Genomic DNA, 57,671 nt, shown 5'->3' on the forward strand with positions numbered 1-57,671 from the left:
TTCTCCAGCGCTGCTCCAGCAGTTCCGGACCTACTGGAAATTCAACGAAGGAGAGCTTCTACTACTATCATACGAGGGAGGGGGCCATGTGGGAGACCGGGATTGGACCAGAAGGCGGCGACTGGCGTGGGTGAGCCTCGCCGCCCTTCTGACGTTCGCGCTGTTGATCGGGCGCCTCGGGTACATCCAACTCGTGCAATCGCCCTGGCTCACCCAGCGTGCGATGGATTCGTGGCGGCGCGATATTCCGGTTGAGCCGAAAAGGGGAACGGTGTATGATCGAAACGGCCATGTATTGGCTTACAACGTCAGCGCTCCGACGGTGGTGGCGGTGCCGGCCCAGATCCGGGATAAAACGGCGACGGCCGCCCGGCTTGCCCCCGTCTTGAACGTGTCGGAACAGCGGATCCTGAGCCTGATTTCGAAGCGCACTCTGATGGTGTACGTAGCGGGGGGAAGGAAGATCGACGACGCGAAAGCGAAGGCGGTGCGGGATTTGCACCTGCCCGGCGTGTACATTACGGAAGAAGGCCGGCGGTATTATCCCTTTGGGGAGCTGGCCGCCCATGTCCTGGGCTTCGTCGGCATCGATAACCAGGGTTTAGCCGGATTGGAAGCGGAGTATGATGCCCGGTTGCGGGGTTTTCCGGGAGCGATTTCCTTTTTTGCCAATGCTAAAGGGGAAGCTATGCCGGGGACCGAGAGCACCTACATACCGCCCCAGCCCGGCGAAGATGTGTACCTCACCCTGGACGAGCAGATTTCCTCCTTTGTGCGGCGGGAAATCGACCGGGTGGTGGCGGAGTATCATCCGGATAGCGTGACGGCGGTGGTGGCCGACCCGGCTACCGGAGAAATCCTGGCCATGGAAAACGCCCCGACTTTTAATCCCGCCAACTACCCGGATTATCCTCATCAGGTGTATGATCGAAATTTGGCGATCTGGAAAACTTTTGAACCGGGTTCGACCTTTAAGATTGTGACGCTCTCCGCCGCTTTGCAGGAGAACAAGATTCGGCTCGATGAGCGGTTTTTCGACCCGGGGTATTTTGAAGTCGCCGGGCATCGGATCCGGTGCTGGAAAGCCGGGGGGCATGGGTCTGAATCATTCCTGGAAGTGGTGGAGAACTCGTGCAACCCCGGTTTCATGCTGATGGGACAGCGCTTGGGGAAGGATGCCCTCTTCCATTACATCCGGGCGTTCGGTTTTGGGTCGAAAACGGGCATTGACCTCCCGGGGGAGGGTTCCGGGATTCTATTCAAACTGTCCCGGGTGGGGCCTTTGGAGTTGGCCACGACTTCCTTCGGCCAGGGCGTTTCGGTGACGCCCATCCAACAGGTTGTGGCGGTGAGCGCCGTAGCTAACGGCGGGGCTTTGATGAAGCCTTATGTTGCGGCCAAATGGGTGGATCACGAGACGGGGCAGGTGATTAGCGAACGCCAGCCCACTCCGGTCCGCCGGGTGATTTCTCCCCAAACGGCGGAATTGGTTCGAGGGGCTCTGGAAAGCGTGGTCGCCCGGGGAACCGGAAAAAACGCTTATTCGGAAGGGTATCGGGTGGCGGGTAAAACGGGTACCGCCCAGGTTGTGGGGCCGGACGGCCACTACATGCGCAACCATTACATCGTGTCTTTCATCGGCATGGCCCCGGCCGACCATCCGAGATTGGTGGCTTACGTCGCCGTGGATAACCCCAAGGCGCCGGTGATATTCGGCGGGGTGATCGCGGCCCCGGTGGTGGGTCACATCCTGGCGGACAGCCTGCAGTACCTCGGTGTCCCGCCGAGTTCCCAGGGGATTCCGCGGGAATACGGGTACCTGGACACGAAGCCGGTGGAAGTGCCGGACGTTTCCGGCCGGTCCTTGGACGAGGCCCGGCGGACGATGCTGGAGAGCAGCGCCCAGCTCTACGTGGCGACCGCCGGCCAAGGGGATTATGTGATCGCCCAAGCGCCCCAGGCCGGCACGAAGGTGCCCCCGGGTACCATGGTGCGGATTTATTTGGGTCCAAAGCCAGCCGGGGCGCCGTAAAGACATGGGCTGGAGGGCGGCCCCGGGGAAGACCCGAACCCGTCTGCGTTCTTCGGAATCGGTCCATACTGGAATGTGTGAAACGAGGGATAGTCGTGAGATTGCAAGATTTGGTGGGCGCTTTATTGCATGTGCGGGTGGTGGGGGAGATCTCGGCGGTGGAGGTGACCGACGTCACCGCCGATTCCCGCACCGCCGGGCCGGGCAGTCTGTTTATTGCTCTCCGGGGCCACACGGTGGATGGGCATGCTTTCGTAGACGAGGCGCGCCGGTCCGGCGCGGTGGCGGCGGTGGTGGAGGATTGCCTGGACACACCTCTGCCCCAGATCGTGGTGCCGGACACCCGCCGGGCGGCCGCTGTACTGGCGGCGGTATTTTTCCGACACCCCTCCAGGGCCATGCGGGTGATCGGCGTGACCGGGACGAACGGGAAAACCACGGTGACCCATTTGATTGATCATCTCCTTCGGGGCAGCGGAGCCCGGACGGGACTGATCGGCACCATCCAGACCCGGATCGGCGACTGGAGCTCAGAAGCGATCAACACGACCCCGGAAGCGGTGGAGTTGCAACGCCTCTTCGCGCAGATGAGGGACGCGGGGGTGAGCCACGCGGTGATGGAAGTCTCCTCCCACGCCCTGGAGTTGGACCGGGTTGCCGGGACACGTTTTCACACCGCCGTTTTCACCAACCTCACCCAGGACCACCTGGATTTTCATGGATCGATGGAGGCGTACCGGGAGGCGAAGGGGAAACTGTTCGCCCGGTTGGGGAATGAGTATGGCGATACCCGGGCGGATCAAGCCTTTGCCGTGGTGAACCTCGACGACCCGGTGGGAAAATGGATGGCCCGGCAAACCACGGCCCAGACCGTAACCTACGGGGTGGACCGCCCCGCCGATCTGCGCGCCCGGGAGGTGGAGGTCGACACCCGGGGCGTACGGTTTGTGGCGGAGATCGAGGGCCGGCGGACTCGGGTGCAAGTGCCGCTGCCCGGCAGGTTCAGCGTTTACAACATCTTGGCGGCCATGGGGGCGGGTTGGATCCAGGGGTTCGACCTGGACTGGATGGCGGACCAATTGGCCCGGGTCAGCGGAGTTCCAGGGCGGATGGAACGGGTGGATGCCGGGCAGCCCTTCGGGGTGGTGGTGGATTATGCCCATACGCCCGACAGCTTGGACAATGTCCTGCAGGCCCTTCGGGAGGTTACGTCAGGGCGGTTGATCGTCGTGTTCGGCTGCGGCGGTGACCGGGATCGGACCAAGCGACCGCTGATGGGGCGCATCGCCTACACCAGGGCGGATTATGCCATTTTAACGTCCGATAATCCCCGCACCGAGGATCCGGAGCGAATCTTGGATGACATTGAGGCGGGCCTTCGGGAAATCGGCGCGGACACCTCCCGGTATGAACGGATTTCCGATCGGACCGAGGCGATTCGCCGGGCGATCCACTTGGCCGGGGAGAAGGATGTGGTGCTCATCGCAGGCAAGGGGCACGAGACGTACCAAATCATTGGCAGACGCAAGTTTCCCTTTGATGACCGGGTGGAGGCTCGGAAAGCCTTGGATGCTCTTCATACTCCCGGCGGTCGGTAGGAAAGAAGGAGGGCCTTATGATGCAGGCGGTCTGGTTGACAGCGGGAACGGCTTTTGTGGTGGCCGTTCTCCTCGGGCCTCTGTTTATTCCCGTGCTGCGCCGACTCAAGATCGGCCAGAGCATCCGCGAGGAGGGGCCGGTGTCCCACAAGAAAAAATCCGGGACTCCGACCATGGGGGGGACGATTATTCTTTTGGCGACGGCGGTCACGGTATGGCAGTTCGCCGGTCGTTCGCCTGCGGCGTTATTGGCGATTGGGGCCACCCTCGCCTTTGGACTCATCGGTTTTATCGATGACTATATCAAAGTGGTGAAACGGAGGAATCTCGGCCTGACTGCCCGGCAAAAACTGCTCGCCCAAGGGGCGGTGGCGGTGCTCTTTTTTCTAGCCCTGGCGAGGTTCCACGGCTTTTCTTTTGACGTGTATATTCCGCTGGTCGGTGTGACGTGGCATCTCGGGGGACTGTATCTTCCCTTCCTGGCCCTGGTGCTCATCGGGACCTCCAATGCAGTGAATCTAACCGATGGACTGGATGGCTTGGCTGCCGGGACCGCGGCCATCGCCTTGGGAACCTATGTGGTGGTGGCATGGTGGAACAGTCAGTATGACTTGGTGGTGTTCTGCGCGGCGATGATGGGGGCGCTGCTCGGATTTCTCGTTTTCAACGCCCACCCGGCCCGGGTGTTTATGGGGGATACGGGGTCTCTCGCCATCGGAGCGGCTCTGGCGTCAGCGGCGGTCTTGACGAAAACGGAGTTTTGGCTGATCCTGATCGGCGGGGTATTCGTGGCTGAGGCCCTGTCCGTGATGATTCAAGTGTTTGCCTTTCAGACTTTTGGCCGAAGGGTGTTTCGAATGAGCCCGTTGCACCACCATTTTGAGCTCGGCGGCTGGTCCGAGTGGCGGGTGGTGAGCACCTTTTGGGCGGTCGGACTGTGTCTATCGGCCGGGGCGTTGGTTTTGTATGCCAGGGGCTAGGCGGCGGGTGCCGCCTGTGGATCGGAAGAGGTGACAGGATGTGGTAAATGAGTGGGCCGGGGCACAGGTGTTGGTGGTTGGTTTGGCTCGAAGCGGGGCAGCGGTGGCCCGCCTCCTCCTTCGGCATGGCGCACAAGTCACGATTACGGACCGACGGCGGGTGGAGGAGTTGGGGGAAGAGGCCAACGAGCTGGCGCAGATTGGGGCTCGGTTGGTGGTGGGGGGTCATCCGGAGAGCCTCTTTGACCAACCATGGGACGAGGTGGTGAAAAATCCGGGGGTTCCCTACAGTGCCTATCCGGTGACCGAGGCGATCCGCCGGGGCATCCCGGTGGTGACAGAACTGGAAGTGGCCTGGCGCATTCGTCCAGAGAATTGGCTCGCGATTACGGGCACCAACGGCAAAACCACCACCACGTCCTGGGTCGGCCATATGCTGGAGGCGGCCGGGGTGCCCCACCGGGTGGCCGGGAATATCGGTGTGCCGCTGTGCGATGTGGTGGAGGCCATCGATTCGAAAGAATGGCTTGTGGCGGAGTTGTCCAGTTTCCAGCTGCAGGGGACCCTTCGGTTTCGCCCGCACATCGGTGCGATTCTCAACATCTATCCCGCTCACCTGGATTATCATGGAAGTCTCGAAGCCTACGCGGCGGCCAAAAAGAACATGTTTGTCAACCAGGGACCGGAGGATTACGCGGTCCTGAACGGCGGCCGGAAAGACGAGCACCACTTGATGGCGGGCGTTCGGGCACGGCCCGCCCAGTTTGGCGGGCCGCGGCGGCCGGGGGTTCCGGGCATGGCGGTGGAGGGCGACCGCGTCCTCTGGTGGGACGGCTTTCGGACAGAACCGGTCTGCGCCGTGGGCGACGTGGCGCTTCCCGGAGAACACAATTTAGAGAACTTCTTGGCCGCGGGGACCTTGGCCGTGTTGGCCGGGGCATCGTTGTCGGCGGTGGCTGCCTCGGGTCGTACATTTCGCGGCGTCGAACACCGGATGGAGTTCGTGCGCCAATGGCAAGGAGTGACCTTTTACAACGATTCGAAGGCGACGAACCCCGAGGCGGCATTCCGGGCGCTCGGAGCCTTTCCGAAGAATGTGATCTGGATTGCCGGGGGGCTGGATCGTGGAGACGATTATCGCCGACTCTTGCCCCTGCTCCAAGAGGGCAGGGTAAAAACGGTGCTGACGATGGGGCAATCGGGGCCGCGGATCGCCGCCTTGGCGGAAGAGGTGGAGATACCCGTCCGCAAGGTTTCGGATGTCGAAGAAGCGGTGCGGATAGCGGCCTGTTTGGCTCGGGGAGGGGATGTGGTGCTGCTGTCCCCGGCGGCGGCCAGTTGGGATCAGTATCGATCTTTTGAAGAGCGTGGCCGCATGTTCAAAGAGGCGGTGAATAAACTGTAGCAGACTGGACGAGACCGGATACAGGGGGTGGTTCAATGCCCGACCGGGACCGCGCGCCGGATCTGCTGCTGTTGACGGTCACCCTTCTTTTGCTCGGCCTCGGCGTGGTGATGGTGTACAGCGCCAGCGCCGTCTTAGCCGATCAGCGGTACGGCGACCCTTTCTATTATGCGAAGCGCCAATTGATGTGGGCCGCCATCGGGGTCGTGATGATGTTTGTCATGATGCGCCTGGATTATCGGAGGCTAAGGCCTCTGGCCAAACCGGTGCTCTGGCTGTGCCTCCTCATGCTGGTGATCGTTCTCACCCCCATCGGTGCAGTGCGGGGGGGAGCCAGGGCATGGCTCGGGGTGGGTACCCTCGGCATTCAGCCCAGTGAATTTGCGAAACTGGGGTTTATTTTGTTTTTTGCCGATTGGTTGGCAAGGCCCGCGGCGAAGATCGAGTCTTTTTGGAGGGGTTTAGCGCCGGCGCTGGGCCTGGTGGCGGTGGCCGTAGGACTGATCATGTTGGAACCGGACCTCGGCCAGACGGTGGTTCTCGTGGGGACTATGGGGGTGTTGATTTTCGTGGCCGGGGCCCGGGTCCGGCACTTGGTGGCACTCGGGATGTCGGCGGTGCCGGTGTTTGCAGCCCTGGTGGCGGTGGCTCCCTACCGGTTGGGACGGGTGGTGGCCTTCCTCGATCCGTGGAAATATCCTTTGACCGAGGGCTATCATATTATTCAGTCCCTATATGCTTTGGGGCCCGGAGGGTTGTTTGGGCTGGGCCTCGGGAGGAGCCGGCAGAAGTTTCTTTACCTGCCTGAACCGCAGACCGATTTTATTTTTGCCATCCTGGCTGAGGAACTGGGTTTTATTGGGGCGGCCACCGTTCTTCTACTTTTCGCCGCCCTGGTATGGCGGGGGATCTACGTGGCGATGCGGGCCCCGGATGGGTTTGGCAGCCTATTGGCTACCGGGATCGTGGCGATGATCGGGGTTCAGGTGTTGATCAATGTCGGTGTGGTCACGGGCTCCATGCCGGTAACCGGCATCACCTTGCCCCTGATCAGTTATGGGGGGTCCTCTTTGGTGCTCATGTTGACAGGAATCGGGATTCTGTTAAATATCTCAAGGCATGCGGTGAGAAGCTGAGCTGTTCCAAGCCCGGGGCCAGAGCGGGAGGGGGCTTCCGGGCGGCGGGTCAAAAGAGAGGGATGGGGCTTATGCGGGTGCTTTTAACCGGGGGCGGCACCGGGGGACACATTTATCCGGCCCTGGCCCTGGCGAGGGATTTGAGGCGGAGGGTGGAGGACCTGGAATTGCTGTACGTCGGCACGCCCGGGGGCATGGAGAAGGAGTTGGTGCCTCGGGAAGGAATTCCGTTTACCGCCATTGACGTCCGGGGATTACCCAGGCGGCCGGGCCTGGAACAGGTGAGGGCCCTGTGGCAGGCTTGGCGCAGTCTGGGCCAAGCCAAGGGCGTGTTGCGAAGGTTTCGTCCGAATGTGGTGGTGGGCACCGGGGGGTACGTGAGCGGCCCGGTGGTCTTCATGGCCCACCGCATGGGCATTCCCACGCTGATTCACGAGCAGAATGTGGTACCGGGTTTAACCAACCGCCTTTTGTCCCGGGTGGTGGATGCCGTGGCCGTGTCTTTTCCTGATACCTCCGCGTTTCCAAAAGCCAAGCGGGTAGTGATCACCGGCAACCCCCGGGCGAGCGAATTGGTGGAGGTGCAAGAGGACCGGGTGGAAGCGATTCGTCGGGAGTACGGTTTGAAGACCGATCGCCCCGCGGTGGTGATCGTCTCTGGGAGCCGGGGGGCAGCGCCCATTAACCGGGCGGCCCAGGGGCTGTTGCCGAAGCTTAAAGGGGCCCCGTTTCAATTGGTATGGGTCACGGGGCGCGCCCATTTTGAGGATATCGAAAGAGACGTGGAACGCCAGTTCGGGAAGGAGAAGGTCGAGGGTGTTACAATCGTGCCTTTTTGCCACGACATGCCGGCCTTGCTGCACGCGGTGGACTGCGTCGTGTGCCGGGCCGGGGCGTCGACGGTGGCGGAGTTGACGGCGGCGGGCACACCGGCTATTCTCATTCCATCCCCTTATGTCGCCGGTCGCCATCAGGAGCGAAATGCCCGGTGGCTGGCCGAGAGGGAAGCGGCGGTGGTTCTTCCGGAAGACCAGTTGACGCCCGATGAACTCTTTCGACGAATCATACATATTCTTGGGCGCGATGAGGCGAAGGAGATGAGCCGCCGATCCCGGGAATTGGGACTGGTGGATGCGGCTCGAACCCTTTCACTGTTAGTGGTGTCATTGGCGTCTGCCAAGGGGCGGCAGTGACGGCCGGAGAGGCCCCGGGGAACGGTCCCGGGGGTTTTTCGTGTCCAGATGCCGCCAGGCCTTCCACGGTGGGCGTTTGTCACACCGGGGGGCACCGATCCATAGTATAGGGATGCGATGGTTGGCAAAGGTCCCGCCTTGGCCAGCCGGCGAGGAGGTTCACCGGTGAAAGAAGAAATTTGGTCGATTCTAAGCCGTGTCGATGTCGGTCGGGTACTTCGAGATGAACCGATGGCTCGCCATACCACCTGGCGCATTGGAGGGCCCGCCGACGTCTTGGTATTGCCGGAGGAGCAGGATCAGATCCGCCGCCTGATGGCGCTGGTCGGCGAGCGGGGTTGGCCGTGGCTGGTGATCGGGAAAGGTTCCAACCTCCTGGTCCGGGACGGCGGAATCCGGGGCGTGGTCGTGAAATTGGCCGATAACTGGTCGCAGATGGAGCGGGAAGGAACGACCCTGGTGGCTCAATCCGGGCGGTTGATCGTCTCCGCTGCCAACCACGCCATCCACTGGGGTCTCGCCGGGTTGGAGTTCGCCACGGGTATTCCCGGCAGTGTGGGCGGTGCCGTTCGCATGAATGCCGGCGCTCACGGTGGTGAGATCAAGGACGTCCTGACGTGGGCCGACCTCGTGTTTCCAGATGGCTCCCTCATCCGAAAATCCAATGATGAGTTGGGGTTCGGATACCGCACGAGCCGGGTGGCCGAGTGGGGCGCTCTGGTGGTCCGGGCGGCGTTCGGCTTGGCGCCTGGAGATACGGCGGAGATGATGAGTCGAGTAAAAGCCTGGACCCAGCGTCGGCGGCAGACCCAGCCCCTGGCCCAGGCGAGCGCCGGCAGTGTCTTTCGCAATCCGGTGAACCACTACGCCGCCCGGTTGATCGAAGAAGCGGGATTAAAGGGGAGACGCGTGGGAGGGGCCCAAATCTCTCCGGTTCACGCCAATTTCATCGTGAATCTGGGCGGGGCCACGGCCGGAGATGTGTTGGCGTTGATCCATTTGGCCCAAGAGGAGGTTTATCGAAAGTTCGCCGTCCGGCTGATGCCCGAGGTGCGAATTGTCGGGGAGGATGTTGAAACCGGGGGGTGAAGGCCTTGGATCGAATCGCCGTTGAAGGGGGCACGCCGCTGGAAGGTACGGTGAGGGTACACGGCGCCAAAAATGCGGCGTTGCCGATTCTCGCAGCCACTCTGCTGGCCGAAGGGGTCTGTGTTGTCGAAGACGTGCCGGATCTTCAGGACATTCGCGTCATGGTCGACATTCTGCGGGCCCTCGGGGCATCGGTGGATTATTCGCCTCCCGTAGTCCGGGTGGACGCCCGGCGGATCTCCCGAACGGAAGTGCCGGAGGAATTGATGCGGCAAATGCGTTCGTCCATTTTCCTCATGGGTCCTCTCCTTGCTCGATATTGCCACGCACGGGTCTCCCGCCCTGGCGGGTGTACAATCGGTTCACGTCCGATTGATCTTCATTTGAAGGGACTTGCGGCGTTGGGGGCGTCCATCGACGAAGTGCATGGCTACATCGATTGCCAGACCCGGCGGTTACATGGCGCAGCGATTTATTTGGATACCCCAAGTGTCGGGGCGACGGAAAACCTGATGATGGCCGCGGTCCTCGCCGAGGGGACCACGGTGATCGGCAACGCCGCTCGGGAACCGGAAATCGTCGATCTGGCCAATTTTCTCAACCGACTTGGAGCGCGCGTTGAGGGGGCGGGGGAAGATACCCTGGTCATTTCCGGGGTTCAAGGGCTCATTGGAGGACGGTATGCGATCATACCCGATCGCATTGTGGCGGGGACGCTGGCCATCGCCGTCAGTATGACCGGCGGCGATGTGACCCTGGAGAACGTCCGTCCGAATCATTTGGGGGCTGTATTGACAAAATTGCGCGAGGGCGGTGTTGAAATCGAAACCGGCCGTGATATAATGAGGGTGCGTTCGGACGGGAAGCTCCGGGCGGTGGAGCAGGTGCGCACCGCGCCCTATCCGGGGTTTCCCACGGATCTTCAAGCTCCTTTTATGGCCTTGTTGAGCGTGGCTCCAGGGATGTCCATTGTGGCGGAGACGGTTTTTGAAGAGCGGTTCAAACACGTCAGTGAACTGTGCCGCATGGGGGCCAATATTCGAGTGGATCTGCGCACCGCCTTTGTGCAAGGGGTGCCGCGCCTGACCGGGGCGGTGGTGCAGGCGAGCGATCTGCGGGCAGGTGCGGCTTTGGTATTGGCGGGTCTTGTGGCAGAAGGTACAACGGTGGTGGAGCAGGCTCACCATATTGACCGAGGATACCAACAATTCGACGAGATGCTGCGGGGGCTTGGAGCCCGGGTGCGGCGCTTGTCCCAATCATAAACCATACCGGAGGAGCGGCGTACTACGGCACATAGATATGCCGCTCTTTTTTTCAATATGACGGGGGTTCGGCAATTTTGAATACTGGTGGCACCCCGGGGGCGAAAGGAAAGGCCGAGGGCGGGCGGAGGCTGCGGGCGCGGATTTTGTTGATCGCGTTTCTCCTCGGTTCCGCCGTAGCCCTGTTTTTTGGGTCTCCCCTCTCCCGAGTGAGGCATATTCAGGTAGAAGGGACGCATAGTTTAACACCAGCCGAGGTGGAACAGGCGGCAGAGGTTCCCCTCGGCACCTGGTGGTTTGAGGTAAAACCCGCCGATGTGGCCGCCCGAATTCAAAAGGCTTTTCCTCTGGTGGCGGATGTCCGCGTGCACTTCAGCTGGACAGGCTCCTTGGATATCTCGGTGAGGGAAAAAGGAGTAGTGGCGGTGTTTCCTTCGGGGGGTGCTTGGTACCGGCTTCTTGAGGACGGGACGGCGCTGGATGTGGTGAGGCCCGGGGAGACCATCGGTATGCCTTTGATCACCGTGGGAGCACCCCCCCAAGTTACCCTCGGAAAACCCGTGGCGCCGGTGGTTGCGGCCTGCCGCCAACTCGCTTTACTGTCGCCGGAACTCCGGGCCCAGCTAGCGGAAGTGCACGTCGGCGATTCCACGATGTGGACGGTGTATACGGTGGATCATTATGAGTTGCACGTGCCTGCCCAGGAATTCGCCCAGCGCATGCAATGGTTCCCTCAGATTCGGGATCAGGTCAAAGACCGGGGGCCCGGTGAGATTTGGCTGACGGATCCGTTCCGCTACAGTCCCTTTCCCGGCGGAAAGGGGGGGCAATAATGATCAAGCGGATAGAGACGGCTTTTTTGTTAACACTCATCGGCGTGTTATTGGGATTCATGCTCACGGTGCAGTTGCGGAGCACCCATGCGGTCCGGTGGCCCCCACCCCCGCTGCGCATCGATGAAAGCTCAAAACTCCTGGATTCCCTTGCTTCGGCGAAACACACCAATGAGGCGCTTGAGGCGAAGATCTCCGACCTTCAGGCCCAAGTGGACCGGTACGAGAAACAGGTGGATGGCGATATGGGAGCGATGGCCCCGGATCGACAGAAGTTAGAGGATTATCAGATCCTGGCGGGTACCGTGCCGGTACACGGCCCAGGGGTGAAAGTGATCATCGACGACCACCACGGCCCGATTCCGGTGGGGGTTGACCCGCGTTACGCGATTGTCCACGATTTTGATCTTAGGCGGGTGGTCAACGAACTGTACGCGGGCGGGGCCGAGGCGGTGTCGATCAACGGGGAGCGGATGGCGGTGAACACCGGGGTGGTCTGTATCGGGCCGACGATCCGGGTGGGGCTGGCGCGACTCGTTCCTCCTTTCACAATTGAAGCCATCGGTGATCCGCAAAAAATGACCAGCCAACTGAACCGGCCGGGAGGAATTCTGGATTTACTGCGAAGTCGGACGGTGACGGTGACAGGCCCGGTGGTCCAGGCGGATTTGCACCTAAAATCGGCCACGGGGTTGACGGGGTGATCGCGGGCCGTTGGGAAGATGCGGGTGCGGTTTTATCGGAGGCGCAAAGCGGGGCGAGCGGGGAGCCGATCGCATAGATGACAAAGGGGCGAAAAGGGTGGCGGATACACAGGGACCCCAAGTAACGGGTCGTTCGAAACGGACGCTGTATATCATCTTGTTTGCGGCCTCTCTGATCGTCGGATTTATGGCTGCGGTGCAGATCTCCACGGTTCGGCAGCCGGCGACGGCGCGGAGCGACATCGTGGAACTGCGAAGCGAATTGGCCCAGCAGCAGGCGAAACAGGAAGGGTTGCTCAAAACCTTGGACGATTTACAGCATCAACTGGAGAAATACCAGGCCACAGGAGGAAATCGCGCCGGAATGGCGGAAGCCTTGGTGCAAGAGGTTCAGGATGCCAGGCGCCAAGCGGGTCTTGAACCCGCCAGCGGCCCGGGGGTGATTGTCACCATCCGGGATCTTCCAGGCCCCGCGATTACTGGGCAGGACACGCACGTATACGATTGGATGTTACAGATGATCGTCAATCTTCTGTACGGCAACGGGGCTGAGGGGATCGCCCTCAATGGCCAGCGTTTGATCACCACGTCATTTATTCGCGAGGTGAATGGGGTGATGCAGGTTGACACCCACCCCATTTCCATGCCTTACGTGATTGAGGCGGTGGGAGATCCCGACCGGATGAAAGCGGCCCTCACCATCAATCCGATTGTTCAGGACTACCGTCAGATTGGAAAAGAAGTGACCATCGAAGTGCGCAAGGGCGGTGAGGTGGTCAATCTGCCCGCCTACCATGATCCAGTGGAATTCCGTTTTGCAAAGAAAGAGGTGACCGGGGGATCATGATCTGGTTGTCCATCGTGGGGTTGATCCTCGGAGTGTTGCTCGGCTTGGCGTTTAATGTTACCATTCCCCCTCAATTTTCCAGTTATCTCTCTATTGCCGTTTTGGCGGCGCTGGATACGGTGTTCGGGGGGATACGGGCAGGGTTAGAGGGAAATTTCGACAGTCGCGTCTTTATCAGCGGGTTCTTTTTTAATACGTTGCTGGCAGCTTTTCTCGCCTTTATCGGCGTGCAATTGGGCGTTGATCTTTACCTGGCAGCGGTTTTTGCCTTTGGAGTGCGATTGTTTCAAAATATCGCGACGATTCGGCGCATCCTGATGGACCGCAGGTGGCCATCTTCCTCTCCGTAATCGATTTTTCGCCGGATGCCGGGATATCCGGCGCTTCTTTTTTGTGAAGATGCCTCCGAAAAAAAAGGGATTCCCTGCGTGGCGTCGAATTTTCTAGGAGAGCATCTAAGGGAGTGGGTTTGGGGGTGCCGTTGTTTGACCAAGGGCGACATCATCGTCAGTCTGGACGTTGGGACATCCAAGATCCGGATCATCATCGGAGAAGTAACAGGCAGCAACTTGAACGTGATCGGCGTCGGGACGGCACCGGGTGACGGGATCCGCCAGGGAGCCATTGTCGATATCGACAAAACGGTCCGGGCGATTCGAGAAGCGGTGGAACATGCTGAACGGATGGTCGGCGTGCATATCCAGTCGGCCTACGTCGGGGTATCCGGCAGCCACATCGCCTTGCAATCCAGCCATGGAGTGGTGGCGGTCTCGTCACCGGACCGCGAGATCACCGAAGATGACGTCGATCGCGTTCTTCAGGCCGCCCGGGTCATGGCCCTGCCTCCCGAACGGGAGATCGTGGATGTCGTTCCAAAGGAATATATCGTCGACGGGTTGGAAGGGATCACCGACCCCCGTGGTATGATCGGAGTCCGGCTGGAGGTGGACGCCCATATCATTACGGGATCCCGGACGGTTATTCACAATTTGGTGCGATGTGTGGAGCGCGCCGAGATGGAGATTGCGGGTCTTGTCCTCCTCCCTTTGGCAGCCGGGTCCGTCGCCCTCTCCCCGGATGAAAAGAAGCTCGGCGTCGTGCTGGTCGATCTGGGTGCCGGGGCCACGACCATCTCGGTGTTCGAGCGGGGTGCCCTCGCCGGGGTCAGTGTGCTTCCGGTCGGCGGAGACTACGTGACGAACGATATTGCCATCGGTCTGCGGACGCAAACGGACGTGGCCGAGAAGATTAAATCCAAACACGGCTGGGCGATGGTGGCCTTGGCACCCGGGGACGAGCGGTTTAAAGTCCCAAGGATTGGCAACCAGGATGAAAAAGATGTGTCGGCGCAGGAGTTGGCGACGATCATCGAACCGCGGCTGCAGGAGATGTTCTTCCTCGTTCGCCGAGAGATCGAGCGCATGGGGGTGGCGGGGGAGATTCCCGGAGGCTATGTCCTCTATGGCGGCGTGTCCGCCACCCGCGGGATCGACAAGCTGGCCGAACATGAGTTGGCCGCTCCGGTGCGGGTCGCTGTGCCCGAGTTTTTGGGTGTGCGGGATACTTCGTTTGTCAATGGGGTGGGCATTATCCGATATGTGGCCAACCATAGCTACCGCCGGGCTGTGGATCACCAGCCCGCTCGCAAAGGGGCGTCCCCCGGATTGATTCGACGAATAAAGAGTTGGTTTGCCGATTTTATGTGAGCGGAGGGACACGGTGATGCTCGAGTTCGAATTCGACACGGAGCACCTCGCACAGATCAAGGTGATCGGCGTGGGAGGAGGAGGCTGTAACGCGGTCAACCGGATGATTGAGTCCGGGATCAAAGGCGTGGAATTCATTGCGGTGAACACCGATGCCCAGGCTCTGCAGTTGTCCAAGGCCGAAAGCCGTCTGCAGATCGGGGAGAAACTCACCCGGGGCCTTGGGGCCGGGGCGAATCCGGAGATTGGGAAAAAGGCTGCCGATGAGAGCCGGGAGCAGATCATGAACGCCCTGCGGGGAGCGGATATGGTTTTCGTAACCGCCGGGATGGGGGGCGGTACGGGCACCGGAGCGGCGCCGGTGATCGCCGAGATCGCCAAAGAACTCGGGTCCCTGACGGTGGGCGTGGTGACTAAGCCTTTCAGTTTTGAAGGGCGGCGCCGGATGAACCAAGCAGAACAGGGAATCCAGCATTTGAAAGAAAAGGTGGATACACTGATCGTCATCCCCAACGATCGGTTGTTGGAGATCGTCGATCGCAATACGCCCATGCTCGAGGCGTTCCGGGAAGCGGACAATGTGCTGCGCCAAGGCGTGTCGGGGATCTCCGATCTGATCGCCGTCCCCGGATTGATCAACGTGGATTTCGCGGATGTGAAGACCATCATGACCGAGCGGGGTTCGGCCCTGATGGGCATCGGAGTGTCAAGTGGGGAAAACCGAGCCGCGGAGGCGGCCAAAAAAGCGATCTGCAGCCCACTATTGGAAACCTCCATCGACGGGGCTCGGGGAGTGCTCATGCATATTGCTGGCGGCAACAATCTCAGCCTGTTCGAAGTGAACGAAGCCGCAGATATCGTTTCCTCTGCGGCCGACCCCGAAGTGAACATGATTTTTGGTGCGGTGATCAACCAGGATTTGAAGGACGAGATCGTCGTGACGGTGATTGCCACCGGTTTTGAACACAAAGCCCAGCAAACAGCAAAGCCCGTCAACAAAGTGGAGATCCGACCTTTTCAGAATGTCCAGGCGCCGTCTCAATCGGAAGACTACCATATCCCCGCCTTTCTTCGACATCGGCGAGGATAAGTGGTTAAAGCCAAAGAGCTGGGGCGCCCCGGTATCGGGCGATAAAACCCAGACAGCGCAAGCCTTCGGAGGGACCGAGGGCTTTTTTTATGCCTTCGTCAAGGTATGACAAAGTTTGTCATAGACATGTACTATACTGATTTGTACGGTGCCCCGTGTGGGAAGAAGGTGGAACCGGTGCCGGTGATGTACGGGGACTTGGTGGCGGCGGTGAACGCGGGGATGGACGCCTTGGCCCTATGGGGGACAGCTTGGATCCTTCGCATTCCCCCCCGGCCCCTGCGGGTTCTCGCAGCCGCTTGTTTTGGGGCGGGTTATGCCATGGCGGAACTGTTTCTGCCTGCTCTGGGCGGGTGGTGGGCGCGCATTGTCGTTTCCGCGGCGATGGTTCGCTTGGCCCTGCCCCTGCGGGGCATAGGCTATTGGATTCAAGCTATTGCTTTCTTTTATCTGGCGAATTTTGTATTCGCCGGCGCGATGATCGCCTTGCAATGGGGCGTCGGCGGTACCGCCGGGATCGGCGCGGGTCTTGTGGTCATGAGTGGAACCCCCGCCTGGCTGTGGCGATGGAGAACCGGGGTCTTAGCCCTAGGCATCCCCTTCGGCCTGTTGCTGTTGGCGGGGTTGTACCGGGTCAAGCGGCGCAATGAGCAACTGGTGGATTATACGGCTCGCATGAAGGTCGTCACCCCCCTGGGCAGCCGGGAGGTGCCGGTCCTGCTCGACTCCGGTAATCAATTGCGGGAGCCTCTCAGCGGCTGGCCGGTGATCGTCGCAGAAGCTGAAGGCCTGCGGGGCATTCTCCCGCCCTCCTTGTTCGAGTGGCTTCGCAATGCCCGGGGGCCGGGCAGGGATCCACCGATTGCACCGACCGCGGATCTAGGCGAGGAATGGTCGTCCCGACTTCGGGTGGTCGCCTGGCGTGGCGTTCACGGCCGCGGCGGGCTACTGCCAGCCTTTCGACCGGACGGCGTTCAAATCCGGCAGGGATCCCGGGTCTGGACGGTCGGCCAGGTTTATGTGGCGATCCAGGCGGAGCCCGTAGATCGGCGCCGGCGATACGCAGCCATTGTACCCACATCAGTGCTCGATTCGGCGGGGATCATCGCCGGGTGGGCCGGTCAGTGAAGGAGGACGCGAGATGGGCGAACACTGGGCGAATTGGAAACGGCGTTTGCGGCTGTGGTGGTGGCGGGTTGCCGGGCGCTTATTCCCAGGGGAAGAGGTGGATTACGTCGGCGGGGGCGAAGCCTTGCCGCCTCCCTTAACCCGGGAAGAGGAGGAGGCTCTCTTGCTTCGCTTGACTGAGGGAGACGAATCCGTGCGCTCCACCCTGATCGAGCGCAACCTGCGGCTGGTCGTGTACATCGCCCGGAAATTCGAGAATACCGGGATTTATATCGAGGATTTAGTTTCCATCGGCACCATTGGTCTGATCAAAGCGGTGAACACCTTCGACCCCCAGAAGCGAATCAAGCTCGCTACTTACGCCTCCCGTTGTATTGAGAATGAAATCCTGATGTTTTTGCGCCGGAACAATAAAGTCCGGGCCGAAGTCTCCTTTGATGAACCCCTGAATGTCGATTGGGACGGAAATGAACTGCTTTTGTCCGACGTCCTGGGGACGGAGAACGACACGATCTACCGAAATATCGAAGAGCAGATCGACAAACATCTGCTGTATGACGCTCTGGGGAAGCTGACCGAACGGGAACGAAAGATCATGGAATTGCGTTTCGGCCTCACCGGCGGTCAGGAAATGACGCAAAAAGATGTGGCCGATCTCCTGGGAATCTCGCAATCCTACATTTCCAGGCTGGAGAAACGTATCATTAAACGCCTCCGCAAGGAGTTCAATCGAATGCTATAACTGCATATTTCTTCCCGCTCAGGGGATACTGATGACCGAGCCGTCGGCCCACCCCATCGACGCGGGAGGGACACTATGAAACGCAATAAGGTGGAAATTTGCGGAGTGAATACCTCGCAGTTGCCCGTGCTGACCAACGCCGAGATGCGGAAGCTGTTCGCCGAACTTCAGGCTGGAGATCTTTCGGCTCGGGAGCGTCTCATCCACGGAAACCTGCGCCTGGTGCTCTCCGTGATCCAGCGTTTCAACAACCGGGGGGAGAACGTGGACGACCTGTTTCAGGTCGGGTGCATCGGATTGATGAAAGCCATTGATAACTTTGATCTCGGTCAGAATGTGAAATTCTCGACCTACGCCGTACCGATGATCATTGGGGAGATTCGGCGGTATCTGCGGGACAACAATCCGATTCGGGTCAGTCGATCGTTGCGGGACATCGCCTACAAAGCTCTACAGGTTCGGGATCAATTAACAAACGAACGGCTGCGGGAACCGACGATCACTGAGATCTCCGAGCAGCTCAACCTGCCCAAAGAGGACGTGGTTTTTGCCCTGGACGCCATCCAAGATCCCGTTTCCCTGTTCGAGCCGATCTATCACGACGGGGGCGACCCGATCTATGTCATGGATCAGATCCGGGATGACCGCAATCAAGACGTACTCTGGGTCGAAGAGATCGCCCTTCGGGAAGCGATGAACAAACTGGGCCAGCGAGAACAAAAGATTTTGGCGATGCGATTTTTTGAAGGCAAGACCCAGATGGAGGTGGCTGAGGAGATCGGCATCTCCCAGGCCCAAGTCTCCCGTCTCGAAAAGTCGGCCATTCAGCATATGCAAAAGTTCATTAAAATCCAGGGCTGAGCCCCACCCGGCCCTCGGCGCCCCCCGGGCGCTTTTTTGTTGGGCACTTTCCCGGGGTGTCCGCATATATAAAAGGATAAGAAGGGTGAGGGCGACGACTGCGGAAGCAGGGATGAGGCGATACAAGGGATGAAAGCGTCGGAACTCCAGGCGAAAGATGTGGTGAATATCCGGGACGGCGCCCGTCTTGGCATGGTGGGCGATTTGGAAATCGACCTGGAACAAGGGGTGGTCCGGGCCATCGTCGTGCCAGGGACTTCTCGCTGGTTCGGGTTGTGGCGAAACGGCCAGGAGCATGTGATCCCGTGGGACCAAATTGTCAAAATCGGCACGGATGTGATCCTCGTGGAGTTGCGACCGGCTACCGAAGGCGGGAGTTATCGCCCGGCGGATGGACCGGGTGTGTCCGAGGGCTACTAGATGTGGTACACTGGTGGCGAGAACGCAGCGGCTGGGGGAGCGGGGGCATGGAGTGGGAATTGGCCCGCGAAGCGGGCGTGACCTATTGGCGGGTTCCGGCTTGGGAGGAACAGGGCCGGGTGAGAGCCCGTTTTTTCACCCGGGTGGGCGGGGTGAGCCGTCCGCCCTATGATGGTTTGAATGTTGGCTTCTCGACCCGGGACGAAGCGGGGGCTGTGCTGGAGAACCGCCGCCGGGCGGCGGAAGCCTTCGGAATGCCCCTGGAACGCTGGACCTTCTGCCGGCAGGTTCACGGGGATCACATCCTCACGGTCTCCTCAGCCGACGCCGGCCGGGGGGCCCTGAGCCCGGAGAACTTGTTGGGGGAAGCGGATGGTCTGGCCACCCGGGATCCCGGCGTGGTTTTGGCGGTCCTTGCGGCAGATTGCGTGCCGATTCTGTTGTACGCGCCCGATGTCCCCGCCGTGGCTGCCGTGCATTCGGGGTGGCGGGGCACCGCGATCCGGACGGTGGAGGCGGCCGTTCGGAAGCTGGCAGGGTGGGGGGCGGATCCGACGCGGCTTTACGCCGCCATCGGTCCTTCCATCGGACCCTGTTGCTATGAGGTGGATGAGAAGGTGCGGGAGGTGTTCCATCAGGGGTGGAAGGTCGTCCCCGAGGGCGTTTTCGCTCCAAGGCACCCGGGACATTATTTCCTGGACCTGTGGCGGGCCAACCGGGAGGTTCTCCTGGATGCGGGGGTGTCTGAGGATCGGGTGGCAGTTCTCGGGGTGTGCACATCCTGCCGGCCGGACTTGTGTTATTCCCATCGAAGAGACAAAGGGGTCACAGGCCGGATGGCCGCCGCCGTGGCCCTGGTGGATGATGGCGGGGTGGAGGAGGACGATCGGCGTGAGCACGGGTGAGCGCATTGCTGAGGTGAAAATGCGCATCGCCCGGGCGTGCGCCCGGGTGGGCAGAGATCCTTCGGGCGTGCGCCTTGTGGCGGTGAGTAAATACATTGATGCAGCCCGGGCCAGGGAGTGGGTTGAGGCCGGGCTGACGGACCTCGGAGAGAACCGTCTGCAGGTGGCGCGGGAGAAGTTGGAGGCATTGGGCTCTGGGGTGACCTGGCATTTTATCGGTCATCTACAGACCAATAAGGTCAAGGCGGTCATTCAACATTTCGCGTGGCTTCACTCTTTGGACAGGCCTTCCTTGGTGGACGCCTTGGCCAGGCGGTTTGCGGAAGGGCCGCTCGAGGGGCCGCCGCTGAAAGTTTTGGCCCAGGTGAACGTCGCCGGGGAAGAACAAAAAAGCGGAGTGGCCCCGGAAGAAGTCGGGGATTTTCTCGATTACATACAGACCAAAAATCGATTTTCCCGATGGATCATGGCCGGGTTTATGACCATGGCCCCAGTGGTCAACGACCCCGAAGAGGTGCGCGGAGTGTTCCGGGAGCTGCGACAACTCCGGGACCGCTTTGTCCATCACCCGGTATGGCGGAATCGGGATAAGCTGGAGCTTTCGATGGGCATGTCCAGAGACTTCGAGGTGGCGGTGGAAGAAGGGGCCACCATCGTTCGCCTCGGGAGAATTTTGTTAGACAACGAGAGGACAGGCCCTGAGGCCGAGTCAAACGGAGAGAGGGGAGTGGGATGAATGGGCGACCGGATGCGTCGTTTCTTTCAGTTCCTGGGGTTCGGGGATGAGGAGTGGGTAGAGGAACCCCGGGAGGAGGAGATCCCCGGGCCGGCGCCGGGCCCCGGGAAGAAAGGGGCGGTGGTCAGCCTTCACCAAGCGAAGTCGGTCAAATTGGTTCTCTGCGAACCCGCCCGGTTTGAAGAAGGGCAAGGGATCGCAGACCACCTCCGCAACCGCCGGGCTGCGGTGATCAATCTGCAAAAAGTCCCTTATGAAGAGGGCTTGCGGATCATGGATTTTCTCAGCGGCGTCCTGTATGCGCTGGGGGGGACGATGCAAAAGATCGGGCCCCAGATCATCCTGTGCGCCCCGGACAATGTAGACGTTCAGGGGGCGATCTCGGAATATCTCAGCGGCCAGGAATCTCAGGACAAAACGAGGTGAGTGGACGCATTGAATCTGTACATCACAGTTAGCCAGGTGGTTGGCATCCTTCTCCAAGTCTACTGGTACCTGCTGGTCGCCCGAGCATTCCTATCGTTCTTTCCCGACGTCTGGGACACGTCCCTCGGCAGGTGGCTCATTCGCCTGACGGAGCCGTATTTGGCTCCCTTCCGCCGCTTCATCCCAAGTTTGCCCCTTGGAGCCATTTCCTTGGACCTTTCCTACATCGTGGCCCTTGTCGTCTATTATTTCCTCGAGCGGGGTGTCATGCTGCTGCTGTTCTGGATTTTTCGCGCGGTGGGGATGGTCTAGGTGTCGTGGCCGTGGGAAACGCATCTTCTGCCCGCGGAGCGCCCCTTTGCCCGCCAACTGGCACACTGGGCAGAGGAGGCCGGGCGGCGGTGGCGACCGGTGCTCACCGACTTTTATGATCTTCGCCGCCAGTGGATTGCCAGGGTGGTGGTGGCTTCGGTCAGCGAGATCGAGCTCAAGTCCTGGGGCGGGTATCCCGATGCCGAGCGGGTCCGGCTGTGGATTGGGCCGGAGGGGTGGGAACCGGGGGAAAGCGACTGGCAATTGGGATTTGTGAAGGTGGAGGTCCCTGGAGCCGAGTGGACGCACGGGGACGTGCTGGGGTCGATTCTCGGACTCGGGGTGCGGCGGGAGAAGATCGGGGATATTTCGGTGGTTCCGGGGGCGGCCTGGTGTGTGACAGACCGAGAGATTGCTTCGTTTTTGTGCGTGCATTGGCAGAGGGTGGGGCGATATTCGGTGCATCCCCGCGTCATTTCTCCGGGCGAGTTCGTGCCGCCGCGGCAATCGTGGCGGCAAGAGCGTGTTACAGTGGCCTCCCTGCGCCTGGACGCGGTGTTGCACGAGGCGTTGCACTGGTCGCGGTCAAAGGCGGCGGAGTGGATCAAGAAAGGGATGGTGCAAGTGAATTGGGCGGTGTGCCAGGACGGCGCCCGGCCGCTTGCGGAAGGGGACGTCATCTCGGTGCGCGGGGTGGGCAGGCTGAAAATCCTCGCGCTGGAGGGGGAGAGCAGACGCGGAAGGCAGATTGTGCGGGTGGGACACCTGGAGTGAGCGGGTGCAGGATTTCCCCGCCGGGCGTCGAATTCTAGGGACAGCAGGGATGCCGATTCGGGGGAGGTGGACGGCGTGTCATTAACGCCGTTGGATATTCACAATAAGGAGTTTAGCGTATCCTTTCGTGGCTATAATCAAGATGAGGTGAATGAATTCTTACGGCAGGTCATCCAAGAGTTCGAAGGATTGATCCGGGAGAACAAGCAACTGGCCGAGCAGAGCCGACTCTTGGAAGAACGCCTGGCGCACTTCTCGAATCTGGAGGAGAGTTTGAGCAAGTCCATCGTCGTAGCCCAGGAAGCGGCGGAGGAGGTCAAGGCCAACGCCCGAAAAGAGGCCCAGTTGATCGTGCGGGAAGCGGAAAAAAACGCCGACCGGATTGTCAACGAAGCGTTGATGAAATCTCGAAAGATCCTGATGGAGATGGAAGAAATCCAAAAACAGGTCTCCGTGTTCCGCACTCGCCTGCGCTCTTTGGTTCAGGCCCAATTGGAGATGATCGAAGCCCGGGACTGGGATGATCTGGCAGAAGACCTGCAGCAGGCGGGGCAACTGGAGTCCGGGACCGGAAGTCGGTGATGAGCCCGATTTGACAGGCTTTCTGGCAATCTCTATACTGGTGGTGCGGATTGGCGTCGCCGGGCGGTGGGTGCGGCGCCGCGGGAGTCAGGAGATGGTTGTGCGGCGAAAGGTGACGGCCTCTCGTCCCTGCGCGGGGATGGGGGCTTTTTGTTTGTCGGGTGGAAAGGAGGACGCCTCATGGACTACAGCCATACGTTACATCTGCCGAAGACCGATTTTCCCATGAAGGGGAATTTGCCAAAGCGGGAGCCGGAGATCCAGCGGCGTTGGGAAGAGATCGGTCTGTACCGCCGATCGGTGGAGATGCGGCGGGGACGGCCGAAGTTCATTCTTCACGATGGTCCGCCTTATGCGAATGGGAACATCCACGTTGGCCACGCCTTGAACAAGATTTTGAAGGATATGATCGTGAAATTCAAAACGATGGACGGCTTTGAAGCCCCTTATGTACCCGGGTGGGATACTCACGGTCTGCCCATTGAACACGCGATTATCAAATCCAAGAACCTCAATCGCCACGAAATTGACGTGTTGGAGTTCCGGGAGATGTGCCGGCAATACGCTTTGGAGTACATCGACCGGCAAAAGGGGCAATTTAAGCGTCTGGGGGTACGAGGGGATTGGGATCATCCGTATATGACCCTGGAGCCGGGTTATGAGGCCGTTCAGATCCGCATTTTTGGCGAGATGGCCAAAAAAGGTTATATCTACCAAGGCCTCAAGCCCGTCTACTGGTGTCCGTCCTGTGAAACGGCCCTGGCCGAGGCGGAGATTGAATACCGCGACAAGGTGTCACCGAGTATCTATGTAAAATTTCCCGTTGTGGACGGTCAGGGGGTCGTGGATGCGGCGGGGACCTCGGTGGTCATTTGGACGACGACGCCCTGGACGCTGGTGGCGAACCAAGCCGTGGCTCTGGGCCCGGATTTTCGCTATATTTTGGTGGAAGTGGGCAGTGAGCGATGGGTGGTGGCCAAAGACCGGTTGTCAGACGTGCTGAAAGCCGCGGGGCGGGATCCCGGAGCAGGGCGGGTCATCAAGGAATTCGACGGCAGGGCGCTAGAGGGGGCGATTCTCCAGCATCCTTTCCATAAGGGTCGGCAGGTTCCGGTGGTGCTGGGCGATCATGTCACCCTGGATGCTGGTACCGGCGCCGTTCATACGGCTCCGGGCCACGGCATGGAGGACTATCTGGTCGGCCTCAAGTACAACCTCCCGTTAGAAGCTCCGATTGATGACCGAGGCCGTTTCACCGAGGCCGGTGAGCCGGTGGTGGGACAATTCTACGCGAAGGCCAACGATGTTTTGTGCGATCTTTTGCGCCGGGAAGGGGCCATGGTGGCCGAGGGGGAAATCCGCCACCAGTACCCGCACTGCTGGCGGTGCAAAAATCCGGTTATCTTTCGGGCCACGGAACAGTGGTTTGCCTCCATCGACAAGTTTCGTCAGGAGATGCTGGACGAGATCGAGAAGGTCCAGTGGATTCCCTCCTGGGGCAAACAGCGGATTCACAACATGGTGGCCGAACGCCAGGATTGGTGCATCTCCCGCCAGCGGGTCTGGGGGGTGCCGATCCCGATTTTTTATTGTGAAACCTGTGGGGAAACGGTGATCGACGACCAGACCATCGACCATGTGGCTCGGTTGTTTGAGCAGCACGGCTCGCAGGTGTGGTTTGCCCGGGAGGCCAAAGACTTGCTCCCGGAGGGCTATCGGTGCCGATGCGGCGGCGATTCGTTCCGCAAGGAAACGGACATCATGGACGTGTGGTTTGACTCGGGGTCGAGCCATATGGCGGTGTTGGAGCGGAGGCCGGAGCTTCGCTGGCCCGCCGACATGTACCTGGAAGGATCGGACCAGCATCGGGGATGGTTCAATTCATCCCTTTCTACGGCTGTGGCGGTAAAGGGACAAGCTCCTTACCGGGCGGTGCTGACCCATGGATTCCTGTTGGACGGCGAAGGGCGCAAGATGTCCAAGAGTCTAGGGAATGTGGTGGATCCCCTGGAGGTGATGGATCGCCTGGGGGCGGATATCTTGAGGCTCTGGGTGGCTTCGGTGGATTACCGCTCGGATGCCCGGGTGTCGGACGCCATCCTGAAGCAAGTCGCCGAGGTCTATCGAAAGATCCGGAATACTTTCCGGTTTTTGCTTGGGAACTTGAACGATTTTGATCCGGCCGCCCACCGCACATCTTACGAAAATATGACAGAACTCGACCGCTGGGCCCTGGATCAACTCCAACGGCTGGTGGAACGGACGAGCGCCGCGTATCGGAATTACGAGTTTCACCTGGTGTTTCACGCCGTGCACAATTTTTGCGCCGTTCAGATGAGCGCTTTTTACCTCGATGTGCTCAAGGACCGGTTGTATTGTAGCCGGGAGGCGGATCCGATTCGGCGGTCGGCCCAGACGGCCATGTACGAGATCCTGGTGACTCTGGTGAAATTGGTGGCTCCCATCATCAGTCACACCGCTGATGAAGTGTGGAGTTACATTCCGGGGGTAAAAGGGCCGAGCGCCCAGTTGGAGGACTGGCCACAGGTGCGGTCCGAGTGGAAAGATGACGCCCTGATGCGCAAGTGGGAACGGATTCTGGAGTTCCGGTACGAGGTGGCCAAGGGGTTGGAGACAGCCCGACAACAGAAGGTGATCGGCAATAGCCTCGGGGCGGCGGTGGAGGTGTGGCTCGGTCCGAGATTTGAAGACATCCGGGAAATGGCCGAGGAGCTGCCCCAGATTCTCATCGTTTCCCAAGTGTCGGTTCACGGACCGGAAGAGACGGTCCCTTCGGACGCCTTGGAATTTGAAGGAGTCAGCGTCAGAGTCACCCCCGCTCAAGGTGAAAAATGTCAGCGTTGCTGGATGGTGTTGCCTGAGGTCGGGACGGTGGAGGGTCACCCGGACCTGTGTCGGCGGTGCGCCGAGGTGGTCGATGGGCTTCCCCTTGATGACCGATCCTGAACGTGCTACAATCGCCATGGCCAAACAAGAAGATTTCACCATCCTCGTTAGGTGAGGCGTGTGTACAAACACAGGCCACTGCCCGGAAACGTCGAAAGACGCCAATGGGTAGACCAGGGATTGCCGGATTAAGGCTTTCCCTAAGGTGGCTGAGCATCCGGGCTCTACGTTGTACACTGCCGAAGCTCAACCAGGGGGAAGGTGTGCGTTTTGCGCATGGTTTCCCCCGGCTTCGGGGGTTTTTTTGTGGAGTAAAGACCATCCTGTGGGAAGAAAGGGGGAGACGGAGATGCCCGCCTACGGACAGGTCCGAAAAAAGACGGCTTGGTGGGTGGATGCGGCGTTATTGGCCGGGGTGCTGGGGCTCCTGTACGGCATCGTGCAGGTGGGAAAGGGGATGGTAGAACCTTATGCGCCCCAGTCGATGACCGTTTCCCTCGACCCTGCGGCCCTCCCGTACTACGCCGGACGGAGCTTAATGCGGATGTTTTTGGCTCTCGGGGCTTCGGTGGTGTTTACGGTTTTGTATGCCCGCCTGGCTTCCCGGAGCCGGCTGGGGGAACGCATTCTGATCCCTCTGCTCGATATTCTGCAATCGGTCCCGGTGCTCGGGTTCTTGTCAGTGACGGTGGTCGGGTTTATGGCCCTGTTTCCGGGGAGTTTGTTGGGACCGGAATTGGCTTCGATTTTTGCGATATTTACCGGTCAAGTGTGGAACATGACCTTTGGGTTTTATCAATCGATTACAGGAGTCCCGAAGGAACTCCGGGAGGCGAGTCGGCTATACGGGCTCGGCGGGATCCGCCGGTTTTTCGTGTTGGATTTTGCGTACGGGGCGGTGCCGTTGGTTTGGAACAGCATGATGTCCTTTGGGGGAGGATGGTTTTTTCTCGCCGTCAGCGAGTCCATCACCGTGTTGCACCGGGATATCCGCTTACCCGGGATCGGATCGTACATGGCGGCGGCGATGGATGAGGGAGATGTCCGAGCTCTTTTGTATGCCATGGTCACCATGGTCATCGTCATTATTGTCGTGGATCAACTGTTCTGGCGTCCCCTGGTCGCATGGACCCAGCGCTTCAAAGTGGAGCAGACGGCGGGTCTGGATCTGCCCACTTCGTGGATGTTAACGCTATTGCGGCGTTCCCACATTGCCGAGTGGGCCCGCCGGGTGTTTTTTGAACCGGCCTGGTCGTGGATGATTGCGGGGCGGCCCCCTCGGGCGCCTCGGATCCGGAAGCCTTCGGTGGCCAAAAAAGTCGTCTCCGCAATGATCTGGGCCGCGGTGTTTGTGGTCGTGGTGTACTGGATCATCCGGGGCGGGCTGATGCTGAGGGAACTGGGGTGGAGAGAACTCCTTTCCCCGGTGCTTTATGGCGTACTCACTCTTCTCCGGGTGGCGGCGGCGGTGCTGCTCGGAGCGCTGTGGACGATCCCCGTGGGCGTGTGGATCGGCACGCACCCGAAATGGTCCCGGGTGGCCCAACCGGCGGTTCTGGTGGCGGCTTCGTTTCCGGCCAATATGTTTTTTCCGCTGATTACCGCGGCTTTTTTGTCCTTGCACGTAAGCCTTGAGTGGGGATCGGTGGTACTGATGATGCTGGGAACCCAGTGGTATATCTTATTCAATGTGATCGCCGGGGCGTCAGCCATTCCGGGCGACCTCCGGGAAGCGAGCGATTTGATGCGCCTTGGCGGATGGCGCCGATGGAGGCTGCTCATTCTGCCCGTGATTTTTCCGTCTTTGGTCACCGGGCTGGTGACGGCGGCCGGAGGGGCTTGGAACGCGAGCATCGTCGCCGAGGTGGTTTCCTGGAAGGGGACCCAGCTGGCGGCCACCGGGCTCGGGGCGTACATCACCCGGGCGACCACCAATGGCGATTGGCCGGCGATTGTCTGGGGTATTGTCGTGATGGCCGCTTTTGTCGTCGCGGTAAACCGCCTGTTGTGGAGGCGTTTGTATCGGTTGGCTGAAAACCGGTACCGGTTGGAAGTGTGAGAGGGGGGGCAGGGATGGCTCTTCTAGAATTGCGCCACGTGTCCAAGGACTGGGAAGTGGGTCCGGGTACTACAACGACGATCCTCAAAGATGTCTCGCTCAAAGTGGAAGAGGGGGATTTTGTCGCCCTCCTCGGCCCTTCGGGATCGGGCAAATCGACCTTATTGCGGATTATCGCCGGGTTGATTCCCCCCACCGAGGGTCAGGTCTTGTACCACGGCCGGCCGGTGGATGGGGTGGCGCCAGGAGTGGCGATGATTTTTCAAAACTTTGCCCTGTTTCCGTGGCTGACGGTGTTGGAGAATGTCGAGCTCGGGTTAGAGCGGACCGACATGCCACCTGCGGAAAAAAGGCAGCGGGCTTTGCAAGTCATCGATATGGTGGGCTTGGACGGCTTTGAGACGGCGTTTCCGAAGGAGTTGTCCGGTGGCATGAGACAACGGGTGGGTTTTGGCCGGGCACTGGTGGCCGAACCCGATATCCTCCTCATGGATGAACCCTTTTCGGCCCTGGACGTGTTGACCGCTGAGAATCTGCGCCGGGATCTGTTGGAATTGTGGCTTGAGAAAAAGATTCGGACCAAGGCCATCGTCCTCGTTACCCACAGTATTGAGGAGGCGGTGTACCTGGCCAGCCGGGCCGTCGTGCTTTCCCGGGACCCGGCCCAGGTGGTGACGGACATCCGAATCACTCTGCCGCACTGGCGGGATAAACAGTCCCCGACTTTTCTTTCGTTGGTCGATCAACTCTATGCCATTATCACCCGACGAACCCCCGTGGCCGAAGCGGTGCCTGCGGCGGCAAAATCGATGACCCGGGTGCCGGAGGTGCGCTCGGGTGCCCTCACGGGACTGCTGGAGCTTTTGGATGATCTGGAAAGCCGCACGGATTTGTATAAATTGGCGGACAACCTGATGCTGGATGTGGAAGATTTTCTGCCCATTGTGGAAGGGGCCGAACTTTTGGGGTTGGTCAAGGTGGAGCACGGCGACATTGAACTGACCGACGTCGGGCGGCGGTTTGCCGACGCCAGCGTGCTGGAGAGAAAGGAAATTTTTCGCGATCTGGTGTTAAAAAAGGTCCCGACCATGGAGAAAATGTTATGGGTGCTTCAGTCAAAACGGAATAAACAGATTGCCCGGGAATTTTTCCTGCAGATTTTCGAGCGGAGGTTCAGTCCGGAAGAGGCGGCCAAGCAACTGGATATTCTCATCGACTGGGGGCGCTACGCGGAACTGTTCGGCTATGATGAGCAGGGAGGGCGCCTGTATCTTGAAGGGGAAGAGGACGCGCCGTAAGGGTCGAACCGTGGCGGATTCCCTCGATTTTCCTGTTCTTTTGTCGATGGGCAGGATTTCCCGGCCCGCATCGCGAATTGCTGGTGAAGATCGGGAGGAGGGAAGGGCATGTCTCTGGAGGTGGAGGCGGTGCATCGGTCGGGGGTCGTGGTGGCCCGGTTGCGGGGGGAGTTGGACCATCATACGTCGGATGCGGTGCGGACCAAGGTAGACGCACTTTTGGAAGAGACCGGTTCGATTCGGTTGCTGTGGAACCTGTCGGATTTGTCCTTCATGGACAGTTCAGGTCTCGGGGTGCTGCTGGGCCGGTATCGCAGGATTAGCCAGGGCGGCGGGAAGATGGCCTGCTGCGGCTTGACAGCACCCGTGCGGAAACTGTTGGAGTTGTCCGGGGTGCTGCGTATCGTGCCGGTGTATGAGGACGAGTCCAGCGGCATCGCCGCATTGAGGGAGGCCTAGGATGAGCGCGACACGGAATGTGATGCGATTGGAATTCTCCAGTCGATCGGAAAACGAATCCTTCGCTCGGGTGGCCGTTGCCGCATTCGTCGCTCAGCTTGATCCGACCGTGGAGGAACTCACCGAGATTAAAACCGCCGTCTCGGAAGCGGTGACGAATGCCATCATTCACGGATACGGGGACCAGGAAGGGATGGTGAGCATCACCTGCACCCTTGAGGGAGACACGGTGGAGATTATGATAGACGACCAAGGAGTGGGCATCGAGGATATCGAGTTGGCCCGCCAGCCCATGTATACCTCTCGCCCAGATTTGGAGCGGTCGGGCATGGGCTTTACGATCATGGAAAATTTCGTGGACAAAGTCGAAATCACGTCCCGCCCCCGCCAAGGTACCCGGGTGCGCCTGGTCAAGCGGTTGAAGAGCCGGACGACGTCGGAACACTAGGTGAGATCATGCAACCGGAGAGGGATTTTGGTTCGACAAAGGCGAAACTGACCGATGAGCAGGTCAGGGAACTGATCGCGCAAAGTCAATCCGGGGATGCGGGGGCTCGGGAGACGCTGGTTCTCTTTAACCAGCGGCTGGTATGGTCGGTGGTTCAGCGCTTTTTGGGTCGGGGTTATGAGCCGGAGGATCTGTTCCAGATCGGGTGTATCGGGCTGATGAAGGCGATCGACAAGTTTGATCTCAGTTATGACGTAAAATTCTCCACTTACGCCGTTCCGATGATCATCGGTGAAATTCAGCGCTTTTTGCGGGATGACGGCACCGTCAAAGTGAGCCGATCGGTCAAGGAGACCGCCCGGCATATCCGCAGGGCCCGGGACGAGTTGGCGAAACGTTTGGGGCGGCAACCCCATATCAATGAGCTTGCCGAGGAACTGGGGATGGACCCGGCGGAAGTGGTGTTCACCCAGGACGCCATGAGGGCTCCGGCTTCGATTCACGAGACGGTGTTTGAGAACGACGGGGACCCGATTTTACTGATGGACCAGATCGCCGACGAGGAACAAGAGAAATGGTTTGATCGTCTGGCGCTCACCGATGCGTTAAACCGGCTCCCCGAACGGGAGAGGCTGATCGTGTTCCTTCGGTTTTTCAGGGACAAAACCCAATCGGAAGTGGCGGAAGTGTTGGGGATTTCTCAAGTTCAGGTCAGTCGCTTGGAGAAAAAGATCTTGAACCGGATCCGCCGGCAGCTTCTCGGCGAGGATGAGGAGTAGGGCTTCGCCCGAAGGGAGGGCGGAGCTTTTTTTGGCCTTCTGGGCCGGGGGCACCGGCGGGGATGAAGGACTTTGGACGGGCGGGAAAAACTGGGCATACTAACGGGGAACCGGGAGGAGGCGGATTCCCTTGGAGTTTGCGCCGGAGGTTGATGTCTACATTCGCCCGAAGGAACGGTTGAGTCTGCGGCCCGGGGAGCACCTGACCGTCGGCCAGGCGGCGGAGGTGGTGGCGGTGGATTCCGGCGGGGGAGACCTGAGGCGGGTTGTTGTGGGGATCCCCGTTTCGGATTGGAGTCCCCGGCAGGGGGGTGTGCGGGTGGTTCAGGCGATTGACCTGGTGGCGGCCATCAAGCGGCGCCTGCCTCACGTCAATGTCCACTTGATCGGGCCGACGGAAACGATTGTCGATCTGGAGGAGCCTGGCGGCTCGAAGCCGTCATGGCTCAAGGTGGCGGCGGTGTGGCTCCTGCTTTTCGTGGGTTCCGGATTGACGATCATGAACTTCCACGCCGACGTGAGCATGGTCCGGGTCCACCAGCGGGTATATCACCTGATCACCGGTGAATACAAGGCCCATCCTTATATTTTACAAATCCCCTATGCCTTTGGGGTTGGACTGGGGATGGCCCTGTTTTTTAACCATCTGCTCCGGCGAAAAATCAACGAAAATGAACCCAGCCCTCTCGAGGTGGAGGTTTTTCAGTACGAGCAGATGATCAATCAGTATGTGATCACCCGGGAGGGGAGTCGTCAGGAACGGGTGCCGGACCCGCGTGAGGCCCATGGTTCGTGAGGGGATGGCGGCAGCGGTGGGGTTGGCCTGGGGCGTGACGGTGGGGAGTGGGTTTCTGGCGCTGTTGTCCGTATTGGACGTGGTGCCGAGGCTCGTTCAGTTGACCCGGTTTAAGGGGGGATTGTTGGCCTATCAGTGGGCACTGATCGCCGGTGCCTTTATTAGCACGTTATCGGAAATTTTCCCCATGCCCATGAGCTTATCCCGGTGGATGGCCGCGGCATGGGGTCTTTTTGCCGGGGTATTCGTGGGGATGGTGGCCGGGGCGCTGACCGAGGTGTTGAATGTGCTTCCGATCCTGGCCAGGAGACTTCGCCTGGAGCCGGTTTTGCCGCTTCTGGTCTCGGCCATGGTCATCGGCAAGATGATGGGGTGCCTTGTGAATTTTCTATTTCCGGAGTTGTCGCCCTAGGGCGACGAGGCATAGTGCCGCTTGGGTCTGTGCATGCTACATGGGGTACCAGGGGATGGAGGAGATCTGGATGAGCGTCGGAACGCCGGATGATAAGCGATTGCAGAAAGAGTATCAAATGGTCGTCAAACGGCACCGCCCTCCTGTACCGGCGGCGCGCAATGCCCTTCGGGCTTTCGTCGTGGGGGGATTGGTCTGCGATCTTGGCCAGTTCATCCAGTATTTGTACATGCGCGTCGGGGGATTTGACCGAGAAGCGGCAGCCAATCCCACAGCGGCGACTCTGGTCTTTGTCGCGATTCTACTGACCGGCCTAGGGCTATACGATCGCTTTGCCCAATGGGCCGGGGCGGGCTCGGCAGTCCCGATCACGGGGTTTGCCAATGCCATGTCCTCGTCGGCGATTGAAGCGAAAAGTGAAGGGTTGGTGCTCGGAGTAGGGGCAAACATGTTCAAAGTGGCGGGGCCTGTGATCGTTTTTGGCGTGGTGGCGGCGTTTTTTGTCACCTTGATTCGCGCGGTGCTTCCCCGGATCCTGGGATAGGCCGCCGAGTCAGGCAGTGGGTCCGCCGTTTCGGGTGGCGAGTTTCAGGAGGCGGGTCCGTTCACCGATTTTCGAGTAAAGGGGGCGGGAACCGTGGCCCGGTCGGTGGGGAGTCAGACGTGGCAGTTTGATCGGGTGTTCCTGGCCGGGGAAGCGGCGGCGGTGGGGCCGAAGGAAGGCGAGGGGCCGCTGAGGGACGATTTTGACGGGATTTTTCCCACCCCCCATGCCGGGCAGCCGAATTGGGAGAAAGCCGAGCAAACTTTTCTCCAATACGCCTTCGACCAAGCCTTGGAGAAGGCCGGGAAGCGCAAAAAAGATGTGGGATTGTTCGTTGCCGGAGACCTCATGAATCAGATCACCACTTCCACTTTTGTAGCCCGTTCCCTTGCCATACCCTATCTTGGGGTGTTCAGCGCCTGTGCGACCATCGGCGAGGCTTTGGCGGTGGCCGCTTTGGCGGTGGATAGCGAGACGGAAACTCTGGTGGCCGCGGGTACGGCCAGCCATAACGCCACGGCGGAGCGGCAGTACCGGTATCCGACTGAATACGGAGCCCAGAAAACGGACACTGCCCCCTGTACGGTATCCGGGGGCGGAGTGGCACTCCTGGCCCGGGACTCGGCGGGCGGTCCCGGCAGGGTTCGATTGACTTTCGCTACCCTCGGTAAAGTGATCGATTTGGGCGCGAAGGATCCGACGGACATGGCCGCGGCCATGGCCCCGGCGGCCGCCGATACGTTAGCTGCACATTTCTCGGACCTGAACCGCCGACCTTCGGATTATGATCTCATCGTCACCGGGGACCTGGGATTTCATGGAATGCCGGTGCTTCGGGAATGGTTCGGCCGGTACGGTTACGATCTCGGGGATCGGTACGCCGATTGCGGCGCCCTGATTTACTCACCGACCCAGCCCGAAGTGTTTAATGGGGGCAGCGGATCGGCCTGTTGTGCAGTGGTGACCTTTGGCCACCTGGTCCGTCGGCTTCGTCGGGGGGAACTGCGGCGGGTGCTCGTTGCCGCCACCGGAGCCCTTCATTCGACGGTATCGGCTCAGCAGGGGGAAACGATTCCGACGATTTGTCACGCGGTCGTTTTGGAGCGGGAGGATTGATCCGTAACGTCCCGGGTCCGGAAACGGACGGGTTCAGGTGATAGCGAAAGGCGGGAGACCGATGATTTATGTCTGGGCATTCGTGGTGGGCGGCCTGATCTGCGTGATCGGACAACTGCTGATGGACGTGGGCCGGCTGACTCCGGCCCACACCATGACAATCCTGGTAGTCAGTGGAGCTATCTTGGACGGGTTGAACCTGTACGATCCGCTGATCCAGCTCGCCGGGGCCGGGGCCACGGTCCCCATCACAAGCTTTGGTCACGCCCTCACCCACGGAGCGTTGATGGAAGCCGGACAACACGGGATCGTCGGGGTCATCACGGGAATCTTCGAGGTGACCAGCGCCGGCATTTCCGCCGCCATTGTTTTCAGTTTCCTTGCGGCCTTGGTATTTAAGCCGAAAGGTTAGTGGCCACCCGGCGGAAACGAATCTGTCCTTCGGAAAAGACCCGGTGAGGCGGGGTTTTTCCCCATACCGATCGTTGTACCTCGTAGTGACCCGTGATATAATCGGCCTAACCGGCGCCGGCCATAAACCGGTTGCCTTTGTGATTCGGAGAGGGGAAGAAAGCATTGGTGCCTTCTTTGGGTACGCGTCGGGTAAACGATCGGGGACACCTGGAGATCGGCGGGTGCGATACGGTAGAATTGGCCGAGCGCTTTGGAACCCCGTTATATGTTTTTGATGAGGCGCTGCTGAGAGAGACGTGTCGGGAGTTTCACGCGGCTTTTCGCAAGGCGGGATTGCGCTATCAGGTGGCTTACGCCGGGAAGGCTTTTTGTACCCAGGCCATGTGCAGGCTCGTGGAGGAAGAAGGCCTTCACCTCGATGTGGTGTCGGCCGGGGAGTTGCATACGGCGCTGACCGCGGGGTTCCCCCCGGAGAAGATTCATCTGCACGGGAACAACAAGAGCCGGGATGAACTGATCTACGGCCTCAAGGCCGGGATTGGCGGATTTGTGGTGGATAATTTTTATGAGCTCGATCTTTTGGCGGAATTGGCAGAGCGCCAGGGGAAGCGCCCGAACATCCTGTTGCGGGTGACCCCGGGCGTCGAGGCCCACACCCACGAGTACATCCAGACGGGACAGCAGGATACGAAATTCGGCTTTGACCTGGCGAGCGGACAAGCTGAAGCGGCGGTCCGCCGCGCCCAGAGGGCGCGGGGGTTGAACTTGGTAGGCCTTCATTGTCATATCGGCTCACAGATTTTTGAGACCGAAGGATTCGTTCTCGCTGTTGAGCGGATGATGGAGTTCTACGCCCGGGCCGTCAATGAGTGGGACGCGTCGCTGCGAATCCTGAATGTCGGGGGCGGATTCGGGATTCGGTATGTGGAAGAGGATCGGCCCCTTCCGGTGGAGGCGTACGTTGCGGCGATCGCCGATGCCGTGAAAAGGGAGGCCCTGAGGCGCGGGGTGGCGGTCCCCGAGGTATGGGTGGAGCCCGGGCGGCGGATTGCGGGGCCGGCGGGCACCACGTTGTACACAGTGGGGGCGCGGAAAGAGATCCCCGGGGTGCGCCGGTATATCGCCGTGGACGGAGGGATGGCGGATAACCCGCGTCCCATTATCTATCAAGCTCGTTACGAGGCTGTGGTGGCCAACCGGGCCGGGGAACCCGTTGAGGAGTTGGCGGCGGTGGCGGGGAAGTTCTGCGAAACCGGCGACATGCTGATCTGGGACACGCCCCTGGCGCGCGCGGTGCCCGGGGATATCCTGGCGGTTTTCGGCACCGGAGCGTACACGTACTCTATGGCGAGCAACTATAATCGCGCCCCCCGGCCGGCGGTGGTGTTCGTGCGAGACGGGCGGGCGGACGTGGTGGTGCGCCGGGAGACTTTGGATGATCTCATTCGGCTCGACCAGATCCCCGAACGGATGAGAAAGGAACAGCATCCGGTGGCTTGACGGGCTTCGCGTTGGTGGGGTTCCCCTCGGCCTTCCCGGTCCGGAAGGAAGGCCGAGGGCCTCAGACCCGGTGGAGGTAACCTTCACAGGTGGCGGTACGGACGGGCAAGAGGTTTTCGTTGGCGGCTCCGGAGTCTCCACAGGGGGATCATCAAGAGTATCCCGGGAACGGCCCCCAACAGCCACCACCAGGACCAGGGCGGCGGATTGACGGCGCGGTCACTCACCAAAGGAACGGTGGCGATGGTCCGTCCGTCTACCGAGAAAACAGCTTGTCCCAAGATGGCACCTTTTTGCAAGGGGAGCTTCGGTTTAATGAGCTCAATGTTGCGGGTGACCTGAGGGGATGTCCCTTGAGCGAAAGTGTACCATACGCTGCGCGATAGGAGAGCGTTGGCGGTCTGATGACCCGGCAATTGCACGGTTTCAGCGGTTTCTCCGGCGGACGCCAACCGCTGGGTGGCAAAGTGTTGAAAACCCCAGTCGAGCAGTTTGGTGGCCTCTTCACGCATAGCTTCCTGTCCGGGGATGTCCATCAGGGTGGCGATCAAGGACTCGTTGCCCCGGGTGGCACTCACCACCATGGTTTGTTGGGCCTGGTCGGTATACCCCGTTTTGATTCCTGTAGCCCCGGGGTATGTCCACAGCATTCGGTTAATATTGACCAGTTCCGATTCCCATTCCTTGCCGTGCCACGGATAGGTCTTGGTGGCCACGATTTGGCGGAAGATCGGGTTCTGCATCGCATATCGCCCGATGAGGCACATATCATAGGCCGTGGTGACGTGATTCGGGTCATGGAGACCGTTGGGATTGGTAAAATGGGTGTGGAGAGCGCCGATTTCTTTAGCTTTGGCGTTCATCATCGCGGCGAAGTCCGCCACGGAGCCACCGTAGTGTTCGGCAATGGCCACAGCGGCATCATTGCCGGAGTTGAGCATCATGCCGTACAGCAGTTCTTCGAGGCTGTGTTCTTCCCCTTCAACTAAATAAATCCGATTGCCATCCTGTAGGGTGGCCAGGCGGCTGGTGGTGATTCGGTCGTTCAGGCGCCCCCGTTCCAGGGCGACGATGGCGGTGAGGATTTTGGTGATGCTGGCTGGATAATGGGGTTCGTCGGGATTCTTGGCATAAAGAACCTGGCCGGTTTTCATGTCCATCAAAACAGCGGAACGCACCGCGAGATCTGGAGGACCGTCGGCCTGATCTGCCCTGGCCGGCACTGCGCCTCGGGGACAGCTCCATACCCATATGACCAATGCTAGGATCGTCATCCATCGAACGGCGATGCGCATGCCTCGTATCTCCCCTGTTCTCAAGCGCTATCTGTCATAGGCACACATACGCTACTCATTCTAATGTACAGGCCAACCTCGGTGCAACGGCCGAAAGTCCCAAGCTCCGTCAGTAGACGCCTGGCGGTCATTGGCATCGCCGGCCGGCGCCGCTCCCTAGCCTTTACAGAAATAGGCGAAGGGCGTATACTGAAACCACAATTGGACATCGAATTCCTTCAGGGCAGGGTGAGGGGCAACCCAATTCCCGACCGGTGGTGACGTCGACAAGGCGAAGTCCACGAGCGGTTGAGTCCGCAGGAACCGGTGAAAGTCCGGTACCGACGGTATAGTCCGGATGGGAGAAGGAACAGGATGAACGGGTGGGTCAGACCGTGAAAACGGTAAGGCTTTTTTCGCCGTTCCCTCTTAGCCCTGGAGGAATTCCGGGGTTTTTTCATTTGGGGGGATGGGGTTGAAAGATGAAGACTGGATGCGGTGGGCTCTGCAGTTAGCCGCCTCTGCCCGGGGACAGACCAGCCCCAACCCCTTGGTCGGCGCGGTGATCGTGAAGGACGGAGAACTCGTGGGCCAAGGGGCCCATCTCAAGGCTGGCGGTCCTCACGCAGAGGTGCATGCCTTGCGCATGGCCGGGGAGAAGGCCCGGGGGGCCACGGTTTACGTGACCCTAGAACCCTGTGATCACCACGGGCGTACGCCACCCTGTAGCCGGGCGCTGATTGAGCACGGCGTGGCCCGGGTGGTGGTGGCGATGGTGGACCCGAATCCGTTGGTGGCGGGAGGGGGTATCCGGCGTCTCCGGCAAGCCGGAGTGAAGGTTGAAGTCGGCCTTTTGGAGAAGGATGCCAGAGCCCTGAATCGGGGATTTATTCAACGGATGACCCGTGGCCGGCCTTGGGTGATCGCCAAGATCGCCATGACGTTGGATGCTCAGATTGCGACCCGGACTGGTGAGAGTCGGTGGATTACCGGGGAGAAGGCCCGGGAGAAGGTGCATGAGCTTCGGTCCCGGGTGGACGCCGTGGTGACGGGGGTCGGCACGGTGATTGCGGATGATCCGCAATTGACCGCCCGCCCTCCAGGTGGGGGACTCCCACGGCAACCCCTGCGGGTGGTGCTGGACAGTCGGCTCCGGATCCCCGGGGATGCGCGGATCCTGAGCACTGTTTCAGCGCAGACGGTGGTGTGCGCTGGCCGAGGGTTGGCGCCGGCCGAGCGCATCGCTGAACTTGCCGCGAGAGGGGTGGATGTCTGGCTGATCGATCCGGATTCCGAAGGGGGTTTGGATCTGCACCAGGTATTCGGGCGTCTGGGTGAAGCCGGGGTGAACACCGTGCTGGTGGAGGCCGGCGGGCAGCTGCAAGGCAGCGTATTTCGCAGCGGCTTGGTGGATGAAGTGGTGTTTTTCTTGGCGCCGAAGCTGTTGATGGGGAGTGGAATCCCCGCCCTCGCCGGGGAGGGCGTCGAACGGCTGGCCCAGAGCGCCCAACTGGAGATCACTGGGGTGGAGGCGGTAGGGGAGGATTTGAAAGTGACCGCCTTGGTCCGGAGGGCGGAAAAAGGCAGGTGACGAGGCATGTTTACCGGAATTGTAGAGGAAATCGGGATCCTTCGCGAAGTTCGTCCCACGGATCAAGGGGTTGAACTCACGGTGCAAGCGCACCAGGTTCTGGAGGATGCGAAGATCGGGGACAGTATCGCCGTTTCCGGCGTTTGTCTCACGGTCGTGGATCTGGTTTCGGAGGCTTTTCGTGTGGACGTGGTGGCGGAAACGCTTCGCCGCACCACCTTGGGGGCGGTTTCTCCCGGGGCGAGGCTCAATCTGGAGCGGGCTTTGACACTGCAGACGCGGCTGGGCGGCCACCTGGTGTCCGGGCACGTGGATGGGGTCGGCACCGTGGAGGAGGTGGGATTTGAAGGTGACTCGGCGGTGGTCGAGGTGCGCGTTCCGGCACCCCTTCAAAAATATATCGCCGAAAAGGGGTCAGTGGCGGTGGACGGAGTGAGCTTGACGGTGATGGGTGTGACCGAGAAAGGTTTTCGCGTGGCCCTGATCCCTCACACGCAAAAAGAGACCACTCTCGGCGAACTGAGGAGCGGCAGCCGGGTGAATCTGGAAGTGGACGTGGTGGCGCGGTATGTGGAGCGATTGTTGCGAGGAGGCCACGAAGTGAAGTGATCGGTCGGGACAGGACAGCGCGTGGCGCGCAGCGAGGAAGAAATGGAGGAGACGGCTATGTTTGCGTCCATCGAGCAGGCCATCGAAGAACTGAAAAAAGGTCATGTCGTCATTGTCGTCGATGATGAGAACCGAGAAAACGAAGGGGATTTTGTGGCCCTGGCTGAGCGCGCTACCCCGGAAGTGATCAATTTCATGATTACTCATGGCCGGGGGTTGGTGTGTGTCCCTCTGACCGAAGAACGGGCTCGGGAGTTGGATCTCGACCCCATGGTATGGAACAACACCGACAACCACGAAACGGCTTTTACGGTATCCGTGGACGCCCGCAACGGCACCACCACGGGGATCTCAGCGGTGGAACGGGCGGTGACCGTCAAGACCCTCATCGATCCCCAAAGTACCCCGGGGGACTTTCGACGGCCGGGGCATATTTTTCCGTTGATCGCCAAGCCCGGAGGCGTCTTGCGCCGGGCGGGACACACCGAGGCGGCGGTGGATCTGGCCCGATTGGCGGGGGCGTACCCCGCGGGAGTGATTTGTGAGGTACTGAAAGAGGACGGGACGATGGCCCGGGTGCCGGATTTGGAAAAAGTGGCCCAGCGGCACGGCTTGCTGATGATCACCATCGCCGATCTGATCCGTTACCGAAAGGCCCGGGAGCGGTTGATTCAGCGCCGGGCTGAGGCGGATCTGCCCACGGACTACGGGGTGTTTCGCGCCGTGGTTTACACGAGCACGTTGGACGACAAAGCGCACGTCGCCCTGGTGAAAGGGGAGATCCACCCCGAAGAGCCCATACTGGTACGCGTCCATTCCGAATGTTTGACGGGCGATGTGTTCGGTTCCCATCGTTGTGACTGTGGCTCACAATTGGCCGCGGCGATGAAACGGATTGAAGCCGAAGGCCGGGGTGTGCTATTGTACATGCGTCAGGAGGGGCGGGGAATCGGCCTCGTGAACAAGATCCGGGCTTATGCGCTTCAGGATCAGGGCTACGACACCGTGGAGGCCAATGAAAAGCTCGGATTCCCCCCGGATCTCCGGGATTACGGGATCGGCGCCCAGATCTTGCGCGATCTGGGGGTGACCAAGTTGCGGTTGTTGACCAATAACCCGCGAAAGATTCGGGGGCTCGAAGGTCATGGCCTGGAAGTGGTGGAGGTGGTGCCGATCCAGGTCCCGCCCACAGAAGAAAACATCGATTATCTGCGAACCAAGAAGATTAAGCTCGGCCATTATTTAAACGTGTGAGCTTCCTGGTGCCGGGCCGGGTTGGTCCCATACCCCGGACCCGGGCCGGTGATCACGGGCGGGGAGGCGTAGGGGTGGCACGAATTTTCGAAGGTGGATTGTCCGGCGAAGGAGCTCGGTTCGGATTGGTGGTTTCGCGGTTTAATGAACTGATCACCCGGCCACTGCTAGAAGGCGCGCTCGGAGCTCTGCGGCGACACGGCGTGCGGGAGGAAGACGTGGATGTGGCCTGGGTACCGGGGGCCTTTGAAATCCCCGTTGTAGCCCAGAAGATGGCGGAATCCGGGCGTTACGATGCGGTGGTGGCTTTGGGGGCGGTGATCCGCGGCGCTACCCCGCATTTTGACTACGTGGCCGGGGAGGCGGCGAAAGGGGTGGCCGCGGCCGCCTTGAAAACCGGGGTGCCGGTGATTTTCGGCATTCTCACCACCGACACCATTGAGCAGGCGGTGGAACGGGCGGGAACCAAGGGAGGCAACAAAGGTTGGGATGCGGCGGTGTCTGCGGTGGAGATGGCCGACCTGATGCGCCGATTATCCCGGGCCGTCGAGGAGGACGGGCACCGTGTTGTGGAACAGTGAGGATCTCATCTTCCGGCTGATCGCTTTTCTGATCGGGATCGTGTTTCACGAGCTCGCCCACGGTTATGTCGCCGATCGGTTCGGGGACTCCACGCCCCGCCGGGCCGGCCGTTTGACGTTAAATCCGGTGTCTCACATTGATCCCATCGGGTTGTTGTTGATTCTGTTCGGACCCTTTGGCTGGGCCAAACCCGTCCCCATCAACCCCCTGGTTTTTCGGGATCGCAAATGGGCTTTGGCTGCGGTGTACGCCGCCGGCCCGGCAGCAAACTTGGTTATCGCCGTTACACTGGCCCTCGTGTGGAACATGACCGGCGGGGCGGCCGCGTCCCTGCCGGGATTATGGGGGACATTTTTGACCGGGGTTTTCGGATATTCGGTATTGATCAACGTGGTCTTGGCCCTCTTTAATCTGATCCCCGTACCACCTCTTGACGGCGGCCGGCTGCTGGAGTTGGCGGTGGCCAGGCGGCTCGGGAGGGCCTGGCATACCTTTGCGACAATCGGGCCTTTTGTCCTTCTGTTGGTGGTCATCACACCTCTGAGCCAATACGTGATTGTTCCGTGGGTGTTTGGAGGACTGCGTTTGTTCGCGGCCTGGACGGGTTACACGTTTTAGGTGCGGGCGACGGGGAGGGGGAAGGGTGGCCTATGACGTGCGGGTGGGGTCTTTTGAGGGACCCCTGGACCTTTTACTGCATCTGGTGGAGAGGAGAAAATTCAATATCTGGGATATTCCGGTCGCGGAGATTACGGAACAGTATTTAGACTATCTTCGGCAAATGCAGAAGTTATCTCTGGAGGTGGCCAGCGAATTCGTGGTGATGGCCGCCCGGCTCCTGGAAATCAAGAGCCGCATGCTGCTGCCCCGTTCTCCGAAACCCGGGGAAGCGGAGGCGGAGGAAGCCGACCCCCGGCTGGCCCTTTCCCAGCGCTTGGCGGTTTATCGAGCCTTCAAATATCTAGCCGGTCATTTGTCTGAACTCGAAGAAAGACGGAAACCGGTCTGGACCCGGCCTCGATCGGTGAAATCCCCGGAAATCCTGCGGCCAGCCGGCCCCGTCTCGTCGGTGGACGCACTGATCGAGGCCTGGCAACGGGTGCTGTGGAGGGCTTTCGCCGAAAACCGACCGGCGACGGTGGACCGGGACGAACTGCGGATTGAAGATTGGGTGCGGGCGGTTACAGCCAGGCTCCGTCGGGCGAGGGCCCTCACTTTTGCTGATCTTGTTGGTGAGAAGCGGAACCGCGCCCGGGTCGTGGTGACCTTGTTGGCTCTTCTCGAACTCATGAAAGAGCGCCGGGTACGATGTGTTCAGGAAGTGGTGTTTGGCGACATCTGGATCGCCTGGATCGATGAGGGGGTAGAAAAGGACGGAACTCGATTGGACGTCGGTGATTGAAGGGCTGTTGTTCGCCGCCGGTGAGGAAGGGCTGAATGAGCGGCAGTTGTCCCAGTACACCGGACTCTCGGCCCAGGAGGTCCGGAATCGGTGCGAGGAGTTACGAAAACGCCTGGATGAGGCGGGACGGGGCATTCAGCTCCGGAGACTGGACGATCTCTACCAGTTGACGACCCGGCCCGAGCACGCCCCGTTCCTCGAACAGTTGAGTGAGAGTCCGCGCCTGCCCCCCCTCTCCCAGGCTGCCCTGGAGACACTCGCCATCATCGCGTATCGTCAGCCGGTGACCCGAATCGACATCGAAGAGATTCGGGGGGTCAAGTCCGAGCGGGCGCTGGCAACGCTGTTGGGTCGTGGATTGATCCGGGAGACGGGGCGGGCCGATGCTCCGGGGCGCCCAATCCTCTACGGCACCACCCCGTACTTCCTGGAGTATTTCGGTTTGCAAGAACTGGGAGATCTGCCGTTTCCAGAGTTGGCGACGACACAAGAAGAAGAAGGGTTTCCACTGTTTGCCGAGGACGAAGAATCACCCGATGATCCGGATGAAACCGGAACTTGAAGGGGATATTATCCTGTGAATTTCGGGTGATGGAGGAACACTTTTCATGTCGGCGTGGATTTGGATCTTCGGGGCATTCTTCATTATAGGCGTCGTCGTTGGGCTGGCTGCCATTTCGCCGGTTGTCGTACAGCTCCATTACGTGCACCATCAGGGAGCAGATCGAGTGACCGTCGATTTTCAAGGATTGTGGGGAATCATCACGAAACATTGGGTGCTGGGAGGTGAAGAAGCCCTCCAGACCGTGGTGGAACGGGCGGTGGAAGGAGCCCGAAAGCTGGACGAAGGGCCCGGAGCCTCCGAGCCGGCAAAGGCGGGCCCTGAAGAAGGGTTGTGGGCTTGGAGGAGATATGCTGACACTGGAAAGCGGATCGCCCGGCTTTGGAGGACCCAGGAAGGGGCCCGACACGCACTGACGAATTTTTTAAACAGGGTGCATATTAAAACTTGGCGGGCAAAGGTGCGGATAGGTACTGGGGAAGCGGCATCCACCGGCGTGGTGGTCGGCGTTCTCTGGTCCTTTTTTTATGTGATGGCGGCACTTCTCGCCCGTCGGGTGCGTCTTGTTTCACCCGAGGCCCGAGTGGATCCCGACTTCCAGCGCCGGCTGATCGAAGTAGAGTTCGAGGGAATAGCCCAGTTCCGGGCGGGGCAGGCTATCCGCGCAGGGGTTGCGATGGCCATTGCCTTATGGAAGGAGGGCTTGTTGTGGCGGATCACCCAATCCAAAACTTGATGCAGACCGCTATGGAGAATCTTCGGGACATGGTGGACGTAAACACAATTATCGGGGATCCGGTGGAAGCGCCGGACGGTACGGTGATACTTCCCATCTCCCGAGTGGGTTTTGGATTCGCCGCCGGAGGGAGCGAGTTTGACGCGGTGGGTCCAAAAGGGCAGGATGCCGCCAAAGACTCGGGGGGAGGAAATAACCTGCCTTTCGGAGGCGGCGCGGGCGGGGGGGTTTCCATTACCCCAATCGGTTTTTTGGTCGTGAGCCACGGTACGGTCAAAATTTTATCCACCCAAAGCCCCACGCAACTGTACGACCGGCTGTTGGAAATGGCTCCCTCGGTCCTCGACCGGATTCAAGCGATGATGGGAAAAAATACGCAAACCACCACCGCTTCTGGGACTGGGGGTTCTGCCAATACGGTGATGTGAGCAACCGAGCGCCTGCCCGGCCTCGGCTTCACGAGGACGGGCGGCGTAAGTTCGGGAAGACGAGCATACATATACGACGCGGGAGGTCATTATGGCGGGGCGGGTGTTGGCAGGGGTTGTCGCGGTAATGATGGTTCTGTTTCCAGGTGTGGGGGGTGCCTCGGCGCACTCCCCGGATGTGTATGGGATCTCTGCCCAAGGGGCGGCGGTGGTGGACGTTGCAAGTGGGCGGGTCCTGTACGAGAAAAATGGGGACCAGATGATGCCCATTGCCAGCTTGACCAAAATTGTCACCGGGTGGCTCGCCGTGGAGTCGGGACGCCTGGACGAGCGGGTGACCATCAGCGCCAATGCCGCCCGGAAAGAAGGGTCATCGGTGTATCTTCGGGCCGGGGAGACGTACACGTTGCGGGATCTCGTGTATGCCATGATGCTGCGCTCTGGGAACGACGCCGCCACTGCCGTGGCCGAACACCTGGCCGGATCTGAAGCTCGGTTTGCGGCCCTGATGAATGCCAAGGCTCGTGAAATGGGGCTGCGGCATGTTCATTTTGCGAATCCTCACGGGTTGGACGCACCGGGACATGGGGCTTCTGCGGTGGATTTGGCCATGATGACGGCGAAAGCCTTGCAGAATCCCGAGTTCGCGGCGGTGGTTCGCACCAAATACCATCGAATGCCCTGGCCGGGGGAATCCTGGGACCGGGTGATGCGCAATAAGAACAAGATGTTGTGGCGCTACCCGGGAGCAGACGGCGTGAAAACGGGCTACACGAAGCGGGCCGGGCGTTGCTTGGCGTCCTCGGCGACCCGGGATGGGCATCAGGTGGTGGTGGTGGTCTTGAAGGATCCGGACGATTGGGCGGATACGGCTCGGTTGTTCGATCATGTATTTCAGACCTACGAGTGGGTGCCGGTTCCAGGGGGACCGGCCTCGGTGCCGGTTCGCGGTGGTGTGGTGCCAACCGTTCCGGTGCGGGTACAGGGCCCGGACCGGTTTCCCATCCGGGCTGACGAAAAGTTTCACGTGGACTGGGAACTAAAGCCAACACTCCGGGCGCCCGTTTCACGGGGCGAACCCGCAGGCCTGTTGCGGATTCAGGTGGGAGAAGAGGTTCATCGATATGCAATCGTAGCGATGCAACCCGTGGATCGGCGCCCCTGGTGGGACCTTCGCCGTTTGTGGTTGTAGCGGCACGAGCCTCCGCATCAAACTGCCCCGGTCGGGCCAAATAGACAAAGATCCGATCGTCCGGGGCTTTGGGAGAGAGGGATGGGGATGGTCAGCGCGCTGTGGCTCGGATTGTTGATCTCTGGGTTTGTGGCGGCGGCGTTCCAAGGCAAAATCGACATCGTGACTCAGAGTATGCTCAAGGGAGCGGAGGAGGGCGTGGCCGTCGCCCTAGGCCTCATCAGTATCCTCGTCCTGTGGCTGGGGGTGATGCGGGTCGCAGAAGAGGCCGGGTTAATTGCCGCCCTGGCCCGGCTGCTGCGGCCTTTGGCCCGATGGTTGTTTCCCTCGGTCCCCGCCGATCACCCGGCTATGGGGTCCATCCTGTCAAACATGAGTGCGAATATTCTCGGTCTGGGCAATGCGGCGACGCCCTTGGGGCTCAAGGCCATGCGGGAACTCCAGGAGCTCAATCCCGACAAGGAGCAGGCGAGTGACGCCATGTGCACCTTGCTGGCCCTCAACACCGCCAGCCTGACCCTTTTGCCCACGACGGTGATCGCACTGCGCATGCAGTACGGCGCCACCAGTCCCACGGATATTGTCGCCCCTACGATTCTCGCCACCGCTGTGGGGACGGCGGCGGCGATCTTTCTCGATCGCTATTACCGCCGACGGGACGCCCGGGGTAGGAGGGGGGCGAAAAAGTGAACGTGTTTTTCGCTCTCTCGGCGTGGATGTTGCCGACTTTTTTCGTGGGGACGGTCCTGTGGGCGGCCCTGCGCCGGGTGCCGGTGTATGAAACTTTTGTGACGGGCGCAAAAGATGGATTCGAGACGGCGGTTCGCATCATCCCGCATCTCGTCGGCATGATGGTGGCCATCCGGGTGTTTCGCGATTCCGGGGCCCTGGAGTGGATCACGGGTCTTGTGGCCCAGTGGATATCGGGAATTTTCCCCGCCGAAGTGTTACCGATGGTATTGTTGCGGCCGATCTCCGGGACGGGTTCCCTCACCTATATGATTGATGTGCTGCGCACCCATGGCGGGGATTCGTGGGCAGGCCGGTTGGCTTCAACCATTCAAGGGAGCACAGATACCACTTTGTACGTCATCACCGTGTATTTTGGCAGCGTGGGGATCCGGAAGGTTCGCTATGCCCTAAAGGTGGGGCTGTTGTCCGATCTGGTCAGTGCTGCCGCGTCGGCGGTGGCCGTCTGGTTGGTTTTTGGACCGCCGGGATGACGGGGATGTCGGGGAACGGCCGCTCGACTGGTGGAGGTCCCGTCCATGAGGTAGAATCGATGGCGAAATCATCGCGGGCCCTTGGCCAGGGGGAATATGGGTGAAAGAACGGCTACAAAAGGTGATTGCCGGAGCGGGGTTAACCTCCCGACGAAAGGCGGAGCAATGGATTGCCCAGGGTCGGGTGCGGGTGAACGGTCGGGTCGTGGTGGAGCAGGGGTTCAAGGTGGATCCGGAAGTGGACCGCATCGAAGTGGATGGGTGTTCCGTGGCCATCCCCGACCGTACGGTCTGTTTTTTGTTCTACAAACCGATCGGGGTGGTCACCACCTTGCACGACCCCCAGGGCCGGCCGGCGGTGGCCGATTATGTCCGCGATCTTCCCAAACGGGTGTTTCCCGTCGGGCGTCTGGATATCAACAGTTCCGGGCTTTTGTTATTGACGAATGACGGGGAATTGGCCCACCGTCTGATGCATCCGCGATTCGGGGTGGAGAAAACGTACCGGGTGGTGGTGAGAGGGTATCTGGAGAATCCAGGGATACGGAGGCTCGAGACAGGCATTGTCCTCGATGGGGTAAGGACGGCGCCGGCCCGGGTGCGGCTGCGGGGGAGGGGGAGGGAGAGGTCGGAGTTTGACATCACCCTGCATGAAGGGCGAAATCGCCAGGTGAGGCGCATGTGCAAAGCGGTGGGGCACCCGGTTTTGGAGTTGACCCGGGTCCAATATGGGAATCTTACAATAGATGGGCTTGCGCCCGGGGAGATTCGTCCGCTGACCGATGAGGAAGAGAGGACTTTGCGGAAATTGGTCGCTGACGGGCGGGAACCCCGGTGATCCTCGATCTCTGCGGCGGCGGTGCAACGCATCGCTTGTCACTCGGCTGTCCGTTGGTTACCATGAGAGTGTACACCCGAGCGGCACAGTCATTGTCCAAGCGGGGGGCGCAGCGATGCGCGGGTAGCCGGAGCCGGCGTCGGAAGGAGATGTGTGAATGAACCCGGTCAAGATTCTTGTGGTGGACGATGAGGAGCGGATTCGTCGTCTCGTGAGGATGTATCTGGAGCGAAACGGATTCGAAGTGGAGGAGGCGGAGGACGGCCGCACCGCCCTGGAGATGGCATTGGCCAACGATTACGCGGTGATTGTCCTCGATCTGATGCTGCCGGAGTTGGATGGACGGGAGGTCTGCGCGCAACTTCGCAAACAAAAGGATACCCCGGTGATCATGCTGACCGCCGCCGGGGACGAGATGAATCGCATCCACGGCTTTGAACTCGGTGCGGACGATTATGTGGTCAAGCCCTTCAGTCCGAGGGAATTGGTCATGCGGGTGAAGGCGCTGATCAAGCGGGTACACCAGGGACCTGCCGAGCATGAGCTAACCCAGGTGTTTACATTCCCGCACTTGACCATCAATCTCGAATCCCGGAAAGTGACGGCAGACGGGCAGGATGTCAGCCTGACGCCGAAAGAATACGAGCTTCTGTGTTACTTGGCCCAGCGGCCGGAAAAGGTGTTCACCCGGGAAGAACTGCTCCGGGATGTCTGGAATTATCAGTTCTACGGGGACCAGCGCACTGTGGATACGCATATCAAACGGCTCCGGGAAAAGCTCGGGAAGGCGTCTCAGCCGGCGGCCGCGATGATCGTCACCGTGTGGGGTGTAGGCTATAAGTTCGAGGTGGCAGAGTGATCCGCAACAGTATTGTTTCCAAGCTCTGGCTCACCATTGCCGGTTTGGTGGTGGTGGTGCTGGGGCTCTTGTCTATGTACCTGGAACAGATGATTGACACCTACTTGTACCAGGTGCAAGCCCAGGCTTTTCAGAATCGCGCCGATTATATTGCCTCGACCCTTCGCACGGGCAGTCCCGAAGCATCGGTGGTGGCCGAAAACCTGGCCCGACAGGCGGGGGCCAGCTTGTACGTGCTGGGGACGCCGAATCAAGATCCCGCCGCCGAGGCGGTGTGGAGTCGCTTGACTGTAGATGAGCGGTCGAAATTGTTGACCGGAGGGGATGTGATCCCCCCGAGCCGATCGTTTCTTCAGGACGTTCCGCAGTTTCGCGGCCATTCGAACAATCTGTGGATCGTCGTCCCCTTGGCCCGTCAGGGAGATGCGGTTCGGTTGATGCTTCTCACCCAGCCTCTGGCCCCCAGCCAGGAGGCGATGAGCCAGATCCAGCATTCGATTTTTTATGCCGGGGGTCTGGCCATCGTCATGACCACGGGTTTTGCCTTTGTCATCTCGAAAAATCTCTCCCGCCCCCTGGTCCAGATGAATGAGGTGGCCGAGCGGATGGCCCGGGGGGATTTTCGCGGGAAAGTCCGGGTTGTCACCGGGGATGAGGTCGGCCGTTTGGGCCTGACCCTCAACAAATTGGCGCACGATCTGGAAGAAAATATAAAAGCGTTGTCCAAGGAGAAGGAACAGTTGGCCAATATCCTGGCGAGTTTGGCCGATGGGGTGGTGTCGGCCGATCTGACGGGGAAGGTGCTGCTGGCCAATCCCCCAGCCCGGCGCTGGTTGCGGGCGTTATCGATGGCAGAAGAAGGCCAGCCTTCGGAGAACCGCTTGCCGAGTCAACTGTTCGAGGTTGAACAAAAGGTGATCGAGACGAAAGAAGCGCAGCAGCGGGAGGTGGTGGGACAAGGCCGAACGATGGCCGTCACCATGGCCCCTTTGTATGAGCCGGGATCCCACGCATTGCGGGGGGTGGTGGCGGTGCTTCGGGATATCACCGAGCAATTGAACATTGAGCGGATGCGCCGGGATTTCGTCGCCAATGTCTCCCATGAACTGCGCACCCCTTTGTCGATGCTTCAAGGCTACAGCGAGGCGTTGGTGGATGATTTTATCGACGACCCGGAGCAACGCCGGGAACTGGCGGAAATCATCTTGGAAGAAACGCTGCGCATGCGCCGACTGGTGAACGACTTGCTGGATCTCGCCCAACTGGAGTCCGGGCGGTTCGTGATGAAACGACAACCCGTGGACGTGCGGCCCTTGGTCCAAAAGATTTGGCGGAAGTTCTCGGCTCTGGCTCAGGAAAGGAAACTGTCCTTTCAATTGGCAATGCAGGTGGATGACCCAGTGATTGTCGATGCCGATGCGGATCGATTGGAACAAGTCCTGACAAACCTCATCGACAACGCTTTTCGGCACACCCAGCCTCCGGGCTCTGTAACGATTCGTTTTAGTGTGAGCCAGGACACGGCGAGGATTGCGGTGGAAGACCAAGGGGCCGGGATCCCCCCTGAGGACATTCCTTACATTTGGGAGCGGTTTTACAAAGTGGACAAGGCCCGTACTCGGAATCGAGGAGGCACGGGCCTGGGGCTTGCGATCGCTCGGAATATCGTCCTTCAGCACGATGGGGACATTACGGTGGAAAGCCGGCTCGGAAAGGGGACGACGTTCACCGTTTTGTTGCCCCTTTACCAAGGGCAGCGCCAGGGCTAAGTTTCGGGCAGCAGGCGGCTGAGAATGTCGGCGATTTCGTCCGTGAAGGTCGACACCGGCCTTCCTTGTCGGACACCGCTCGCTATGTCCCGGAGCCGGGCCACCAAGTCCACGTCGGCGGTGACCGCCACCCGGTAGCCGCCGTCCGTTCGTTCCACGGCTTCTTTGACGGACTGTTTAATAGAGTCGATTTTGGAGCCGGTGATTTTGTAATCAAGATCGACGCCAACCAGGGCTGTCCGCCCGACCAACACCACGGTCGAGCCCTCGACGCCGGGAACCCGGCGGGCAGCGTCGTTCATCTGGCGCATCACCGTGTCCGGGGGTGCGGGGCTCGCGGGTTTTCCGGCCTGCTGAGGGGCCTGTTGCGGTCGCGGAGCAGGGGCTTTATTGACCTGCTCCCCCGGCGGCGTTTGTACCTCTTCGGGTCGCTGAGTCCCGTCCTCTGTCACCCGGGGGCCCGTGTCCCGAGGGGATTCGGGTGGGGCAGCGGAAGGTGCACATCCGGATACAACGCTGGCGATGAGTACAGCCAGAGGTAAGGACATTCTCAGGGATGCGTTCCAAGGCATTCCGGTTCACCTCGGACCTAGTGTGCCGGAGGGCGGGGTGATTTATACAGGCCGTGTCAAAAATCCAACGTTGCCGCATGCTTGGTTGTCACTGCAGACTGGGATATACTGAAAAGGAACGCGGGTTGCCGTGTCGCGATAAACTGCGAAATGAGGACGATGGGTTGGAGGACGCCATGGGGTGGATCTATTGTGCAAGATTGTTCGACAGTGAGTTTCAGGCAGGTTGTTATGCAGCCCGCCTGCGAGAAGAAGGGTGGCGCGGCGATCGGAACTACCCGGATTATGTCGCCGTTTTTCGCACACCCCAGGGGCGTTTTGGCGTGAAATTCCTCCCCACGAAACCCTCCGTCCCGGGCAGATCGAAGACCAACAATCGATCCTCTTAGGAGGGGTGGCCGGTGTTTCAGAATCCGACGGACCAAGAATTGGCGAATTTGTTGAAGACCTCGAAGACCGTGGCAGTGGTGGGACTGTCCGATAACCCCGATCGGCCAAGTTATGAGGTCGCGTCTTATCTGCAGTCCCAAGGCTATGAGATCATTCCCGTCAATCCGCGAATCGGCCAAAGTCTGGGGCGGAAAGCCCATCGCTCCCTCCGGGAGGTGGAGGGTCCGGTGGATATTGTGGATGTATTCCGCCGGGGTGAAGAGGTGGATGAACTGGTGGACCAAGCGGTGCAGGCCGGCGCAAAAGTGCTGTGGATGCAGCTCGGAGTCGTCAATGAGCAGGCGGCGAAGCGGGCTCAGGACGCGGGTTTAACGGTGGTCATGGACCGCTGCATGAAGATCGAACACCAGCGACTTTTAGGTGGGGCGGAACTCTGAAGGCGAGAAACGGGGACAAAACCCGACCTCAACAAAAGCCGAACTCAGCAAAAAAGGAGGCGTCCGGATCGACCGGCCGCCTCAAGAAAAGAGAGAGAGGAGAAGCTGAGGTTTGCACGCCTCGGCTCTGTTATCAGCATAACCGGAATGGACCCGGTCTATACATCAAGAACGGCAGTTTTGAATCCTCCCGGGACCCGGATGCAGGGTTACATTCCCATAGGCGGGCGGTACTCGATGGGGCGGGTGAGGGGAGAGCGAAGGTGAAACAGATCCACGGCCTGTATGCGATCACCGATCGGCGATTTTATCGCGGCCGGTCCTTGGAAGAAGTGACAGGGGATTGGTTGGCCGGCGGAGTGACCTGTATTCAGCTGCGGGAAAAAGATCTGAACACTCGGGAGTTGCTGGAGGCTGGACGGGTGCTGAGACGGATGACCCGGGAAGCCGGTGCCCTGTTGATCGTCAATGACCGGGTGGATGTGGCCGTGGCCCTGGAGGCGGATGGGGTCCACCTCGGCCAGGAGGATTTGCCGATCCGAGCGGCCCGGGAGATTCTGGGGGAGGGCCGCATCATCGGGATCTCCACTCACAATGTGGAGGAGGCCCGGGAGGCGGCGATTCAGGGGGCGAACTACATCGGGGTTGGTCCGATGCGGGCGACGGCCACGAAAACGGACACCAAGCCGGTGGTGGGGATCGCCGGGTTGCGCCGTATCCGCCAGGCGGTGGATCTTCCCATCATCGCCATCGGCGGCATTCGACTGGAGGATGCCGAGGAGCTGGCGGCGGCCGGGGCGGATGGTTTAGCGGTCATCCGAGGGCTTGTCGACACGGAGGATATTCTGGAAAGAGCCAAAGCGTTTGTGCAAGCCATCCTCAGGGGCCGACAAAGGAGGGAGGGGGGAGGATGAGGCTGCATGTGAACGGGCAGTGGAAAGAGATCCCCGAGGTGAGAACGGTCGCCGATGTGCTGCATCATTTTCACCTCGTTGACCGCATGGTGGTGGTCGAGCTCAACCGAGAGATCATCCCCCGGGAACAGTACGATATCCAGGCGGTGCGAGACGGCGATCACATGGAAATCGTTCATTTTGTAGGTGGGGGTTAAAAGGGAAAGGAGAGGCCGGCATGGAGACGCAGGTGGAGAATGACGAGTTAATCATCGGAGGGCGGACCTTTCGCTCCCGGCTGTTTTTGGGGACGGGAAAATTTTCGGACTTAGATGTACAAAGTCGGGCGGTGGAGGTTTCGGGGGCTGAAGTCCTGACTTTCGCGGTGCGGCGGTTGAACCTGGATCGCCCGGATGAACCCAATTTTTTGGAACGGCTCGACCTCCAACGGTTCACCCTGCTGCCCAATACCGCCGGGGCCTCGGACGCCGAAGAAGCGGTGCGGATCGCCCGGCTTGCGAAGGCGTCGGGGCTGTGCGACATGATCAAGGTTGAGGTGGTGGGCAACCCCAAGACCTTGCTCCCGGATCCCGTGGAGACACTTAAGGCGACCGAAGTGCTGGTGAAAGAGGGGTTTATCGTCCTGCCCTACATATCGGACGATCCAATCTTGGCCAAGCGCCTGGAGGAAGTGGGGGCGGCGGCGGTGATGCCCGGCGCGGCCCCGATTGGAACGGGGTTGGGGATTCTGAATCCGTATCACTTGAGCTACATCGTGGAGGAGGCAAAGGTCCCGGTGATCGTGGACGCCGGAATCGGTTCCCCCGCGGACGTGGCCTTGGCGATGGAGTTGGGGGCGGATGGGATTTTGTTGAACACCGCCGTCTCCGGGGCCGAGGACCCGGTCCTGATGGCCGAAGCGATGCGACTGGCGGTGGAAGCCGGCCGGAAGGGGTATCTGGCCGGTCGAGTGGCGAAGAAACGGTACGCGAGCGCCAGCAGTCCAGTGGAAGGCATGGTGGGCCGGTGAGGTGGCCCGGCACGTAAAAAAATGCCCCGCATTTGGCGGGGCTTTTTTTACGGGTGATCGAAGGTATTACAAGGACACGTCCCGCACCGCCAGAATACCCGGGACTTGGCCGATGTTCGCCAGGGTCTCGGCATCCACCGGTTTGTCCACGGCGAGGACCATCACCGCCTGTCCGCCGAGCTCCTTGCGCCCGACTTGCATGGCAGCAATATTGACGCCGGCGGCGCCGAGAAGGCTGCCGACTTGGCCGATGATGCCCGGTTGGTCGATATGCCGGGTGATGAGCAGGGTTCCCTGGGGCGCTACGTCCACGGAATAACCGTCGATTTGGACGATTCGCGGCCCGAGTCCGTTAAATAAGGTCCCGGCGGCACTGTGGGTGCCTTCGTCTGTGGTGAGCTGGACAGAGATCCAGTCGTTGAACACTTTGTGCCGGCCGGTTTTGGTCTCCGTCACCTTGATGCCCAAGGTCTCTGCGATAAAGGGGGCATTCACATAATTGACTTCGTCCCCGTGATGATAGCTGAGAATTCCTTTTAGGATCGTCCGGGACACCGGGGCGACCTCCCGTTCTGCCACCGCGCCGCCGTAGGTGACTTCGATGGCGGAAAGGCGACCCGCGGCGATCTGGCTGATCAATTGGCCCAGTTTTTCCCCTAGGGTCAGGTAGGGTTGAACGGCCCGCATCACTTCGGCGGGGAGGGATGGGAGATTCACCGCGTTCTTGAAGGGCCGGTCGTGCAGGATATTCAAAATTTCTTCCCCGACGTCGATGGCCACGTTGATCTGGGCCTCCACCGTAGAAGCTCCCAGGTGAGGGGTGGCAATGACTCGGTTTGACGCCAGAAGCGGATTGTCTTTCGGCGGCTCTTCTTCGAAAACGTCCAGGGCGGCACCTCCCACGGTTCCGTCTTCCAAGGCGGCGAGCAGCGCCTTCTCATCGATGATCCCGCCCCGGGCGCAGTTGAGGATGCGAACGCCCTTTTTCATCAAGGCGAACTGCGGCCCGGAGATCATGTGCCTCGTTTCTTTGGTGAGGGGGGTATGGACGGTGATAAAATCCGCCCGGCGGCAGATGTCGTCTACCGAGACCGATTCGACGCCCAGTTGATCGGCCCTCTCCCGGGTGAGAAACGGGTCGTAGGCCAGCACCGTCATCCCGAAGGCCATGGCCCGCTTGGCCACTTCGGTGCCGATGCGACCAAGGCCAACGATCCCCAGGGTCTTCCCCCTGAGCTCTACGCCGACAAAAGACTTCCGGTCCCACTTGCCCGATTGGATTGATGCGTAGGCCTGAGGGATGTTTCGCGCCAAGGCCATCAGCATGGCAAAGGTGTGTTCCGCTGTAGAAATCGTGTTCCCGTCCGGGGCGTTGACCACGATGATCCCCCGGCGGGTGGCCGCCTCGATGTCAATGTTGTCCACTCCCACTCCGGCCCGGCCCACAGCCTTGAGATTGCGGGCGCTGGCCAACAGGTCGGCGGTGACTTTGGTCTGGCTCCGGACCAAAAGGGCGTCATATTCGCCGATCAGCGCCTTGAGTTCTTCCGGGGGTAGCCCCGGGCGAATGTCCACTTGCACATCGGGGGCGTCCATCAGTTTTTTGAGCCCCTCTTCGGAAATTGCATCACTGACAAGAATCTTGAACACGGTAGGGCACCTCCCGGATGTTCTTGTTGCACGCCTAGGCGTGCGATGATTCCCTTGGCGAGTCGGGCGGAGTCAAACAAAAAAACCTTCCACCCTCTGCGCGTGCGGCGCAAGGGGCGAAAGGTCCTCTTTCGCGGTACCACCCTTTTTCAGCGATGCCTCGCAGCATCGCCCTCGCTGGGTGACCATGTCACCCGACTCACTAACGGGAGTCAGCCGGCCCCGCTACCCACGCCGCTCGTCGGCGCTTCACGCAGGCACTCGGGAGCGCTGCCGGCTAGACACGCGGTCCGGTTTGCACCCATCCACCGGCTCTCTGTACCGCTCTTTGTCTGTCGGGACTCCCTCATCGCTTTTCCTTCACCAATAAAATGATGCCTTCATTGTCGTAACTGTAGCACTGGGTCGGCCAACCTGTCAAGGATCTTGGGTGTTGAAAAATCTTGATGAAATCTTGAATGGGATCGTGTACAATGGGGTGGGGACCGGGGCCGGGGTCCCCGTCAGAAATATATAAAAAATAATGATTCATTTCAAAAGGGGGATCGAGTTTGAAGAAGCTGGGTTCCATTCTGTTGTGGACGCTCATCTCCATTGTGGGCGCTGCGGCTTTTGCCGTATTAGCAATCAGTAACGGGGAGACGATCAGCGCTGCGTGGCTGATCATCGCCGCAGTGGCCACCTACGCCGTTGCCTACCGTTTTTATAGTAAATTCATGGCGCACAAAGCCTTTGGGCTGGACGATCGCCGGGCGACGCCGGCGGAAATCCACAACGACGGGAAAGACTACGTGCCTACCAACAAATGGGTACTTCTGGGTCACCATTTTGCGGCGATTGCCGGAGCCGGCCCCTTGGTGGGACCGATTCTCGCCGCCCAGATGGGGTACCTCCCGGGGACCTTGTGGATCATCATCGGAGTTGTGCTGGCTGGAGCTGTTCAGGATTTTGTCATCCTGTTCGCTTCGATGCGCCGGGACGGCAGGTCTTTGGGGCAGATCGCCCGGGATGAGATCGGCGCCTTTGGCGGAATTCTCGCCTCCATCGGCGTGCTCGCCATCATGATCATTTTGATTGCCGTGCTGGCGTTGGTCGTGGTCAATGCCCTGAAAGGTTCGCCGTGGGGAACCTTTACCATCGTAATGACCATTCCCATCGCGCTGCTCATGGGGATCTATATGCGATTCATCCGGCCGGGCCGGGTGTTGGAAGGCAGCATCATCGGCATCGTCCTGTTGATGTTGGCCCTGTGGGCCGGGCAGTACGTGGCGGCAGACCCGTATTGGTCGGGCGTCTTCACCCTCAGTGGTACTGCCCTGGCGAAGTGGCTGATCTTGTACGGATTTATTGCTTCCATCTTGCCGGTTTGGCTGCTGCTGGCGCCCCGGGACTATCTCAGTTCGTTTTTGAAGATCGGTACGATCGTTCTTCTCGCCATCGGTATCCTCATCGTGCTGCCGCCGATCCACATGCCGAAGCTCACCCGGTTCGTGGACGGGACGGGGCCGGTGTTCAGCGGGAACTTGTTCCCATTCCTGTTTATCACCATCGCTTGCGGCGCGGTGTCCGGCTTCCATTCTTTGGTTTCTTCTGGGACGACGCCGAAGATGATTCAAAAAGAGTCCCAGGCCCGGATGATCGGCTACGGCGGGATGTTGCTGGAGTCCTTCGTGGCCATCATGGCCATGGTGGCGGCGACCTCGCTGCACCCGGGGGTCTATTTTGCTATGAACTCGCCGGCTGCGGTCATTGGGACGGACGCCGTCACCGCAGCGGCGAAGATCAGTCAGTGGGGTTTTACCGTGGATGCCGCCACCATCACCCAGTGGGCCAAAGACGTGGGCGAGCACACCATCTTGTCCCGCACCGGTGGCGCTCCGACGCTGGCGGTGGGCATGGCGGACATCTTTTCAAAGTTTATGGGTGGATTCAAGGCATTCTGGTACCACTTTGCCATCCTGTTTGAGGCGGTATTTATCCTGACCACTATTGACGCTGGAACCCGGGTTGGACGGTTTATGCTCCAGGATTTGCTGGGCAATGTCTGGAAGCCCCTTGGGCGGACGGAGTCTTTTGGCGCCAATGTATTTGCCAGCGCCGTGATCGCTTTGGGGTGGGGCTATTTCCTCTATCAGGGCGTGACGGATCCGCTGGGAGGCATCAACACGTTGTGGCCCCTGTTCGGCATCTCGAACCAGATGTTGGCCGGCATCGCCCTCATCGTTGCCACGACGGTCTTGATCAAGATGGGCAAGGCGAGGTACAGTTGGATTACACTCCTGCCTCTCGCGTGGCTCTTGGCGGTCACCCTGACGGCGGGGTGGCAGAAACTGTTTGACCCCAAACCAGCGGTCGGGTTTCTGGCGCACGCCCAGGTGGTCGCCGACGGCATAGCGGCCGGGAAACTGATCGGACCCGCGAAGTCCATGGCCGACATGAACAAAATGCTGTTTAACGACCGGGTGGACGCGATTATGACTGCGATATTCATCATCGTTGTGGTGGGCGTACTCCTCGATGCACTGCGAGTTTGGTACCAAGTGTTGATCGAGAAGCGTAAACCGGAATTAAAGGAAACGCCCTTTGTGCCTTCCAGCACTCAGGGTTGATGCCGGTCCCGGTTCCTTCCCTGGACTCAATGGATGAAAGGGTGCGTTTAAGGAGGCGATGAGGTCGTGAAATCCTCGGTGGAGGGCTGGTTCTGTAAACTGCGCACGAGTGTGAAAACAGTCTTCGGTATGCCGGACTACGAGGCGTATCTGGAGCGCCATCAGCGCGTTCACCCGGAGAAACCTCCGCTGTCCAGGCAAGAATTCTACACCCAATATCTCAAAGATCGGTACGACAGCGGCAGCCCGACGCGCTGCTGTTGACAAGCTCAGGC

At 60.2% G+C, this 57,671-nt stretch carries 60 protein-coding genes and 2 riboswitches; of the genes, 57 read left to right on the forward strand and 3 right to left on the reverse strand.

Annotation, left to right across the window (positions count from 1 at the left end; translation table 11 throughout):
- The first annotated feature begins 88 nt into the window (after window positions 1-88).
- From K6T64_RS04920 to lysA, 36 genes are all read left to right on the forward strand, one after another.
- The gene (locus K6T64_RS04920; RefSeq protein ID WP_483306129.1) at window positions 89-2,032 is read left to right on the forward strand and encodes a stage V sporulation protein D; all 1,944 of its coding nucleotides are present in this window, start codon (window positions 89-91) and stop codon (window positions 2,030-2,032) included.
- A 95-nt stretch (window positions 2,033-2,127) separates the two neighbouring features.
- The gene (locus K6T64_RS04925) at window positions 2,128-3,630 is read left to right on the forward strand and encodes a UDP-N-acetylmuramoyl-L-alanyl-D-glutamate--2,6-diaminopimelate ligase (RefSeq protein ID WP_288008810.1); all 1,503 of its coding nucleotides are present in this window, start codon (window positions 2,128-2,130) and stop codon (window positions 3,628-3,630) included.
- 17 nt (window positions 3,631-3,647) lie between these two features.
- Window positions 3,648-4,610: a phospho-N-acetylmuramoyl-pentapeptide-transferase gene (gene mraY, locus K6T64_RS04930; RefSeq protein ID WP_170085459.1), complete on the forward strand. Its 963-nt coding sequence runs from the start codon at window positions 3,648-3,650 to the stop codon at window positions 4,608-4,610.
- 40 nt (window positions 4,611-4,650) lie between these two features.
- Window positions 4,651-6,015 carry a UDP-N-acetylmuramoyl-L-alanine--D-glutamate ligase gene (gene murD, locus K6T64_RS04935; protein WP_170085460.1) on the forward strand — a complete coding sequence of 455 codons (1,365 nt, stop codon included), beginning with the start codon at window positions 4,651-4,653 and terminating at the stop codon, window positions 6,013-6,015.
- Between the two features lie 35 nt (window positions 6,016-6,050).
- The gene (spoVE, locus tag K6T64_RS04940) at window positions 6,051-7,151 is read left to right on the forward strand and encodes a stage V sporulation protein E (protein WP_170099317.1); all 1,101 of its coding nucleotides are present in this window, start codon (window positions 6,051-6,053) and stop codon (window positions 7,149-7,151) included.
- A 71-nt stretch (window positions 7,152-7,222) separates the two neighbouring features.
- The gene (gene murG, locus K6T64_RS04945) at window positions 7,223-8,344 is read left to right on the forward strand and encodes an undecaprenyldiphospho-muramoylpentapeptide beta-N-acetylglucosaminyltransferase (RefSeq protein ID WP_288008814.1); all 1,122 of its coding nucleotides are present in this window, start codon (window positions 7,223-7,225) and stop codon (window positions 8,342-8,344) included.
- A gap of 165 nt (window positions 8,345-8,509) precedes the next feature.
- The gene (gene murB / locus K6T64_RS04950) at window positions 8,510-9,433 is read left to right on the forward strand and encodes a UDP-N-acetylmuramate dehydrogenase (RefSeq protein WP_170085463.1); all 924 of its coding nucleotides are present in this window, start codon (window positions 8,510-8,512) and stop codon (window positions 9,431-9,433) included.
- A 5-nt stretch (window positions 9,434-9,438) separates the two neighbouring features.
- Window positions 9,439-10,698 carry a UDP-N-acetylglucosamine 1-carboxyvinyltransferase gene (murA, locus tag K6T64_RS04955; RefSeq protein WP_100669268.1) on the forward strand — a complete coding sequence of 420 codons (1,260 nt, stop codon included), beginning with the start codon at window positions 9,439-9,441 and terminating at the stop codon, window positions 10,696-10,698.
- A gap of 77 nt (window positions 10,699-10,775) precedes the next feature.
- Entirely contained in the window at window positions 10,776-11,531 is a 756-nt protein-coding gene (locus K6T64_RS04960; RefSeq protein WP_170085464.1) for a cell division protein FtsQ/DivIB, read from the forward strand.
- Entirely contained in the window at window positions 11,531-12,235 is a 705-nt protein-coding gene (locus K6T64_RS04965; protein WP_288008819.1) for a DUF881 domain-containing protein, read from the forward strand. The genes K6T64_RS04960 and K6T64_RS04965 overlap by 1 nt, the downstream gene beginning before the upstream one ends.
- Before the next feature lie 97 nt (window positions 12,236-12,332).
- Window positions 12,333-13,082, forward strand: a complete 750-nt coding sequence (locus tag K6T64_RS04970) for a DUF881 domain-containing protein (protein WP_100667542.1) — start codon at window positions 12,333-12,335, stop codon at window positions 13,080-13,082.
- Window positions 13,079-13,432, forward strand: a complete 354-nt coding sequence (locus K6T64_RS04975) for a small basic family protein (RefSeq protein ID WP_100667543.1) — start codon at window positions 13,079-13,081, stop codon at window positions 13,430-13,432. Before K6T64_RS04970 ends, K6T64_RS04975 begins: the two co-directional genes overlap by 4 nt.
- A gap of 135 nt (window positions 13,433-13,567) precedes the next feature.
- Window positions 13,568-14,788 (forward strand): cell division protein FtsA, encoded by a 1,221-nt coding sequence (ftsA, locus tag K6T64_RS04980; protein ID WP_170085467.1) that lies wholly within the window; start codon window positions 13,568-13,570, stop codon window positions 14,786-14,788.
- A 16-nt stretch (window positions 14,789-14,804) separates the two neighbouring features.
- A complete protein-coding gene (gene ftsZ, locus K6T64_RS04985) occupies window positions 14,805-15,878 on the forward strand; it encodes a cell division protein FtsZ (RefSeq protein WP_170085468.1) in 1,074 nt (357 codons plus the stop codon).
- A 186-nt stretch (window positions 15,879-16,064) separates the two neighbouring features.
- Window positions 16,065-17,006, forward strand: a complete 942-nt coding sequence (locus K6T64_RS04990) for a sigma-E processing peptidase SpoIIGA (RefSeq protein WP_288008881.1) — start codon at window positions 16,065-16,067, stop codon at window positions 17,004-17,006.
- Window positions 17,007-17,019: 13 nt separating this feature from the next.
- Complete coding sequence (sigE, locus tag K6T64_RS04995; RefSeq protein ID WP_100667546.1) at window positions 17,020-17,748, forward strand: RNA polymerase sporulation sigma factor SigE; 729 nt, start codon at window positions 17,020-17,022, stop codon at window positions 17,746-17,748.
- Window positions 17,749-17,823: 75 nt separating this feature from the next.
- On the forward strand, window positions 17,824-18,609 hold the full coding sequence (gene sigG / locus K6T64_RS05000) for an RNA polymerase sporulation sigma factor SigG (protein WP_100667547.1): 786 nt from the start codon (window positions 17,824-17,826) through the stop codon (window positions 18,607-18,609).
- Between the two features lie 129 nt (window positions 18,610-18,738).
- Window positions 18,739-19,029: a YlmC/YmxH family sporulation protein gene (locus K6T64_RS05005; RefSeq protein ID WP_100667548.1), complete on the forward strand. Its 291-nt coding sequence runs from the start codon at window positions 18,739-18,741 to the stop codon at window positions 19,027-19,029.
- A gap of 47 nt (window positions 19,030-19,076) precedes the next feature.
- Window positions 19,077-19,934, forward strand: coding sequence for a peptidoglycan editing factor PgeF (gene pgeF / locus K6T64_RS05010; RefSeq protein ID WP_100667549.1), 858 nt, complete (start codon window positions 19,077-19,079; stop codon window positions 19,932-19,934).
- Entirely contained in the window at window positions 19,921-20,670 is a 750-nt protein-coding gene (locus K6T64_RS05015; RefSeq protein ID WP_100667550.1) for a YggS family pyridoxal phosphate-dependent enzyme, read from the forward strand. The genes pgeF and K6T64_RS05015 overlap by 14 nt, the downstream gene beginning before the upstream one ends.
- Entirely contained in the window at window positions 20,671-21,096 is a 426-nt protein-coding gene (locus K6T64_RS05020) for a cell division protein SepF (RefSeq protein ID WP_100667551.1), read from the forward strand.
- Between the two features lie 9 nt (window positions 21,097-21,105).
- Window positions 21,106-21,408, forward strand: coding sequence for a YggT family protein (locus tag K6T64_RS05025; RefSeq protein WP_232059649.1), 303 nt, complete (start codon window positions 21,106-21,108; stop codon window positions 21,406-21,408).
- Window positions 21,409-22,182, forward strand: a complete 774-nt coding sequence (locus K6T64_RS05030) for a YlmH family RNA-binding protein (RefSeq protein ID WP_288008822.1) — start codon at window positions 21,409-21,411, stop codon at window positions 22,180-22,182. It begins immediately after the preceding gene.
- Window positions 22,183-22,257: 75 nt separating this feature from the next.
- Window positions 22,258-22,764 (forward strand): DivIVA domain-containing protein, encoded by a 507-nt coding sequence (locus K6T64_RS05035; protein ID WP_013075826.1) that lies wholly within the window; start codon window positions 22,258-22,260, stop codon window positions 22,762-22,764.
- Window positions 22,765-22,944: 180 nt separating this feature from the next.
- Window positions 22,945-25,731, forward strand: coding sequence for an isoleucine--tRNA ligase (gene ileS / locus K6T64_RS05040; RefSeq protein ID WP_288008825.1), 2,787 nt, complete (start codon window positions 22,945-22,947; stop codon window positions 25,729-25,731).
- Window positions 25,732-25,767: 36 nt separating this feature from the next.
- Window positions 25,768-25,935, forward strand: a riboswitch (M-box (ykoK) riboswitch).
- 85 nt (window positions 25,936-26,020) lie between these two features.
- Window positions 26,021-27,730: an ABC transporter permease gene (locus K6T64_RS05045; protein WP_100667554.1), complete on the forward strand. Its 1,710-nt coding sequence runs from the start codon at window positions 26,021-26,023 to the stop codon at window positions 27,728-27,730.
- Window positions 27,731-27,744: 14 nt separating this feature from the next.
- Window positions 27,745-29,028, forward strand: coding sequence for an ABC transporter ATP-binding protein (locus K6T64_RS05050; RefSeq protein WP_100667555.1), 1,284 nt, complete (start codon window positions 27,745-27,747; stop codon window positions 29,026-29,028).
- A gap of 108 nt (window positions 29,029-29,136) precedes the next feature.
- Entirely contained in the window at window positions 29,137-29,487 is a 351-nt protein-coding gene (spoIIAA, locus tag K6T64_RS05055) for an anti-sigma F factor antagonist (RefSeq protein WP_100667556.1), read from the forward strand.
- 1 nt (window position 29,488) lies between these two features.
- A complete protein-coding gene (gene spoIIAB, locus K6T64_RS05060) occupies window positions 29,489-29,935 on the forward strand; it encodes an anti-sigma F factor (RefSeq protein ID WP_100667557.1) in 447 nt (148 codons plus the stop codon).
- A gap of 8 nt (window positions 29,936-29,943) precedes the next feature.
- The gene (gene sigF, locus K6T64_RS05065; protein WP_100667558.1) at window positions 29,944-30,714 is read left to right on the forward strand and encodes an RNA polymerase sporulation sigma factor SigF; all 771 of its coding nucleotides are present in this window, start codon (window positions 29,944-29,946) and stop codon (window positions 30,712-30,714) included.
- 130 nt (window positions 30,715-30,844) lie between these two features.
- Window positions 30,845-31,510, forward strand: coding sequence for a stage V sporulation protein AA (locus tag K6T64_RS05070; protein ID WP_100667559.1), 666 nt, complete (start codon window positions 30,845-30,847; stop codon window positions 31,508-31,510).
- Between the two features lie 16 nt (window positions 31,511-31,526).
- Window positions 31,527-31,922 (forward strand): stage V sporulation protein AB, encoded by a 396-nt coding sequence (locus K6T64_RS05075; RefSeq protein ID WP_170085472.1) that lies wholly within the window; start codon window positions 31,527-31,529, stop codon window positions 31,920-31,922.
- Between the two features lie 70 nt (window positions 31,923-31,992).
- Window positions 31,993-32,466 carry a stage V sporulation protein AC gene (gene spoVAC, locus K6T64_RS05080; protein ID WP_100669274.1) on the forward strand — a complete coding sequence of 158 codons (474 nt, stop codon included), beginning with the start codon at window positions 31,993-31,995 and terminating at the stop codon, window positions 32,464-32,466.
- Between the two features lie 93 nt (window positions 32,467-32,559).
- Complete coding sequence (spoVAD, locus tag K6T64_RS05085) at window positions 32,560-33,582, forward strand: stage V sporulation protein AD (RefSeq protein ID WP_170099325.1); 1,023 nt, start codon at window positions 32,560-32,562, stop codon at window positions 33,580-33,582.
- Window positions 33,583-33,643: 61 nt separating this feature from the next.
- Window positions 33,644-33,994 (forward strand): stage V sporulation protein AE, encoded by a 351-nt coding sequence (gene spoVAE / locus K6T64_RS05090; protein WP_100667562.1) that lies wholly within the window; start codon window positions 33,644-33,646, stop codon window positions 33,992-33,994.
- A gap of 167 nt (window positions 33,995-34,161) precedes the next feature.
- The gene (gene lysA / locus K6T64_RS05095) at window positions 34,162-35,496 is read left to right on the forward strand and encodes a diaminopimelate decarboxylase (RefSeq protein ID WP_288008830.1); all 1,335 of its coding nucleotides are present in this window, start codon (window positions 34,162-34,164) and stop codon (window positions 35,494-35,496) included.
- Between the two features lie 83 nt (window positions 35,497-35,579).
- Here lysA and K6T64_RS05100 read toward each other — a convergent pair whose 3' ends face one another.
- Entirely contained in the window at window positions 35,580-36,791 is a 1,212-nt protein-coding gene (locus tag K6T64_RS05100) for a D-alanyl-D-alanine carboxypeptidase family protein (RefSeq protein ID WP_100667563.1), read from the reverse strand.
- A 210-nt stretch (window positions 36,792-37,001) separates the two neighbouring features.
- Window positions 37,002-37,144, forward strand: a riboswitch (FMN riboswitch).
- A gap of 95 nt (window positions 37,145-37,239) precedes the next feature.
- Between K6T64_RS05100 and ribD the strand changes: the two genes are divergently transcribed.
- From ribD to K6T64_RS05175, 15 genes are all read left to right on the forward strand, one after another.
- Complete coding sequence (ribD, locus tag K6T64_RS05105) at window positions 37,240-38,361, forward strand: bifunctional diaminohydroxyphosphoribosylaminopyrimidine deaminase/5-amino-6-(5-phosphoribosylamino)uracil reductase RibD (RefSeq protein WP_353737792.1); 1,122 nt, start codon at window positions 37,240-37,242, stop codon at window positions 38,359-38,361.
- 6 nt (window positions 38,362-38,367) lie between these two features.
- The gene (locus K6T64_RS05110) at window positions 38,368-38,970 is read left to right on the forward strand and encodes a riboflavin synthase (protein ID WP_288008833.1); all 603 of its coding nucleotides are present in this window, start codon (window positions 38,368-38,370) and stop codon (window positions 38,968-38,970) included.
- Window positions 38,971-39,012: 42 nt separating this feature from the next.
- On the forward strand, window positions 39,013-40,224 hold the full coding sequence (locus K6T64_RS05115; protein ID WP_269473434.1) for a bifunctional 3,4-dihydroxy-2-butanone-4-phosphate synthase/GTP cyclohydrolase II: 1,212 nt from the start codon (window positions 39,013-39,015) through the stop codon (window positions 40,222-40,224).
- Between the two features lie 74 nt (window positions 40,225-40,298).
- Entirely contained in the window at window positions 40,299-40,805 is a 507-nt protein-coding gene (gene ribH, locus K6T64_RS05120) for a 6,7-dimethyl-8-ribityllumazine synthase (protein ID WP_100669280.1), read from the forward strand.
- On the forward strand, window positions 40,789-41,424 hold the full coding sequence (locus tag K6T64_RS05125; RefSeq protein ID WP_288008834.1) for a site-2 protease family protein: 636 nt from the start codon (window positions 40,789-40,791) through the stop codon (window positions 41,422-41,424). The genes ribH and K6T64_RS05125 overlap by 17 nt, the downstream gene beginning before the upstream one ends.
- 25 nt (window positions 41,425-41,449) lie before the next feature.
- Window positions 41,450-42,208 carry a segregation and condensation protein A gene (locus tag K6T64_RS05130; RefSeq protein ID WP_288008835.1) on the forward strand — a complete coding sequence of 253 codons (759 nt, stop codon included), beginning with the start codon at window positions 41,450-41,452 and terminating at the stop codon, window positions 42,206-42,208.
- On the forward strand, window positions 42,201-42,770 hold the full coding sequence (scpB, locus tag K6T64_RS05135; protein WP_100667567.1) for an SMC-Scp complex subunit ScpB: 570 nt from the start codon (window positions 42,201-42,203) through the stop codon (window positions 42,768-42,770). Before K6T64_RS05130 ends, scpB begins: the two co-directional genes overlap by 8 nt.
- 46 nt (window positions 42,771-42,816) lie before the next feature.
- A complete protein-coding gene (locus K6T64_RS05140) occupies window positions 42,817-43,506 on the forward strand; it encodes a DUF2953 domain-containing protein (protein ID WP_288008837.1) in 690 nt (229 codons plus the stop codon).
- Window positions 43,479-43,934, forward strand: a complete 456-nt coding sequence (gene ytfJ, locus K6T64_RS05145) for a GerW family sporulation protein (RefSeq protein WP_288008838.1) — start codon at window positions 43,479-43,481, stop codon at window positions 43,932-43,934. Before K6T64_RS05140 ends, ytfJ begins: the two co-directional genes overlap by 28 nt.
- 91 nt (window positions 43,935-44,025) lie before the next feature.
- On the forward strand, window positions 44,026-45,126 hold the full coding sequence (locus tag K6T64_RS05150; protein WP_288008839.1) for a D-alanyl-D-alanine carboxypeptidase family protein: 1,101 nt from the start codon (window positions 44,026-44,028) through the stop codon (window positions 45,124-45,126).
- Between the two features lie 87 nt (window positions 45,127-45,213).
- Complete coding sequence (locus K6T64_RS05155; protein WP_170086849.1) at window positions 45,214-45,816, forward strand: nucleoside recognition domain-containing protein; 603 nt, start codon at window positions 45,214-45,216, stop codon at window positions 45,814-45,816.
- A gap of 26 nt (window positions 45,817-45,842) precedes the next feature.
- Window positions 45,843-46,349, forward strand: coding sequence for a spore maturation protein (locus tag K6T64_RS05160; RefSeq protein WP_170086850.1), 507 nt, complete (start codon window positions 45,843-45,845; stop codon window positions 46,347-46,349).
- Window positions 46,350-46,449: 100 nt separating this feature from the next.
- Window positions 46,450-47,187, forward strand: a complete 738-nt coding sequence (locus K6T64_RS05165) for a pseudouridine synthase (protein WP_288008840.1) — start codon at window positions 46,450-46,452, stop codon at window positions 47,185-47,187.
- A 157-nt stretch (window positions 47,188-47,344) separates the two neighbouring features.
- Window positions 47,345-48,046, forward strand: a complete 702-nt coding sequence (locus K6T64_RS05170; protein WP_013075799.1) for a response regulator transcription factor — start codon at window positions 47,345-47,347, stop codon at window positions 48,044-48,046.
- Window positions 48,043-49,815 (forward strand): sensor histidine kinase, encoded by a 1,773-nt coding sequence (locus K6T64_RS05175; protein ID WP_100667574.1) that lies wholly within the window; start codon window positions 48,043-48,045, stop codon window positions 49,813-49,815. Before K6T64_RS05170 ends, K6T64_RS05175 begins: the two co-directional genes overlap by 4 nt.
- Here K6T64_RS05175 and K6T64_RS05180 read toward each other — a convergent pair.
- Complete coding sequence (locus K6T64_RS05180; RefSeq protein WP_100667575.1) at window positions 49,812-50,387, reverse strand: YhcN/YlaJ family sporulation lipoprotein; 576 nt, start codon at window positions 50,385-50,387, stop codon at window positions 49,812-49,814. The genes K6T64_RS05175 and K6T64_RS05180 overlap by 4 nt on opposite strands.
- Before the next feature lie 401 nt (window positions 50,388-50,788).
- On the opposite strand from K6T64_RS05180, the gene K6T64_RS05185 reads away from it, so the two are divergent.
- From K6T64_RS05185 to K6T64_RS05200, 4 genes are all read left to right on the forward strand, one after another.
- Complete coding sequence (locus tag K6T64_RS05185; protein ID WP_100667576.1) at window positions 50,789-51,214, forward strand: CoA-binding protein; 426 nt, start codon at window positions 50,789-50,791, stop codon at window positions 51,212-51,214.
- Between the two features lie 263 nt (window positions 51,215-51,477).
- The gene (gene thiE / locus K6T64_RS05190) at window positions 51,478-52,128 is read left to right on the forward strand and encodes a thiamine phosphate synthase (RefSeq protein ID WP_170085487.1); all 651 of its coding nucleotides are present in this window, start codon (window positions 51,478-51,480) and stop codon (window positions 52,126-52,128) included.
- A complete protein-coding gene (gene thiS, locus K6T64_RS05195) occupies window positions 52,125-52,325 on the forward strand; it encodes a sulfur carrier protein ThiS (RefSeq protein WP_170085488.1) in 201 nt (66 codons plus the stop codon). The genes thiE and thiS overlap by 4 nt, the downstream gene beginning before the upstream one ends.
- A gap of 20 nt (window positions 52,326-52,345) precedes the next feature.
- Window positions 52,346-53,137 carry a thiazole synthase gene (locus K6T64_RS05200; protein ID WP_288008842.1) on the forward strand — a complete coding sequence of 264 codons (792 nt, stop codon included), beginning with the start codon at window positions 52,346-52,348 and terminating at the stop codon, window positions 53,135-53,137.
- Window positions 53,138-53,203: 66 nt separating this feature from the next.
- Here the strand turns inward: K6T64_RS05200 and serA are convergent, their stop codons facing one another.
- Entirely contained in the window at window positions 53,204-54,787 is a 1,584-nt protein-coding gene (gene serA, locus K6T64_RS05205) for a phosphoglycerate dehydrogenase (RefSeq protein ID WP_100667580.1), read from the reverse strand.
- A 551-nt stretch (window positions 54,788-55,338) separates the two neighbouring features.
- Between serA and K6T64_RS05210 the strand changes: the two genes are divergently transcribed.
- Both K6T64_RS05210 and K6T64_RS05215 read left to right on the forward strand, forming a co-directional pair.
- Window positions 55,339-57,396, forward strand: a complete 2,058-nt coding sequence (locus K6T64_RS05210) for a carbon starvation CstA family protein (protein WP_288008844.1) — start codon at window positions 55,339-55,341, stop codon at window positions 57,394-57,396.
- 66 nt (window positions 57,397-57,462) lie between these two features.
- On the forward strand, window positions 57,463-57,660 hold the full coding sequence (locus K6T64_RS05215; protein ID WP_100667583.1) for a YbdD/YjiX family protein: 198 nt from the start codon (window positions 57,463-57,465) through the stop codon (window positions 57,658-57,660).
- Window positions 57,661-57,671 lie beyond the last annotated feature (11 nt).

The organism is Kyrpidia sp., assembly GCF_023512215.1.
GTDB classification, from domain to species: Bacteria; Bacillota; Bacilli; order Kyrpidiales; family Kyrpidiaceae; genus Kyrpidia; species Kyrpidia spormannii.

Bases quoted from the DNA above. Each gene is read 5' to 3' on its own strand.
- mraY (WP_170085459.1), top strand. From the start codon at position 3,648: ATGATGCAGGCGGTCTGGTTGACAGCGGGAACGGCTTTTGTGGTGGCC.
- spoVE (WP_170099317.1), top strand. From the start codon at position 6,051: ATGCCCGACCGGGACCGCGCGCCGGATCTGCTGCTGTTGACGGTCACC.
- murG (WP_288008814.1), top strand. From the start codon at position 7,223: ATGCGGGTGCTTTTAACCGGGGGCGGCACCGGGGGACACATTTATCCG.
- K6T64_RS04965 (WP_288008819.1), top strand. From the start codon at position 11,531: ATGATCAAGCGGATAGAGACGGCTTTTTTGTTAACACTCATCGGCGTG.
- K6T64_RS04975 (WP_100667543.1), top strand. From the start codon at position 13,079: ATGATCTGGTTGTCCATCGTGGGGTTGATCCTCGGAGTGTTGCTCGGC.
- ftsZ (WP_170085468.1), top strand. From the start codon at position 14,805: ATGCTCGAGTTCGAATTCGACACGGAGCACCTCGCACAGATCAAGGTG.
- K6T64_RS04990 (WP_288008881.1), top strand. From the start codon at position 16,065: ATGTACGGGGACTTGGTGGCGGCGGTGAACGCGGGGATGGACGCCTTG.
- sigE (WP_100667546.1), top strand. From the start codon at position 17,020: ATGGGCGAACACTGGGCGAATTGGAAACGGCGTTTGCGGCTGTGGTGG.
- sigG (WP_100667547.1), top strand. From the start codon at position 17,824: ATGAAACGCAATAAGGTGGAAATTTGCGGAGTGAATACCTCGCAGTTG.
- K6T64_RS05005 (WP_100667548.1), top strand. From the start codon at position 18,739: ATGAAAGCGTCGGAACTCCAGGCGAAAGATGTGGTGAATATCCGGGAC.
- pgeF (WP_100667549.1), top strand. From the start codon at position 19,077: ATGGAGTGGGAATTGGCCCGCGAAGCGGGCGTGACCTATTGGCGGGTT.
- K6T64_RS05020 (WP_100667551.1), top strand. From the start codon at position 20,671: ATGGGCGACCGGATGCGTCGTTTCTTTCAGTTCCTGGGGTTCGGGGAT.
- ileS (WP_288008825.1), top strand. From the start codon at position 22,945: ATGGACTACAGCCATACGTTACATCTGCCGAAGACCGATTTTCCCATG.
- K6T64_RS05045 (WP_100667554.1), top strand. From the start codon at position 26,021: ATGCCCGCCTACGGACAGGTCCGAAAAAAGACGGCTTGGTGGGTGGAT.
- K6T64_RS05050 (WP_100667555.1), top strand. From the start codon at position 27,745: ATGGCTCTTCTAGAATTGCGCCACGTGTCCAAGGACTGGGAAGTGGGT.
- spoIIAA (WP_100667556.1), top strand. From the start codon at position 29,137: ATGTCTCTGGAGGTGGAGGCGGTGCATCGGTCGGGGGTCGTGGTGGCC.
- spoIIAB (WP_100667557.1), top strand. From the start codon at position 29,489: ATGAGCGCGACACGGAATGTGATGCGATTGGAATTCTCCAGTCGATCG.
- sigF (WP_100667558.1), top strand. From the start codon at position 29,944: ATGCAACCGGAGAGGGATTTTGGTTCGACAAAGGCGAAACTGACCGAT.
- spoVAC (WP_100669274.1), top strand. From the start codon at position 31,993: ATGAGCGTCGGAACGCCGGATGATAAGCGATTGCAGAAAGAGTATCAA.
- spoVAE (WP_100667562.1), top strand. From the start codon at position 33,644: ATGATTTATGTCTGGGCATTCGTGGTGGGCGGCCTGATCTGCGTGATC.
- K6T64_RS05100 (WP_100667563.1), bottom strand. From the start codon at position 36,791: ATGCGCATCGCCGTTCGATGGATGACGATCCTAGCATTGGTCATATGG.
- ribD (WP_353737792.1), top strand. From the start codon at position 37,240: ATGGGGTTGAAAGATGAAGACTGGATGCGGTGGGCTCTGCAGTTAGCC.
- K6T64_RS05110 (WP_288008833.1), top strand. From the start codon at position 38,368: ATGTTTACCGGAATTGTAGAGGAAATCGGGATCCTTCGCGAAGTTCGT.
- K6T64_RS05115 (WP_269473434.1), top strand. From the start codon at position 39,013: ATGGAGGAGACGGCTATGTTTGCGTCCATCGAGCAGGCCATCGAAGAA.
- K6T64_RS05140 (WP_288008837.1), top strand. From the start codon at position 42,817: ATGTCGGCGTGGATTTGGATCTTCGGGGCATTCTTCATTATAGGCGTC.
- K6T64_RS05150 (WP_288008839.1), top strand. From the start codon at position 44,026: ATGGCGGGGCGGGTGTTGGCAGGGGTTGTCGCGGTAATGATGGTTCTG.
- K6T64_RS05155 (WP_170086849.1), top strand. From the start codon at position 45,214: ATGGTCAGCGCGCTGTGGCTCGGATTGTTGATCTCTGGGTTTGTGGCG.
- K6T64_RS05160 (WP_170086850.1), top strand. From the start codon at position 45,843: ATGTTGCCGACTTTTTTCGTGGGGACGGTCCTGTGGGCGGCCCTGCGC.
- K6T64_RS05170 (WP_013075799.1), top strand. From the start codon at position 47,345: ATGAACCCGGTCAAGATTCTTGTGGTGGACGATGAGGAGCGGATTCGT.
- K6T64_RS05180 (WP_100667575.1), bottom strand. From the start codon at position 50,387: ATGCCTTGGAACGCATCCCTGAGAATGTCCTTACCTCTGGCTGTACTC.
- thiS (WP_170085488.1), top strand. From the start codon at position 52,125: ATGAGGCTGCATGTGAACGGGCAGTGGAAAGAGATCCCCGAGGTGAGA.
- K6T64_RS05200 (WP_288008842.1), top strand. From the start codon at position 52,346: ATGGAGACGCAGGTGGAGAATGACGAGTTAATCATCGGAGGGCGGACC.